This is a genomic window from uncultured Clostridium sp., assembly GCF_963527835.1.
Taxonomy (GTDB): Bacteria; Bacillota; Clostridia; order Clostridiales; family Clostridiaceae; genus Clostridium.
Window position 1 is genome coordinate 1 of the sequence record NZ_CAURTC010000025.1, and the last position, 54555, is coordinate 54555.

Sequence of the window (54555 nt, forward strand, 5' to 3'; positions counted from 1 at the left end):
TAGTAGCATCTGCAATTTTTATATTATCTACTTTGTTCGCAATATCTTTCAATTGAGCTGTTATATCTGTTCTTAATTGTTCTACTTCAGATTTTTTAGCAAAGATAATTGTTGGATCTACTTTAAGTTCTACTGTATCTGTATTAACTACACAAAGTATTAAATCCAGTAAGAGCTCTTTGGTACTTCCATCTGCTATTACTGGCTTGTAGGTTTCAGCACATTTACAAATTCCTATAATATTATTTTCATCATCATAGGCACCATATTCTCTAATAGTAAAGCCACCAACAGTACTTGGAATCATAACTTCTATATGAATCCAATTTGGATTTTTTTCATCAACTGTAACGTGATTTATATTTCCTTCCCAAACAACATTTTTTAAATCAGTTTGGCTTTCTGTTGGCTCGTAATATGCTCCTCCTCCATCTCCTACTTTCATTTTTGCAAAGTTTATTTTAGTGCCTAGTCCAATACTATTAGCAACTTTAGCTTTTCCTATATTGGTTAATATGCTATAAAATTTTTCTGCCACTTTATAATCCCTCCTCTACTGGATATGTTCTAATGTTTTCTAAACTTCTATCTTGCATTAATGGAATTTTAACATCTACTTTATAAGCTAAATTATTAGGAGTCCATGGAAACACTCTTACTGTTTCTCCTTGTAGTCCCACCATAACAACCCTAAAATCTGTTTCTGTAATTGCTCTTAAAATATAATTAACACCCAAGTGCGATGGTTTTACTTCTCTTATAGAATCATATAAAGTATCAAAGCCACTTGGAAAACCACTATGACTAAGTAAATCTATTTCAAAGTAATATTCTTTGTTATGTTCTATAACCTCAACATCTTCCACAAAGCTTTTACATATATTTTTTATTGCTTCTATAGTAGTTGTTCCTTGCCCTTTTAATTTTGCTAAAATCCTACTTCTTCTAATGGCATAACTATAATTTATATTATTTTTTATACCTAATTCCTTTTCCCAAGTGTCTAATCCCCAAGTTGCAGTTTCAACAAAACATTGATTTATAAGGTCCTGTATATCTGCATTAGTAGAATCTATTTGTTTTTGCTGTTCCTCATAAACTTTAGATAGAATTTTATCTCCACTAATAAAAGATGGTACATAATTTTTAAGTTGCATTACATACCACCTCTCCAAGAACTGCTATTTGATTGTCATTTATAGTTACATTACTTGTGCTACCATTAATAGCTAAATTATTATAATCTTCAACACTATCACTACTTAGGATTAAAGCTCCTATCTTAGCAATACTTATATAGTTAATATTTAAAGCTACTTTCTTCAAGTATTCTTCTATAGAATTTTTTATATTTTCTTTAATCTTATCTAGTGTAATTTCTTTAGAATTGTAAGTTAAACTTACAGATATATTTAAAAGTAATTCTTCTACAGAAACTACAGTAACATCAGCGCCTATAGGTCTTACTTCTTCTATATGTTGCCTAACTTTATCTATTAATTCCTTACTAGCTGCTCTTTTATTACTATTAGAAATAACACACTTTACAGTACCATTTCCGTCCCAAAGTGGATATACCTTTGTACTTCCACAACCATCAACCTCCAAGCACCATTGTTTGTAGTGATAGTCATTGCCGCTAGTGGCTGGAGTTTGTACCTTTAATAAGTATCTGTTGTATAAATCTTCATCAGATTCTTTGTCATAGCCATTAGTTACGGCTTCTTTATTACTGATACTAGTTATTCCGTTATATTTTATTGGTAAATAATTTATCTCTCCAACTTTTGCATTGTATTTACTTCCTGGATTTTCTGCTCTTATATTAACTTCTCCATGACCTTCTTGATCTAATACTAAATCATTTTGAGTTATATATAATCTGTTATCTTTAATTCCTGCAATACTATCCGCTTTTAAATTTGCATTTGGAGAACCATTTACATAAATTTTAGTACTGGCATAAGTTGGTTGTTTTCTTTCTATTCCAACTTCTTTTATTCTCATTTCTAAATAATTAGAATATCCACTTTCTAAAGCAGAACTAGCAAACACTTTTTTAGTTGCTTCATCTAAATCTAAAAGTGATTGAGATAACTTCATACATACTGGCATACAAGAGTTATAAATCAAACTGCCTTCACTTGTATCAGTAGCATCATATCCTAAAAACATTTCTTCATATATGTCCTCAGCACTTCTGTAATAAGCCATCAAATCCCCTCCTAATCTATATCTACATAAAAACTATCATCTTTATTTCCATAGATACTTTCTATAGTATAATTTATCTTATAACAGCTTTTTTCCAATTCAGTTGAAAAATTATTTATTCCAGTTATATAAATTCCATCCACTAAACAATCGTGAAGCATTTGATATGCATAAATATCACCATTACTTTTATTTTTTCCAATAAGTTTATGAAGTTGACTTCCAAAATTCTTACTATAAATTAAGTAACCTTCTCCTGTAAAAGGATCTAATTTCTTGGTGTATATCTTTCTCCATGCCTGTACTATTACTGCATCTAAGCCTTCTACAATAATTGCTTTTTTATTTTCATCAAGCAATATTTCTCCTGTATCAAGATTTATAGCATAATCCTTCAGTAATTTAATTTCTTTTTTCTTTGTTCTGTTAATTGCCTTATTATTATAAAAATCTTCTGGGAAAAAACTCATTATTCAATCACCCCTAACACACAATATTTTTGATATGTTTCTCCTTGCTTATCATAATCAATTCCATAACAAGCGACTCTTACGCCTACTTTTAATTTAGAATAATGATGAATAATTGTTATGTTGTGACTATGTTCATTATTTACACTAGTTGAAATATTAACTTCTTCATCCCATGCTAATAAGTAAGGATTTATATATAAATTATTTTTATATAAAGGAAGACCCTCTAGCTCTATAACCAAAGGGTCTATTGAAGTAACTTTTCCTATTTCAAAAGGTTCATCAATCATATTCTTTTCTTGTTGTTTATCTATAGAGTTCCAAAATTCATCAAATGATGAAGCCATTTTCTCATCTCCTTTATTTTAATGCATTTTTAGATTTTAATATGTTGTAGGCTTTTAATACTTTTGAAGCATAATATTTCTTTTCGTTTGGATCCCAATCTGAATTATTTGCCTTCACATAACTATATAGTGCATCTCCTAATTGCTTAACTGTTACAGTTGATGTATTATATCCATTTTGCTTACAGGAATTAAGAACAGTACCTTCACCACTGTTATAGGCAGAAAATATTACATGAGGTTGAATTCCTACAGCACTCATTTTTTGCTTATACTCTTTTAATCCTTGCTCTATATTAGTAGCTGAATCAGATGAGCCACCTTCAACTTGCATTAAACCATGATAAGTGTTTCCACAATAAGGATTTCCTTCACTTTCTATTGCAATAATTGCAGCAGTAACATATGAATCAATTCCATAACTATTAGATTTATTTATAATAATATTCTTGTACCCATATTTACTCATATTAGAAATAAATGTATTACAATTGCCTTCAACAGCAGTTAAATTGCCAACATATTCATCTGGAACACCTTCAATATTAATGTCTGCATATCCAGTTTTACTTGCTGGTATTACTCTTTTAACAGAATAAATATCTGTTCTTGTAACATCTACAGTTTTTACTACATCTCCAGTTCTTGGAGCATGAAGCATTTTATTATCACCAATATAAACACTAACATGAGCTGGTGCTGGATAACTACCATTACCAATCCAAAATAATAAATCTCCTGGTTCCCAACCTTCTTTACTATTTTTATCAACCTCAGTTCCTTGTTTACATTGCTCATAAGTAGTCCAACCCAGTGTTAGTCCTAATTCTGCTTTGTATTGGTTGTAACAATATTCTACTAGACCACTACAATCAAATGTATCTGGTCCATGTGCACCCCAAACATAAGACTTACCTTCTTGTTGTTTTAAAACAGAATAAATTTTTTCCCATAAAGCTGAATCTGAAGCCGAACTTCCTTCTTCATCTTCATCCTCATATAAATCTGTCCATTCCATTTCATCCATAACACGTGATGGTGTTAATGTAAGTTTGCTTATAAATAAATTATTAGATTTCCATTCATGCTCTACTTCTTTAATATACATAAAGCAATCTTCATATCCTTTTAAAAATGGCGCAACTAAATGAACTCCAAAACCCACTCTATAGTCTATATCTCCAATACATTCTACTTCTATAGTTTCTTTAGGTTTGCAGTTCTCATTTAATATTCTTTTTGCTTTTAAAGTTGGATCTTCTTTTTTAGATTTAAAAATAATATCCTGTATAAGTCCATATTTTTTAATAATGCCACTAGGAGCTGTTAAAGTATTATTAATCGCTTTAGTTTCTTCCCCGGTTGTTTCATCTGTTAAATTCTTTAATCCTAATAATTCATTTACTTTTTTAGTTCCTAATGTTTGTGCTTTTCCAATACTCATATGTTCAAGTTCAGGAGACTTAGCCATTATTCTTCACCACCTTCTTCATCATCACCCTCAACAGATTCGCCAGTTTCTATATCAACAGCATTACCTTTACTGTCAAATAGCTGTACTTTTGTAATCATATCCGACATATCATTCCTATAGGATAAAGCTACAAGTGTTCCATCGGGATTAGCTAAAGAAGGACTAGAACAAGGCTTTATAGTTTGCTTACTCCAATATCTATCACATTCCATTAGATTAACATTTCCTGCCACATCCATAAACATATAATAGTAAGTTCCAAATTGATTATGAACCTCTGTTGCTATCATCATGCAGGCATCATATGCTGATTTATTTTTTATTAAATGATCTATATTTATTGATGCGCCTTCTCCATTAGGTCCACCTAAAATTCCATCTACTGAATATGGAATTTCTAAATCATTAAAAATTTTACACACAGCATCAAAGGCACTTATATTATTAAAATTATAAACAACTTTAGATTTAGTTAAATACCAGATAAAATCGTAACAAGTTAATTCTATTTTTTCTTCATCCGCTTTTAAATTAGAAGCTATTACTTTGCCTTTAAAAATATTTCTAGTTCCAACATAAAGTTCTATTTTTTGCCCTGGTTCTATATAAAGAGAAGGTAAATCACTGTAAATTCCATAAGCTAATGTTATATCTACTTGCTGTGCTATTTTATCTAAACTGCACGTGTATTTTACATTTATAATTAAATCATTCAGAATCTTGAAAGTACCATTATCATCATAAACATAAACGCTTAATTCCATATGTAATATTCCTTTCCTTAAATTTAGGTATAAAAATAACACCTAGGATTTCCTAAGTGTTTATAAAACATTCTATTTATTTTTTACGTATTTCTTCTAGTAGTTCCACTTGTTTCTCTGTATTTTCAGCTATAATAGCAATACAACCAAATACTGCTTTAATAGCTAATCCTAAAATAAAAATAGAAATAGATCCAACCACCAATGCTATTGCTGTTCCTATATTACCAGTTAAAAAAGAACCAATTATTCCAATTATCATTAATATTGCAACAATATTAAATATAGTAGCAATGTTTTCTCCTGATAATTTCGTTTTTCTTATTATATCATTTTTGTCATTATTATTTTTTTCCATAAATATCCCCCTAAATAATGTGCATACTATAATTGTATATTATTAGAAACTTTTGTCAATCATCTTATCTTATAACCTTTTCCTGCTATAATTACAGGACTAGTAAGATTATTTAAACTCATTATTGTTTTATAATATTCAGAACTTCCATATATTTTTTTAGCCATATCCTGTATAGATTCACCTGATTCAGGGTAATAAACATTAGATGGATAATCCGTTGTTCCATTTTCTCCAGTTTCTAAACTTAATTTTTTATATTCTTGAAATTGTAGGTCATAATATACATTTCCTATTCCATCTTTTCTACCATATTTAAAATTAGTTATTTGACAATAATAATAGTTCCCCCAAGTATTAAACATAAATACTAATGGTATTTGTTTGTTTTTCCATTCTAATAATGTTGCACAATAAAAAGTATACGGATCTTCTGTACCACTAGATAAGTCAAAAGGATATTTCCATATAGAATCAGCTTTATTTTTATTGTAATAAGCTTTATTGTTCCTCTTTGGAAAAAAACTTGATATTGACCATTTTGCCAGTTTTCTATTCATTCCAATAGGTAATTCTCCATAATTCATTAATTTTATTGTTTGTGCATCACTATTTTCATCAAACATTAAGTCGCTAGGTGATACTGGCAAAAGAACAACTCTTTCTTCTACAGGCTTAGAATTATCACTATCAACTCTTAAACCATTCATATTTTCATAATGTTTTAATGTGGTAATTACTATTTGTGAATCATTTAGCGCATATTGAGCCATTGTATCACCTACTTTCTATTTTTTTGAGCTGCTTTTATAGAGTTCATTATCTCATCAAAACTATTAGCTTCTACTTTTTGAATTGTTATAGTATTATAAGTTGTTTGACTATCATTCTTTATTTCTTGTTTCAAAGTATTTTTTTGTTCATCATTAAGCTTATTATTTTTTTCTATTGCAGTACTTGCATTAGTATCTGTTAATAAATCACTTGTAGAGCTTCCTTTAAATAAATCATAGAAGAATCCATGTCCACTAGGTTTTTCAGGATAAGCATTACTACCTTCCTTTACATCAAAATCCATCCATGTCCATATTTTCTTACGCCATGCATCTGCCCAAAGTCCTCCACCTGGTCTATTTTCTGCAATTGAAACTTCTCTTGACGCCATAAAATTATCTGTTATCATATTATATTCTTTTGTTTTTAATACTTTTTCTGTGAGCTTAGGCAAAGTATCTAAAAGTTTATCTAATGCTCCACTATCTACTAAACTTTTAATAAAATCTGAAACAGTCTCTCCAACACTTTTTATGGTATTTGCAAACTCCTCTGGATCTATATTATCTAATGTATAAGTAAAAGCATCTCCAATAGCAGTAAATGCATCTCCAAAGCCTTCTCCTATTATTTCTAAACCTTTAATAGTATTTTCATCTTCTAATTTAGTTTTTAAGCTATCAACCATTTTAGCAACAGCTGCAAATACTCCGCCCTCTTTTGCAATACCAGTATTAGTGTCAATTCCCATTATTTCAGCTTTTAGTTTTCCCCAAACACCTTCTAGTCTTTCTAATTTACCTTTAACTGTTTTAGCATAAGTTTCTGCATAGCCAGACATTGGAGATTGCTCAATATAACTAGTAAGTAAGTTAACATATTTTTGTGGATCGCCTGCCGAACCTTTCTTATTCAATGCACCTTTAAAGGATCTATATTCCTCTGGATTAGATTTTTTCAATCCATCATAATAAGACTTTAAATTTCTATTGTTAATACCATACATTTGCAACATAGCAATTCTACCTTCAATAGCTTCTTTAACTGCTAATCCTATGTGGCTTGTTTCTACTTCATCTCTAGTACCTGCTACATCTAGAAATTTTTCCAATTGGTCTTCTGAAAGTGTTACACTCATTTGACCCATTTTAGCCATAATATCAACTGTATCTGTTTCACTTGCAAAAGTTTTATTTGCTTCATAAGTAGCTTTTTGATACGCTTCTAATCCTTTTTGTTCATCACCATAGAATAAATTAAGCTTCATTCTACCAGTTTCAAAGTTCATAGATTCTTCAATTGCATTTTTAACACCTTCATAAGAAAAAAGGCCATCTGACACTTTATTAAGCGCATCATAACCTTGTTCCATCCAGTTATTCATAGTTTTCATAACTGTTATGCTAGCTGTTATACTGGCACCTATAAGACCTAGTTTCCCTATTATTCCACCAAACCCACTAGTCAAAAATGATTCAGCAAAATCTTTAAATCCATCAGAACCTCCTGGGGCACTAGAACTAGAACCACCGCCACCATTCCATATATTATTGGATTCGTGTTCAGCCTTTGAATATGCATCTTGTATATTCATTCCCAGCTTTATATATTTCTGCGCTAGTCCTTCTATTGTTTTCTCTTGATTCTGTTTAACTCTATCATTTGCTTTATTAATTGCATCAGCAACACTATCACCTTTTTGAATAAACTTTTGTGCTATTTTATCAACTTGTTGGGAAGTTTTAGTTGTATCATTTGTTATTTTCTGATTACTATTAACAACACTACTAGCAAATTGTTCAAACTTATTTTCTGATGCTAATATTCCATTTGCAAATCTTTGAAATGCACTAGTATAGTTATCCTCAATTGACAGCCTACCACCTAATATGTTTTCTGCCATATACCTCCCTCCTTATTTCTTTTTCGCATATGGGTTAGCTAATTTTCCTATGTATTCTGCTAACGCTATGTTATTATCAGTTTCTTGTTTCTTCATCAACAGCATACTTTCTATCATGAATGTTTTTTCTAATTCAGATAAATTACATAATTCCTTTAAAGTATGTCCGTGCTGAAGATAGTGAGATATCATATAAAGTTCTATATCTATCTCTTTACCATCTTCGGACATTATTAGTTTTTTATTTCTTCACTTTCCTTCATGAAAATTTCTTGTGGATCTAATTTACTTAAACCATTTAATTTATTTAAAAGCTCTGTTATTGCAAATATTTGATTTTCCCTAGGAAACAATCTTTCTACTATATTTAAAGAGTTAGTTGTGCATCCATAAGCTTCTAACAATTTAGGATCTCTCAATGAATCTATACTCATATATATCATTTTATAAGTTCCTCTTTTTGCATCTTTTTTCATCTCAGCTCTAACATCAGCTAAATCACCTTTTGAAAGAGAATGTGCTTCAAACTCTCCCTTAAGTTTTTCACAGTGTATCATTCCTCTTTGTTCTTTTGCTTCTTCTTTTAATTCTTCTTTTTTAGATATAATATCCTCTATTGTTAACAATGCCATATATAATCATCCTTCCATTAATAAATTTAAAAGGTAGAACATTAAAATTTTACTCTACCAATCTTCTCCATCATCTATGGTGTTTGTATAGTTACTATTTTCAATCATGAATCCTGCTTCAAAACTATCTTCTCCAAAATCATTTTCACTAGCTAATTTCATCAATACTGTTTTTCCTTTTATCCAAGCATTGGTGATTGCAATACTCTCTTCTTCTTCTCCATTAGGAGTATAATTTGTAGCTTCAAAATCAAAAACAAAATTTTGAAGTTTTTTAGCAGCTTCTAAAATTGCTGGCTTAAATCTGCTGTATCTTTTATTTAGTTTAAATGCTATAGTACATTTGTAACTCATTGTTACTTCTGCATCTGTAGCACTATTCATTAATGGCAAGTTCTTAGTATTAGGTTCAATGCTAATTTCACATTCTTTTAATTCAGCTAATTCAATACCATTTATTTTCATGTACCCCTTATTGGTTCTAACAACATCATAAGGATTTAATTGTTGGCTCATTCAATTCACTCCTTTCTAAGTTTCATATTGTAGACAAATATGAATGTCTTCAATACAATCCATAATTTTTAATGTAATTTTTATAAATACATAACTTCCTGTTTTAGCTTTTAAAACTTCTTCATCTTTCATTTCATCTGTATTTATACCTTTAGATTCTAAGTATTTTCTAGTAGCTTCAGCATCTAATTCAGCAAAAGATTCTTCATCATTACTTAAGTAACCTTCATTACTTAAAGTTCTTAAATAAGAGTTCAGCTCATTTATCAATGTTTTTCTATTTTTATATGAGTTTCCTATTTTACCTAAATAGTGTGATTCAAATATTTTATTAGAATCTGATTTCACAAGATCCATAGTTTCAACAATTCTTATTTTAGATAATGCTTCTGATTGTGTATTTTCGATAACTTCAAGTGAATTTACACCTCTTGAGTAAACAATGTTAGTACCATTGTTATATAAAAATAATTCCCCATTAGATACACACTCATTGTTGTCTACTTTCACATCACAACTTTTTACATTCTTTGCAATGTGGTTTGTAACAGCTTCATTTGCGCCCAAAGTACATAATGTAGCTGCCGTTTGTATTGTATATTCTTCTGGCGAAATATCCCCTAAGTCTTTTCCAGTAAAATTTACTATCCCTTCAAAATTACTTTTATAATTGTAGAGTACAGCTTTTATTTGATAGTCTTCTTCTTTTCTTTGAGATTTAACAAAATCTGCTACCTTCTTTTTATCCTCATCTGTTTTAATTTGTGGTACTGCCAACCATCCATTTTCATTAACTTTATTAAGTAATGCTAATGATTTATCTAAAGAGCCAGTTATTCCACTTTCAGCGTGTCCAACAGATACTATTAATGTTTTAACTCCATAATCAGCAAAAATTGTACTTATAAGAGATTTATTCTTTTCTTCATATTTTTCAACAACTTTTTTTAATTTGGAATATTGATATACTCCTGGAGTTACAGTTGAATCATCTAGAATTAGAAAAAGTACTCCATGCTTTGCTCTAATATTGGCTGTTTCTGCTAATGCCTGTACTGTAAATTTAGTACCATGCATAGTATTACTTGTTGCCATACACATCTCTCCTTTCTGATTTTGTACATAAAAATAAGACCAGTTATAACTAGTCCTTAATCAACAATATTTAATTTTAAAATTCCCATAAGCTTATCATAAGTTGCATCTGGAGTTTCAGTAACAGGTTCAGCTTTTCCATCAAAATAATTAAGCGTAAACATTAAAATTACATTATCATCTGTGTCTTTAGGCTCTTTATTTAATATTGGTAATGCTCTATTGTTAACATATATGCTTTCATCAAACAATTCTGCTAATTCATCAATCTTATTTAAAGAGCTTTCTTGTGTTTTAACTTCTTCCACAAATTCAATGTACACATTTAATAATTTTTTTCTTAAATTAAAAAATGTCTTACTATTTAATGGAGATATGGTCACATAAAATAGACCATTTTTAATTTCTTCTTCACTTTTCTTTTTATCTATCTTAATTGCTGCTTTTGGGTAATTTTCTCTTAATGTTTTGCTTATACTATATAATAAATCTACATATCTTATCACTTAATATCACTCAACTTTGCTTTTAATTTATTTGGTAAGTCTGCTTTAGCTATAGTTAAAGAATCCCGCAACATATATTTACCTGATACATATTCTTTTACAAGTTTCTTTCCAATAGCAGGAATATATTTCCCTACATCTTGCTTATGTCCATTTTCTACTGCTGGAGCATACTCTAAAGGTGAACCTATTTCAACGTAATGAGTATTGTTTTCTATTTCTACCTCACCATGATTCCATGATCTTCTTAAATTTCCTGTCCTTACAGGAGTTCTTGCTTGCACTTCTGCTACGCACTCTGTTGCAGCTTCTTCTAAAGTTTCATTAATAACACTGTTCATTTGCTTTTGAGTTATATTTATTTTATTAATAAACTCTTGAAATCCAAATGTACTACTCATTGTTTACTATCTCAGTTTCAATAATATTTACATCTTTAGTTTCACTTAATAAAACCTCGAGATAATCATCATCCCAAGGTATTTCCTCAATCTTATAGAATTTATTTTTGTATTCTATAATACAATCTTCTGTTATCTCACTATAAGCATCACTAAACATTCTTCTAGTACACTTAATATCATAACCATAATCTTTCTTAGCTTTTTCAGTTGAATATGGTTGTATATCCACTAAATAAGATTCTTTAGTTGCTTTTATATAACCATCTCTTGTTATTCCATGCTTATCCTCATAACTTTTATAGGTGTAAATATTTATCTCTTTATCATAAAACCAATCCATAATATCACCACCTAATACATCTTTACATATTGAGTAGGTAAATACATTGCTATATCAGGAGTAATTAACTTATATTCATCTGCAAAAGTAATACTCCTGTCACCTTGTGTTTTGCTCTTAACATTTTTATTAATGCCTTTAGATTGTTGTATACTTTCAGAAATAAGCTTTATAGCAATACCAAAATGTTTCTTTATCTGATTATCTGTAAAATCTTTATTTAAATAGTTTCTAATAGCCACTATAGACATTTGTTCTAACTCTTCTGGTGTAAAAGTTAATGCCATTTGAACCCCTCCAATCTAAAAAGAGAGATTATAAAAATCTCTCCTATGATAATGTTATAGTTCCAATACCTAATTCTTCTGCGTGTGGAAAGCTTGGTAATGCAGTAGCAGCTGCTTTAGTCATTTCTGCAACTGGATCTACTTTTGTATATGTTCCAACAAAAATATTTCCTACCATTGAAGCTTCATCCATTTGACCATTTCCAACCAATTTAATTTCTTCAGCAGTTAATCCCCAAATTGTTTCTCCTAAAGTTCCATCTCCAAACATAGAAATTTTATTATCTGGATAATATCTTAATGTTTCAAAACCTGTTTTAGTTTCCTTCTTATATTTCCCCTCATATGGTGCTAAAACTGGCAATTCCATTTGAGTAAGTAAATCATTTAATTGTGTTAAAGTAACAATTTTATCTGAATTCGTTCCAAAGATTGCTTTTCTAACAGATGTATTGTTGCAAATAGCTCTTATTATTTTTCTAGATGTAATAGCTCTAGTTGGTCTAGTTCCACTTTCATCCTCAACTGCATCAGCTAATGCTGCTAAGTCATCAAGTGGTTTTGATTTAGCAGCATCATTCCAAGAAAAATCTTTCTTATTATTTTCTGGTACTCCATAATCAAGCTCAACAGCTATTCCATTTTCATCAATCTTAATTTTACCTGTAGATAAGAGTTCCATTCTCATTGCTTCTACTCTAACTTGTACACTAGTAGCAAGTTTTTCAGAATCATTATATAGTTGAGATAAAACAAATTTCAGTTCTGAATCATTCCTAGGATTTTGGACTTTAATTAATTCTTCCTCTGTAATTTGTATTTGTCTTTTTATTAATGCTAAACTAGCAACACCTTTTTGAATAGCTTCTCTACTAGCTAATTGAGTTGGAGTATCAAAAGCATAGCAATTAGCCGTTACTGGCAAACCACCAGTTCCAAGAATCATATCAAATTTGATATCTTGAATCTTTCTTGAAGGAAATAATCCTTCTCCAGCCATTGGTGTAACAGCTCTTTCTTTAAAATAATTTATTAATTCCTTTGTGTTAAATACTTCACTTAATTTTGGCATTTGTCATTCCTCCTAATTATTTAAATGTTACTTTTGGTAATGCTGTTTTTATTAATTTTTGTGCTGCTTCAGCAAAATTACCTAATATTCTATCTGCTCTTACATATCCTTCTATTATTAATGAACATGGTTCAGAGCCATTCTTTACATTTACAGTTCTATATAATATTCCTACTGGTGTAGCAGATAATGTTTCAGAACCTCCAGAACCTTTTTGAGTTACAATTGCACCTGCAGCATCAATTAATGTTCCTTGTGTTACATACTTATTTCCTTCATTATCAGCAGTAATACCAGTATCAACAATAGTTGCACTTTCTGTTACTAGATTATTTCTAGTAAATAAAATTTCCATGTCATTTGTGTAATTTTCTTTTTTAAAATACATTTATATTCCTCCATTCTATTTATTCAGTTTTGCTCCATAAATCAGGAGCTCTACTAGATTTTGATTGACTATTTTCTTTCGCTATTAAAGAACCAATACTTACTTGGTCACCTTCTCCACTCACTCCTGGGATGTAAGAGTTAACTTTCATTTTCTGTTCAACTACAGATTCAATTCCCTTTGACCAATCTTCATTTTCTGAATCTATTTCAGTCATCGTTGATTCCCAATCATCTTTTAAACATTTTTCAATAGATCTATTACTTAATGTATATTTTTTTTCTTGTGCATAGCTTAAAGCTTTTTTAAATAAATTTTGCCTATCTTCTTTAGCTTTCATCTCATCTATTTGCTTTTGCATCTCCATCATTTGTTTGTCTTTAGGATCAGTGATTAATTCTGGATATTTTGTTTTTAATTCATTACTAAATTCATTTTCCCAAGTACCTTTTTCCTTCATGGTTTTAATAGCCTTAGAATGATAAGTATTTCTTTCACTATCCATAAATTGTTGAAATACCTTATCTGACTTAATCTTCCCTTTAAATACATCAAGTGTTGGTTCTTCACTCTTGAATGTCTCCTCAATGTCTGTTCCAGCCAATAGAGAATTAATATCCTCATCCTCTTTTGCATTTTTAATTTTTTCTAACAAATCTTTCTTTAACATATTTCCTCCTTATCCCCTAGACCGTTTTAAACGCCCTAAGACACAATTTATTTTTGTAATATAATTTATCTACTTGTACACGAAATACGCCCACAAGCTAAAATTTGTGTATAAAAATAAGCCTTATTGCTAAGGACTTAATTACTTATTATTTGTACCTAAAACATTTCTTTCAATTCTGTCCTCTACTCTTCTATTCATCCACATTAAAGCCTCTTCGATATGTGTTAAAGCACATGCATTTTCCCTTGAACTAAATGGTCCAGCTTGAAAAGACTTTAATCTATCTCTTACTATTTCCAATAGGTCAGTATCAATTACTCCATGTATTGAATTAGATTCATTTCTTGGACCGTTTTGAAATTGTATTTCTGCATATACTGATTCTGAATTATTTCCATTACACCATGAAGTTTTTCCATGTTGGCATATTAAATATTCGTGATTAGCTCCTCCATTGCCTTTCGTGTCTATAGAATAAACATCATTTAATTTTTCTCTCTTTTGGATTGTACTTAATTCTTTCATCTTTCAATTCCTCCTAAAATAAAAATAAGCCTATAACGTTAGACTTAAATGAGATATTGAATCACCTCTTTAAACTTTCTGCTCTTGATTTAAACTGTTTGTTAAGTCTTTCTACTAATTCATCCATAGATATTGATGACTCATTTTGTATCTTTATTTGATTTTTCACTTCTGTATGCATTCCTATAACTTTATCTTCTAAAGATTTATAAACCTCACAACTTTCTTTCTCTACTTTATATCTTTTGTAATCTACTACAATCCAAATACCAATAAGTATCATTGATATAAAGGGGATTATTAAGCTAAATATTTTAATCACCTCCTTAATTTTAGATATAAAAATAACACCTACTATTTAAGTAAGTGCTTCATGTTTTTCTTTCCATTCCTCAAAGCTTTGCCAATTAATATTTTGTTTTGTTGAGTTGTCCATTCGCATTTTAGGTCGCCAATCAGCATTTGGAATATCAACATAGGTACAATGGCAAAAACAATGTTGTGGTAAATTTACAGGTTTTTTATCTACCGGATAATCTTTGTTATCATACTGGCCACAATCTCCACAAGTGTTATTACATAGAGTAGCCATATAAAGCACTCTTTTTATGTTATGTTCTTCTCTCCAAACATCACTTATTCCCTCTTGAACTCTAGCAATATTATCTTGTACTAACCTTTTAGTTTCATATCCATTAGAATTATATTTCTTTTTAATCTTAGCTTCTATTTCATTAGCAGATGTTTTACCATTAAGAAAATCATTAATTTCTAGTTGTAAATCTTTTTGAATGGCATTTTTATTATCCCATAGCCTGTCACTCCACAACTTATTATCTACTTTAGCACTAATTATATCCTTTAGAGTTTCATCATCTACAGGCTTAATATCCCAACTAGTATTCATTCCTATATCATGTAGATAGTTGTTGATATTATATTTTTCTTTGCCAATAGATTTTAAAAGCTTGTCAGTTAATTTAGTTTCATTAACTAATTCACCTTGAACTTTATCTCTAATAAATTTACTTAGCTTTTCTTTTAATTTTTGCTTTTCAATACTTCCAATAGATAATACACTATCGGTAATAGTATAAGATAGCATTACTTTAGCAATTTCAGTTAATATATCATCTCTATTGTTTATTTGCCACTTATAAGCTTCCTGTAGTTGCTCATCTGATTTATTATATAGTTCTTCTGTAAATTCTAATTCTTTATCAACATAAAATTTCTGATTATTGTTTAGCTTCATGGTCCATCACAACCTTATCTAAATCAAATTGTCCCATTTCTTCTTGTTGTTCTTTTTTAACTTTTTCAGCTTCAGAAACTTTATTATTAACAAAACTAAATCTACCTCTAGCAGTATCCTTAGAAATAACTCCATCTGGAGTTTGATTTAACATTTGAGCTGTTGCTAAATCATCTGCTGGAATACTTGGAGTATAAAGCGCTTTAGAGTCTTTATAATCATATTTTTTATTTTTCTTAAGATCCAAATATATAAATAGAAATCTCAATCTATTTTTTACAATATTCTTATGTGCTTTAATTTGTAAATTACACTTATTACCCAAAACAATTAATCTTGATTGTAATGTTACACCACTTAAATTAGATTGAAGCTTTTCATTATGATTTATATGGCAAGCTATTTGATACATTGTATCTTCATATCTATCCAGTGTGTTTTGAATAAAAGTATCGTTAATTTCTTTAATCAACCACTTTGAATCTGCCTTCTCACCTGGCAACTGAATAATCCCTTTTCTTTTCATATCCGGAATATCATCATCATCTATTTGTGCATTTTTAAATAGTAAATAAGCATTTCTAAAGTCACTTATTTCATTACCTATATCAGATAGATTGGTTTCAAAAGCATCTTGTAGTCCCTTTAAATCTTTATATAAACTATCATCTGTTTCCTCTTCTGTTAATTTTCCAATAGTAATAGGAACTTCACCAAACATATTTTTACTTGGTTTAGCTATTTCATTGAATTTATTATCAAAGTGATAAATATACTCTGCTGTATAAACATCAATATAAGATGTAGTTTTATCAAAATCATTTTTAAAAGCATGAATAAAAAATAAAACCTTATTTGAAGATTTATTATAGTAAGCATATCCTTCAGTAGGCTTTATAAGTTTGCTGCAAAATTCAGCATTATCGTCAATATAATAAAGTTCATATATTTGTGTAAATATTAAAAGATACTTCATAACATCAGTATCATGTAATTCATTCCAATGAGCTGTATAATACTCAATGTCTTTTATTATATTCTCATCATCAGACCTTGATCCATAAGTAATGTCATTACCTAGCGTGTAGGCAACTTCTTCTTTAATAAATTTCTTAATATAGTTTACATTAATCTTAAGATTCGACCTCTCAGTTACAAATAAATACTTTCTTATAGCATCAGTATCACCTTTATAATACCTATACATCTTTTCATAGATATTTTTAAATACCCGATAAGATCCATAAGCTTTTTTAACTAAAGCTAAATGTTCTGGATTATGTAAGTCTAATCCTATTTCTTTCTTAAATAGTTTCTTTACTAAATCACTTATTTTCATGTTCTCACCTCCTATAAACCAAATTTTCTTCTATCAAGAATAGTAACTTTTCCAATAGTTTGTATTGTCTTTATTTTATTTTCTAACTCAGCCAAATTATCAGGTGCATCATCATGAACTGAATATAATTGACCTTGGAAATCTAATATTTCATCAATAGCAGCTTTACTATCTTCACAATCAGATGCAATAATAATTTGTCCATTGTTTACTGGATCTACAATAGTGCTTATTTTTTCATCCTTATTTTTCTTTTGCATTTCATTAATCCACTCATATTTTTTATTTTTAAGTATTTCACTTGCTGCAATTAATTCTTTAATTTTAATTACATCAGCACCTTGATAAGTATTTTTTTCAACATTAATATGAGTAGCATCTAAATTTCTTTCAAGTACTTCAACAACCTTTTCACAGTATTGATTAAATGTCATTTTCCTATGGACTATATCTCTTATATAAGTAAAATCATTAGTTGCTTTACTTCCAACCATAATATTTGTGCTATCTGATTTTTTATTAGTAGTACTTGCTGGATCCACACTAAGCATAGTTTTAGTAAAGTCATGTGTTTCAATTTCTTCCTTAGTTTGAGTTCTAACACTCTTGAACCACTTTTCACCAATACTAGAAGCATCATTCATAAGCTCACTCATAAAAGCAACTCTATTTTCCCAATACTTAACAGCCAAATCATTAAAACAATCCCATTTCTCAGGCCACCATACTTGAAATTGCATTTCTTCTTTGTGGTCCTCATAGAATTGCTTTGCTTTAGCTTTTCTTTCATCTTTATTAAGCTTTTCATCAAAATAAATATCATGGCATTGTAACCATAAACCAGGTTTAAATTCATCTTCAACGGTTTCTCCATATTCAAAAATATCCTCTACGGTTTGCCCTGGTTCTAATATTATTGCACGCCTTAAAATAGTATAATAATCATTATTTCTACTCAATCGGCTCATAAGACAATCAATATGAAGCACAGTACCAATTGCTATTACTTTAGTAGCAGATTTTATCTTTTTACCATTTCTAAATACAGCCTTATCTCCAACTTCTTCAATTTCCTTAGTCCATTTAGAATACTGTTTATCCCTTGCAGCATCAGTTAAAATATTCTTTTCATCTTGGAAGTCATCACCGATAAATACTGTTGGTCTTATCTCTCCCCATTTTGTACCCCTTACGGAAGTTCCAGATCCGACTGTCCTAATATAAGTTCCATTTACGAACTCTACCTCATTAGCATTTATAGTGTATCTTTCTCCATTTGATTTTACCTTTTTACCATTAATAAGTTTTCCAAATACCTTAATTATCTTTTTATTTTCATTAAATTGATTTTTAATAGAGTCTAAGAATTGTGTTGCATCAGTATCAGTCTTGGCCCCGATAAGTGTATATAAACTCTTTTGATAGCAGTGCAACCATATTCCAACAGCCATATCAAATATCGTAGTCTTGGCCATACCACGCGGTTCTATTACACAAGCCTTATCATGCTTATCTTCTATAAAAATATCATTTGCTATATCCCAAAGCTCATAATGTCCTTTAGATAATTGCCTAGCTACATTAGAGTCCTTTACAACAAATGTATCACTCATAAAATACAAACAGAAAAATTCAATATCTATTTCACCTAGTGCCCTTGCAAGTTCATCTAAATCACTATTATTAGCTTCCATGAGTGCTTTAGATGTTTTACTATTATAATGCTTAGTTAAATATTTATTAAGCAAATAAACTTCATATTTAATTTCTGTATCAAATTTCAAATTATCAAAGTAAATCATCTTGGCACCTCCTACTTTCACTTAATCTTTGCATATATTACTCTAATTTAAATATTAATTTCCTTCTAATTTCTTCATTAGTTAGTTCCTTATCAGTTTCTATACTGCAACGTAAGTCAACATTATTATAATTAACTCTTACATTGGCAGCTCTTATAACATAGCTACTTCCTAAAAAAGTTCATATTCATATTCTATACTTCGTATTTGTATATTCTCTATTTTCATGATTTATCGCCCCTTTTATTAAAATTTCAAAATTCAAACTATCTTAATGGTGTCAGAAATAGGATTTGAACCTATAAACATCAGGTCTTTTTTATTGCATGCCCCCTGACTCGTCTACCAATTGCGACATCCCGACATAATAAAAGCACCTAGATAAACTCTAAGTGCTAATTTCCCAATTTATTGTTTTTCTTCATATTCTTTTCTATATCTATAATAAGTTGGTTTAGTAATATCTAATAGTTTCATACATTCAGTAGGTTTAATAGATCCATCAAGAACTCGTTTATATTCCTTAACAAATTCTTTAAAATCTAATGCTCTTGGTCTACCATAATCACCCCATTCACCTCTAGCTTTTTTAGCAGCAATACCTTCACTTTGTCTTTTCTCTTTTTTTTCTATTTCAGCCTGAGCAAATGAAGCATACATTTCTATAAGCATATTATTTATAGTCTCCATTATCATATTGGCTATATTAGAATCTTTAGGTAATTCAATAAGAGTTGTTGGTATTTCTAAAACCATTAGTCTTATACCATTATCTTTCATTTTCCTTATTTCTTTTAAAATAAGTTGTTTATTTCTACCCAATCTATCAAGTTCAGTAACTATTAATGCAATGCATTCATTAGGATTGGCTTTTTTAACAAGATCCATATCTTTAATCAAATCATCATAGTATGGTCGATTAAAATTCTTTCCAGTTTGTTTGTCTGTATAAATCTCATTTATTAAACTAATATTTTCTTTAGAAATAAACTCATTAATTTCTTTAATACCTCTATCTAAGTGTTGTTCATGCGTTGAAGTTCTATGGTAAGCAAAATATAACATCTCAATACCCCCAGTTTAAAAAATATAATAAAATTTTATAGAGCTTAGTGACAGGTTTTTGATATTCTGTAATTTAGAATATACCCCTATCATGTTTTTATTCTCTATAATTTTATCTTACTCCCATAGTATCGTAATGTCAACACAATATTTCGATACCTTTTTATATTGTTTTATATTCCTTAAACCCATTAACTAGGTAAGCATTTCTATGGTATTGAAAAGTATACTTTCCGATACTATCTACTTAGCTTTATCTTTAGGCAACTCAATAACATTATCCTTTTGTACTTGCTTCAACATATCATCTATGCTTACTGGTGGATTATTCTTATCTCCTGTAGATGATTGTTCTATCTTAGTAGTTGCCTTGCCTAACGTTCTATCTACTATCTCGACATTAGCTTTTAACCTAGTTCCAGCGTCGACTTCCTTGTCATTAGCTATTTCTCTAATATTTTCAATGGCTTCACCTAATATTCTCGTATAAGATCGCTTGGCTTCATCAATTATCCCATTATCAAAATCATGTGAGCGCTTGTTAAGCTCTGCCTTAAATTCTTCATCTTGATTCTTCCACCTACTTATTGTTTCTCTACGACATCCTATATCATTTGCAATCTCTTGAATCGTCTTAGTTCCAATGCATAATTGATCTATACATTCTCTTTGTTGTTCTGTTAACATAGTACTTAAACACCTCCTTGATTGTATTAGTCACATCATCACATTAATTTTTATTAAATGTAACATATAATATATATTTCTACTCATCTATTAGATTCATAGACAAACTTTAAATACTTTCTAATATAATTTATCATCTAATTAAATACCTTCTTATATAAGCTAATAAGCATATATGAATTAATATAAATAGCATTATAAAAAGGGGTACGTTTTTAACCTATAGTTACATGTTAAGTATTAATTTATAGCATGTAGTTTATAGCCTATTTCGTACCCTTTTCTATTTCATTAATTAGTTTCTTAGTTTCCATATATAATTGATTTTCCTTATTAACTTTATATTTTTTAACTTTGAAGTAATACTTGTTTTCTATAGTACTTATTATTACAGCTATTTCTCCACTTGATAGTTGAAGTTCTGTAAGTGTTATTTCTCCATTTATATACTTATCCTGGAGCTTAAAGAAAGCATTTATATAAGCTTTGTTCTTCCAGAAAGACTTATATTCTTCTATGCTACATTGCTGCACTTCTCTAGTATCTTTGCATAATCTAAAGTAGTAATAACCATCCTTATATATTATCCTTTTATCCTGGAGAGTGTTATCCCACTTTATTATTGTTTTTTCTGTAACATCTGATTTACTAGCTATATCCTTTACTGTATTGGGTTCTTCTAATGTTCTTATATTAAAGTATGTTACAAACTTATCTGCTCTATTAGAGTTATAAGTACTATTAATTATGTTTTTAAGTTTCTTGTATGATTCATCAGTAGTTTTCTTTATTTCATAGATATACTTATTCTTTTCTTTGTATTTATCTATGAGATCATAACCAACCTTTTTAAGTCTTATCTGTAGGTTATTTCTTCTTTCTATCTGCTTTAAAGTATTTAAATTAACCTTAAGTACATCTTTAAGTTTATTTCTATCACACTTCATGGCTTTTAAATCATAATTAAAACATAATAAGCTAAGTATGCTGTTAATGATTGAATAATAGTTGTTATAAAGGATAGTATTCTATCAACTACAAGTTCTTTTTTAAATGTATCTATAAAATTGAGAGTTGCGCTTAATGTAGCATACATTAATGCTATCCATGCTATTACTGTAATCATATTTCTCACCTACTTTCTGTTTTATTGCATTAAAAAGAACCCTATTTCTAGAGTTCTTATAATTTCATTATTTCTTCATATTCTCTTGTTTTCATTTCATAAATTATCCAATATACAGTTAAATCAATTAATTTCTTTAAATCATCTATATCTTTATCTGCCCATTTTTGAACATAATGTGTTGCATCATTCCCTAGCCAAGTTGCTCCTTTAGCCATTTTTTGAATTTTCGGATTATCAACCATAGTATTAATACATTTTCCAAGCATCATTTTTTTAACTTCCTCTTCTTTTTCAGGATTATTATATATTATATAATCCTTAATAAGATATTCTAAAGATTTACGATACCCCATTCCAGCTATTTCATCTAAGCCATGTGTTTCTGCTATTAGGGATTGATTATATGTATCAATGAATTTTTGTGATATTTCATTTATTTGGTCATCAAATATTTTTTTGATTGAATTCTTAGGGAAAATATCTTTTATTCCATAACCCCAGCATTCATTTTCTCCTTCAACACCATTATAATAAACATATTTCACTATGAAAACTTCTTTGCAAGTTGGACATTCTAATATAGCAATTTTAGTGAGTCTATCTGATGATAATATCTCTCCATACATATTAGGTAATATCCCTTTGTAACATAATGGACATTCTTCTATTTTTGATAATCCATTTTTAATGCAGTAATCATCATAATTATCTATATTTCCATCTAAGTAGTCTAATTCATTAAACGCTCCCACTATTCTCCCTCCTTTTTTAATAATTATACAGCATTCTTCATATTATAACAAATAAAACCAGTAGAGTTGATGTACTATATATCGTGTCTGGAGGTTTACACCTACCTTTCACATTTAAATTTAATTAGGAGGATAAAACCCTACTGGTCTATAAGCATAACAAAAATACCCCATACAACCTAGTAATGTCTTAAGTTTATACTTGAGATTTCAGTTGTATAGGATATTTATAAAAGGGTATTGAGAATTTATGAGAGGTTTAAATTTAATTCTTTACACTTACTATTTTAAAGCTTTAATCTTAGAAAATTATTCTTCTTTTATTCCAAAATTATTCCACCCTTTAAGGTTTTTCTTATTTACCAACTTAATATTGTAAATTAATAATTATTCAATTCTCCTAACTCAACTCTGCTGAATAATTCTGTTTGTACATCTTGTATAATTAATTTATTTTCTTTCAAATCAAAACCTATCTTCATTTCACAAGTTTTCATAGTTCTTTGTAGCATATTCAAAAAGAAATTTATTCTTTCTTTTGCTTCCAATTTATCATTATCTACCAACTTTATCACCTCACTATACTTCTCCCAATATACATTGTCTCTATATTGTTTCTTGTATATAAACCACTAATTTATCATCTTCACTTTGTATTTCAGTTACAAAATATTCTGCATAATCGGCTATGTCACTATAGTTAGGATAAAAACTTTCTCCAGTATTATTTTCTTTAATCCTAACTACCTGATAAGTTCTGATACATTTAAATATGTCTTTTAATTTTATATCCATACTTTTTCTTCCTTTCTACATACTGGTACCGACAATTATGTCGGTACCAAACTTTAGAATTATAAATTATTATTCAAATAAACAAATTTTACAAGTACATTCCACACATTCGCAATTCCCTTCACATTCATCACATATCTTCATATCTTTTAATTGTTGTTTAGTTGGTTTTATTACTATATATCCATTTTCTTTTACAAATTTTAAAGCTTCTTCTAAAATCAAAATCATTCCTCCTATCTACAAATTATTTAATTCCATTTCTCCCACATAAATATATGCTCTAGTATCTTATTCTTTCTCTTATTCACTTGGCTTTGGCTTAGATGCAGTTTAAAAGATATTTGAACCTCGTTCATGTTATCTTTATATATCATAGAAAGCATTTTTTTATAATTATCCCTAAGTTGTCCTACTTTCCATTCCATTTCTGCTACTATTGATTCAAGATCACCTAATTGACTTAATATATTTTCTCTTTCCAATTCTTTTTTTTCTTTTCTTCTTAACTTCATATCTGTCAACTTAATTACTTGACTTTCAACATAACTTGTACAACTAGATGATGTTTGAACTCTTTCATCAAACCCTGGTGATGATGATTCTTCATCTACATTAATATACTTGCAATTTTTTAGTTCATTGTTTAAGTCAATTAACTGTTTATTTAATACAGTTAATTGACTATTCAGACCTTTGTATATCCTCTCTCTATTGAAATATTTATATAATTTATCTTCTGTTTCCTTATAAAGTATTCTTTTATATTTTTGCATCCTATACCTCCCTGAAGTCTATTAGGATATTTACCACCTATATCCACCAAATCTTACATTAGAAGATTTTTTTCTTCTTACTCCACTTTCTTTTTGATAAGCATAAAATTCTCTATCAGCTTTTGCTCTTCTAGCTGCTATATCCTTTATTGTTAATTCTGTAAGCTCTTTTGGTGTCATGACCTAACTCTCCTTTAACCTTTGTTCTAATCTTAAAATCTTTTCTTGCTTAATACCTTCTATTTTATTAGAATCAAATATCAATTTCATTTGTTCCAACATTATTTCTACGTCTGCGACTTCTTCTTCTACATTGTGAATCTTACCTCTTTTAAACTTAGAAATAGCTTGTGTTAGTTCTGCCATTTCCTCTATAACAATATCTAATTGTCCATACTCTCCATATTCTGCTATAGCTTTCTTGTAGACATCATATTTAGTTCCAACTGTAAACTTAGTTACTTCCTTTACCCTATTTTCTACATAATCTTTCATTTTTATTACTCCTCTTATTTTGAAATTGATAATTATTTGAGAATAAGGGTTTATAACTATATTGCTATTGCTCTTATTCTCTATTTAATTAGTTAATACTTTCTTTTCTGCATACACTTTTTAACGGTCCATAAAATACTCCTTGATGATAAATAATATAATTTTGTTCCTGCTCCATAAACAATTCAAATACTGAATTTTTCTTAAAATCTTCATGTAACTTTGTATCATTTTCTATAAATACAACTTTTGGTTTATCCCAAAAACTTATTTGAGTATTCATTAGAATGGCATATCTCCATCATCTACCGGGGTTATATCTTCATCAAAGTTCGTATCATTAAATGGATTATTTTGTGATGAATTATCATTCTTCTTTCCTCCAATCAATTTAATTCCACCATACATATCTGCTGTAATTTCTGTTGCATATCCTTTAGTACCATCTTGTTTATCCCATGATCTAGTACTTATCTTTCCACTTACAGCTACCTGTGTACCTTTTGTTAAATAACTAGATAAGTTCTCAGCACTTTTACCCCATAATACTATTGGTATAAAATCTGTTTTCTTATGTTCTCCATATCCATCATCTATAGCTACCTTAAATTTTGCTACAGCTGTTCCTTTACCTGCTGTAAATTGTAATTCTGCATCTGCGACTAATCTTCCTATACCAACCCATTTATTCATTTATTTATCCTCCTTCAAATACATATCATGATAAGTTACACCTACTGCATAAGCTTGCCATATATCTTTTTTAAATCCATAAAACCAACCTTGCTCTTTCTTTGTACCTTTTCCCTTGTTACTTGTGTTAGGTGCAAATCTATCTATTAAAGCTTGTATTATATTGCTATCTTTAGCTTTCATACTGTTGCATAAGTTAATCTTTTCATCTTTTCTATAGATATACTTTAAATTTGGTGGTGTACTTAACTGATTAGTAAAATATATGGTTTCCTTAAGCCTTCCTATAAAAACGCAAGTTTCAAATATACTCTGTCCCACAGCCATTCCATATGATGCTATCATTTCAATAGCGACATGATTTATAGATTCTTCCCTACAGAAATCTTCATATTCGCCAGAACAAATCTTGTATAATAATTGTTCATTATCTATCTTTTCAGCTATTAATGGTTTAAAGTTGCTTTCTTTTATAAGAACTACTCCACTTTCTATATTTCCTGGATCTATTGCTAATATCATGCTTTCACCCTCTTCAAGTTAAAATATAATGAAAAACTTAATATGATTCCTATAATACTATCTACGTTACTTGGTGTTATACTTCCATCTATAAGTAATTCTAATAGTTGCCATATTAATGTTATTGTTGAGCCAATTCCTATTAATATTAGCCATTCTTCTATTTTTACTTTCAAAACTTCACCTACTTTTTAATGCAAGGGGAATTAATCCCCTCACTTCTATGCTATTATTTCAATATTTTCATTTTCTTTTAACGCTTCTTTTAGATATTCTTTAATTCCTAATATTGCTGTGTTTCTCCATGCTCCTCCATCAGCTTCAAATATTGCTGCTTTTGGACCATCTTTCATTCTAAATATGAACTTACTTAAAGGTTGTTCTATCTCTGGGAATGTTCTATATGGTGCTAAACTTACTGGATTAGGCACTACAGCTTCAGCCACACTTGCAACTCCTGTTTTTACTGTTACCTTTTGACTTATTCCATCATCACCAGTTGTTTTAACAGCTTCATCTCTTACAAGCCCTGTATATTTTAATAAAACTTCTTTATCTCCTTTATCTGCAAATGAACTTTGTAGCATAATGTTAAATTGCTCTGTATCTAAAAATTGCTCATACCTAATATTAGTTGGTAGCTCTGCTCCTGCTACTAAATAACACTCTCTTTCTCTATCTGTATTTAATGGTCCATATAAATCAACTCTTTTATGTGATGCAACATGTATTAATAACTTAGTGTCTATTGCATCTATATTGCTCTTAATATAATCCACGAATCCTGTTAATGTACTAATGCTTAATCCTTGTGCCCTTGGTTGTTTAACTCTATTTAAATTAACTCTTGAATAAGTTCCTTGATCTAATTCAATAATTGGTTCACTTTCTTCTCCTAATTGTACTAAGTATTGTAATGCTTCTTGTTCTCTCATTTTTATTTCCACCTTTTCTTAATTAATGTGCAAGGTTTAAGCCCCTTGCCATGGCTATATTGATTTAATTATTTAACTAATTTAATACCACTTAAATCTATTGGATCACTTGCTTTTTCTTCTGCTGTTGTTAATATTTCTCCAGTTTCTTCATCTACTCTCATAGTGCTTTGTCCTGGTATTTGCTTTTTGTATTCTGATGCAAGTACTCCACCTTTTCCATCTGTTCCAATAACAATTTTTGCTGATAGTGCTTTACTTGGTGCAAGTTTAGTTTTAGCTATTATATTCACTTCTGTAAGTTCTCTATCTTCTCCAGTAGTTAATGTCATATCTACTGTTAATTTTCTTTTAATTTTCCAATCTGTATTTGGATCAGTAATATTTCCTAGAACCTCTTTAAGTGCCATATTTACCTTTTCTGCTAATGCTCCTTCAGCAAATGTTTCTAAATTAATCATGTTTTCCATATTTATTCTTCCTTCCTATTCTTAATTGATTTGCAATTGATAATTTATAATTACAGCTATCGCTTAAATTGACTGTATTCTCTTTTAATACTTAATAAATTTAAACTACTAATCTTCTATATTCATTTTTCAAGTTTTCTTGTGAAAGTTGTGCATATATTTGAGTCGTAGTTGGAGTAGTATGTCCCAATATGCCTTGTACTCCTTCAATTCTCATTCCTTGATTTAACAATCTAGTTGCTTGAGTCCTTCTGAATTTGTGAGCATGAACTCTTTCTGTTACATCTGTCCTATCTCTTATCTTTTTAATAATTAACTGTAGAGCTCGGGTGCCTATTGGTTGATATGGTGCTTTTTCTGATATAAATAAATAATTTGAATTTCCTTTTCTTGAGCTTATATACTGCTGCATATGAAGTTTAGCTTTAGTTGAAAAGTAAACTATTCTTTGTGCATTTCCTTTTCCAGTAACTTTTATACTCTGTTCGGACCAATTAATATCATCTAAAGTAATATTGTCCAATTCTGATATTCTACAAGCTGTAGAATCTAATAGTTCAAAAAGACATTTTTCTCTTTCTGTTTTACAGGCTTCTCTTAACTTTTCTAAGTTTTCTGCCTTATATCCCTGTAAAATTACTCGAGGGACTTTAGTTTGCTTTAATTTAAAAGCAGGGTTTTTTATTATATATTCCTCATTTTGCAACCATCCAAAGAAGTTTTTTAAACAAGTTATATATCCATTAACAGTACTAGGTTGCTTTCCTTTGCCCAATAGAGCTAAGAACATTCTCAAGTCCATTGTTGAAATCGTGCTGCATGGTTTAGTAAAATATTGATCTAACTTATTAAGAAACAATCTGTAATTATATAATGTTTTACTACTTAAACCTTCCAATCTTTTGCAAGCAAGATATAATTGAGCCTTTTCCTCTATATCGCTACAAACTAAATCTGTACACTTAGTTTGTACTTCATAGTTATACAAAGTCTCATCTATAGTTCTCTTAACTTCTAGTTGTAGATCTAATTTTTGTTCTAAAAAAGGTAATAACAATGTTAATTTTCCCACTAGCTTTATACTTACTTCTTCGTTTAGGTTGCTCATTATTTTTCCTCCTTCATGTGAAATTGATTATTTATTGAGAATGAAGTTTTACAACTATAGCTTCAGTTTCATTCTCTATTTAGCCTTTTACAATTTTTCACCTTTGCAATAGTATTTAATAGTTTTTTCTTCGTTTCCCCTATCACTAAATGTACTTATAATTTCCTTTTGTACATTTGAATTTAATTTTCTTCTAAAGTTATTAATGGTACTTTCTATTTTTTTCATTAACTCATTCCCTCTTTCACCCTGTTTTAGTATTACGCACTAAGCAATTGCTTAAATATACTCTCAAATATCGTTACTGGAATACTATTACCTGCTTGTTTATACAATGCTCTTTTACTGTTTACTTTAGCAGCATTGTAATAATCTTCATCGCTATAACCTTGCAACCTCCAACATTCTAAATCAGTTAAAAATCTGTATTTACCATTTTCCAATTGAATTACTTGTGCTGGACACCTATCTTGTCTTTCAGTAATTGTATAAGCATAATCTTTAATAACTGTTGCTCTTTTAATCCCTTTACTTCCAATACCCTTTAATATACTTGGTTGAGTTACTGTATAGTCTTCAGATACATCAACTTCCAAAAAATCTGATATGTCTTTCATTGGAATTGTTTCAAGAGTTTCAAAGTTAAAGTTTGTTCCATCTAGGCAACTAATAGTAAATACTCTATCACGACTCTGAGGTAATCCAAACTGCATTGCATTTAAAACCTTATAATTATTGGTATACCCTAGTTTCTCCATTTCCTCTAGGTATTTATTGAAATCATGGATCATGTGTTTTGATAAAACATTTTTAACATTTTCCCAAATAACAACTCTTGGTTTCCATTCTCCCATTTGTTTAATAATATTAATTGTTTCCCACATTAAAGATGATCGTGTTTCGCTACCTTCATCTGCTCCCTTTTGGTGTCCTGCAATAGAAAAGTCTTGACATGGTGAACCATGTATTAATATATCGGGTTTAAGATTATATCCAATTACTGATTGGGTTTTGTATGATAAATCTTTTTCAAACATTGCATTATAGCTTTTTACAGCTTTTTCATCTATTTCAACATAATCTATTGCCTTAACATCTATTCCTAAGTTTCTTAATGCTATTCGTGGGCTTCCTATCCCACCAAATAGCTCTAATATTTGTACCACTTAATCACCTCACTATTATTCGTTAAATCTACACTCTAAGTATGACGCACTAAACTATTTTTAATTGGACCTCATTTAGCCTATACTTATTTGCAATTTCAATATATTCCGGATTTAATTCAAATCCTATATAATTTCTATTATTTTTTATGGCCACCATTCCAGTTGTTCCGGACCCCATAAATACATCTAGTATAATTCCATCCTTTGGACACCCTGCAATAATACAAGGTTCTATTAATTTTGGTGGAAATGTAGCAAAATGTGCCTCTTTAAAACTATCTGTAGCAATATTCCATACAGTTCTTTTATTACGCTTCATTAACAAATTAGGACTATTGCCATGACTTTCTCTTTTAACTTCTGCAGAATTATTAAAACATCTATTTTGTGTATATGCTCCGCCACCTCTAAAAGTCTTAGAATTTCCCTTTAACCTTCCACCTTTATTAGGATTTCCAAGAACTCCTTTACTTCCTCGTGGTGGATTAGGATCACCATTTACACAATCTTCTTTAATATTTTCATAGTCATAATAATATCTATTACTTTTTGTAAGTAAAAACATATATTCATGTGCTTTTGTAGGTCTATCCTTCACAGCTTCAGGCATACAATTTGTTTTATTCCAAATAATATCACTTCTTAAATACCATCCATCTTCCTGGAGTGCAAATGCAACTCTCCAAGGTATTCCCATCAAATCTTTAGGTTTTAATCCATCTTCTTTTATTTTTTTAATTCTTTCGTATCTGCCATCTTTAGGATTATGTGACTGCTGTTGATTAAATATTTTATTTTTAACTTCATTTTTTCTATTTCCACCAGTACCAACATAACTATCACCAAGATTAAGCCATAATGTTCCCTCTGGCTTAAGAACTCTCTTAACTTCTCTAAATACTTCAACCATTTCTTTTAAATAATCTTGTAAAGTTTCTTCGAGCCCTATTTGTCCATCTACTCCATAATCTCGTAATCCCCAATAAGGTGGAGATGTTATACAGCAATCTATAGAGTTATCATCTAGTAACTTTAAACCTGCTCTGCAGTCCATATTATAAATTTGATTTATTTCTAACATTATTTCACCTCACTTTGTTCGTCCAATTTACATATTCCGAACTAACTAAGTTCTAATTTTGTGCCATATTCCTTATTGTGTATGTCTACTAATTTCTTAACTTTTTCTATATAATCAGCAAAATCATTTTTATCTTTTATAGCTTCATATTTTACTTTTGTTCCTTGCTTGCTTGTCTTATATATTTTCTTAACCTTAAATCCATCTTTGCATTTTTCTATATATAACCCTAATATCACCAAATCATAATCTTGCTTTTTATTTTCTTTAAGTTCTAAATTAATTTTTGGATATGTTTCTGTAAATCCTAAAACTGCAACATTATTCATTGCTCTACCTCGCTTTCACAGACTTCTGTAATTCTATCTTTTAATTTTTCTACTCTATGCTGTAGTAGATTAACAACTTCATCTACTACTTTTTCAACATTATCGCTCATTTGGTTTCTCACACCTTTCAAACTCGATTACCCAAACATAAGGATTAGCATTGAATCCGTACTGCTCTAACTGGTCTTTCTTTAATGTGCTATTCCATAAATCCATCCATCCCATTAACCAGTGGTCACAAACTTTTATTCCTTCCATTTGTACTGTTTCGCAATCAATATCTTGAAGTCTTTCAACTCTTACATCTGTTACTTTTAAGAAAATACGTGCTGCATCTTTTGGCATATGAATACTTGGTTTCCAAACTCCTAAATTCTTTTCTTTATCTTGAGTAATTGGTATTCTCTTACCTTTTGCATATCCTGCCTTGTACATATACTCTGCTGTCATATTATTTCTTGCAAAGTCTCCAATAGGGTTTGTTATACCCCATGTTTCTCTTACATAAAGTACTTCTCCTGGCATATACGGAACTTTTATTCTTTCTTCAATTTTTGCATCTAATAACTTTTTAAAGCTTCCTTTTCCAAATGCCGCTTTATTAAATTCACAACCATCTTCACATGTGTAACCTATTAAATCTAAATCTTTATCAACTTTTATAACTCTTCTTGTAGTTGTCTTTCTACCCTCTAATATTGCTTGGACCATTTCTGTATTAAATAAAATTGGTTTCATTCTTATCATCCTCACTTTTAGCTAAATAATCACACCATTTAATAAATGCTTTTATTACTGGAGCCGTATTGCTTCCGTCCGCCCATCCACAAAAACCAATAAATCCATCTTTATTGAAAGATATACATTCTCTTCTTGTAAAATAGTGACTATTTATAAAGAAATAGCATTCAACTAGCTTACCATTCGATTTATATTTACTTTTAATCTTTTCGCTCATGTGCATTGTATTAACTGACATCTCATTATTTTTATTAGCTACTTTTATTGATTTATTAAGAACCATTGCAAGTACACATATATCACCTGATGTTATATCATCATAAGTTAAATTCTTGCTCTTAAAATACTTTCTCGCTTCATCCCTATTCATTTTCTTCGTCCTTTCTGACTTAAATTGGCTCTTCATTTTTAGATTTTTCAATATCGCCAATACATTTTTCACATAAGTGTATAGTTCCTTGTATACCAGCTATATTTTTTAATATAAAAACTTTTTCTGTTCCTAATATATTTTTTAAACATCCGCAACACTTATCGGTCCATCCAAGAACTCTAACATTTATATTCATATTTCTTCGCCCTTTCTGACAATAATGAATTACTCTTCATAACTAACTAGCGCATGACTGCCAAAGTTGTTAGCAGCATAGTTAACATCCATAACTTTTACACCTTGGTTCTCTCTTAACCATTTATTTATTAATGCATCAACTTTATTGCAATCTGATTTAAACTCTTTAAACTTCATTTAAATGCCTCCTGTAATTTCAATTTCTTTTCCTGTTACTGTTTTAATAGTCTCTAAATATTTATCCTGTATTATCTGCTGCTTAAATTTTTCTTTAACAGATATAATTATTAAATTATCATTAGCTTCTACAGTTGAATCTTCAAACCATGTTCTATAACTTGTTTCTCCAAATTGATTAAATATTAATTCATGAATAGGAGTATGAAAAGAAAGGGGGAGTTGAGTTGTGTATATTTCTTTTCCTTCTTCACATTCTTTGTCATTATTAACATTCTTTATATTCTTATCATTCTTGTTAGTTGTTACCTCTTTGTTACCTGTTTGTTGGCTCTTTGTTGGCTCTTTGTTAGTGCTTTGTTGGTCGTTTGTTACCTCTTTGTTAGTTTGTTTGTTACCTTCATCTTTTCCACCTTGGTAAAGTCCCCAATTTACTATGGTTACAAGCCTTCCTGTCTTTGTTACTTCCTGTGTTAGAAATTCATAATTTTCGAATTTTTTTAGTGCACTACGTACATTTTGTATTGAAATTCCTTTGCCACACTTGTTACAAATGCTCTCAAGTGAAGTTACTAACATACCTGGATTTGCTTTAAATTGTTTACCCTTCCACTCCCATTCTCTACCAGAATGATTAGCCATTCCTAGAAGGGTGATAAGAATAACCTTGTGTTCTGGTGTAGAATTTTGCCATATAGCTTTTTCAAATAAACATCTATGAAGTTTTACCCACCCTTCATTCATGAAATCACCTACTTATTAACTATTCCTTGACTCACCACTTCATATTTAAATCCTGAAGTTTTTAGAAGCTTATTTAACTCAAGCATATTTTCCTTATTAGCAATTACTTTTAGCTCATAGAAATAAAATTTTTCTTCTTTTAATGGTTGTGCTGATGTTTGTTTAATATCTACTGGAATAGATACTTCTTGCTTAATTGGCTCTACAGTTTTTTCTTCTTTAGGTTGCTCAATTGGTTTTGGATTTTCAGCTTCTTTAATCTTGTCATGTTGTTCTTTTATAAGTGACGAAATTCTTGTTATGTTATGTCCATATTTAATATATTTATAAAAATCATCTGCTTTAAGCTTTGTATTTATATCTGCATTAGCTGCATTAACATAAACTTCAATACTAGCTTTTAGTTGCTCTAATTCTCTTATCTCTGCATCCTGTTGTAGCTTTAACGCTCCTGCTCTTGAACAAATATCTTCCTTAACACTTTTTTTACTAGCTGATAAATTTAAATATTTATCTATTACAGTTAATTGTCTTGAATACTTTTCATCTAGTTTAAGTTCTAATATATAAGCCTTTATAAGCTCTTCTGCCTGATGTTTCTTTTCTTCTCTACGTTTGTTATCAAAAACATTTATACCATCTTTAATAGGCTGTTCAGTATCTGCTATAAGTCCTATTAATTCTTTACATTGACTTTCAAAACTTTTAATAGGTACTTCCATTTCTTTTTTTACTGTTTTTCTAAATCCATCAATCTTATTTCTAAGTCCTGCAAGTTCCTTTTGAGTAGATTTGCAATCTTGAAGGGTTTCTTCTGTAACAACTATTCCTTTATATTTGTTCATTGTTTCACTTAAAGATGCCTTTACATCTTCATAATTTGATGTTATTACTGGTAATTGTTTATTTACTTCTAATTCTTTCATTCTCAATACACCCCTATAAATTTAATTCTTCTGGAAATTCATTTTTACTTTTTTGTGCTGCCTTTTGCATGGCATCTTTTTTCTTATTCAATTGGCTCATGCAGGTGCTTAAGCAATCATTTGTTATATCTTCAACTTTAGCTACTCCAATCCACTCCAAAAATTTGCTTTTTTCAGTTTTTGTTTCATCTATTAATTTATTAATAACAAATGCTGCTGCTTTATCTATTTTTTTCTTTCCATGTTCTGAATCTTGGTCTATTTCTCCACCGTCTACTATATCTGATTCAGCTATTTCAAAAGCCATTATATAAAGATACCTTCTAGCATACGATTGAGTTCCTCCGATATTTTGAATACTACTGCATCCTTTTAAGCTTGCAATTTCAACTGGTGTCGTAAATTCTAATTTACTTTCTAAGTTATCTACATCAACAACGGTCAATGTTGCTAGTTCAGAAGTAAAATGAAATATTGTAGCTAATCCATTTGTATTACATATTTCATTTATACTTGGAAGAAAATCACCTAATTCGAAGTAATCATAGTTAGAATACTTATTTACTCCTGTCTTCTTTAGTTTTTTACCTTGCAAATCAACTCTGCTTTTTTGTAACTTTTGATATATATTTAATTTATTTGTTTCAATTTTTTTAGAATCTGTCATCTAAATTCCTCCTATTTTTTAATATCTGATAAGACACAATCCCAAGTTTCACATGAATCTAAAATCATACTGTATAGTTCTCCATAGTTATTTTCTAAATCCTCGCCCAGTTCTGGATTTTTAACAGATAAGGCATGCACTGCATCTTCTACTATGCTATTAACTACTGCTGACTTTTCTTTAAATCTCTTAAGACTTACCATTGCACACCTCCAGTTTTGTGGTATAATGGAATTGAAAAATTTGCTGTGCTACTAGGAACGCTTTGGTCGGAGTTCTTGGTAGCTTTATAATTTTTAACCTTGTTTCTTAAATAATCTCCCTTAACTCCACACATTTCTCCTATTTCTTCCCATGTATGCTCTAGTTTAAGAAATTCTATTAATCTAACTGCGCTATCATCTAACTTTAAATTAGAGTTTTTAATATACTCTCTTTTAGGTCTTATTCCCATTATTCCTAGAGCAGTATCTAAGCTTTTATTTCCAACTACAGCTAGATATAATGCAAACCAATTCTCTTTCATTGCCTTTCCTCCTTATTAGAATTAATCTTATCTAGTTCTTCTTTAAGTATGTCTCCAAAAGGTCTGTGCTCCCTCCTTTCTCTTTCAGTTGTAGATTTATATATTTCTTCAACTATTCTATTAACATCAAAGATTACTCCCATTTTTACCTCCTAATCTTAAATTAATATTTGTACACATTTTGCATATTTCTATAAATTTAGCTTGTGGTGTAGTTTTCCCAAAACTTACTCTATTAAACTTTATATCATCAGTAGTATCTTTAAGAATATTTATAAATAATTCTTCTCCAACCTTTGTTTTAAGCTCTCTTAAAAACTCATACACCATTTTTAAGTTACCTCCCAGCTTTATCAATTATTTTTGCTAAACAATTTGGACAAATACTTACATTTGTATCTGGTATAACAACTAAATTATTAATCTCTTGGCATATAAAACATCCAGGAGTATACTTTCTTAAAATTATGTCATTTCCTTCTACATAAATTTCTAGTGGATCTTTCTCTGCAATATTTAAGTTCCTTCTTAGTTCCATTGGTATTACTACCCTTCCTAACTCGTCGATTTTTCTTACAATTCCTGTTGATTTCATTTTTACATTCCTCCTAATAATTTTTATTTCCCCTAACATATGGTAAAATTATGTTGAAAGGGGGTGTTTTATATTGGATATTAATAAATTAGTTACAGAAACTATTGATGAGTTTACAAGAAATATTGGTAACGGAAAATATAGAGATCCAATGCTTGAAAATATGGATCCTAATCAAGCTAATGATGCTGGAATTATTATGCTTCTGATGAGATATTCTGAGACACTACTATCTAAATATCACAATGAATTAAAGGAAGAGCTAGCTAAAAGCAACATCAATATTTAATATTATTTTTTATTTTAGCAGCTGCTAAAATAACTTTTTCTGATTCTGTTAACTGCTCTTGAACTGGTACTTCTTGAGCAGTTCCTACTGGAATACCTATTTCATCTCTAACTAATCTTATTTGACTATCTGTAATAACTACTGTACAGTGTGGATCCCAATTCTTTTTTAAATAATCTACTACTGGTTTACATATTTCCTCTAAATTTTTAATTTCATTAACTTTATTCATTTATTAATTCCTCCTTATTGTTTTAAAGATTGTTTATCATTAATATGATTTTGCTTGAATCTAATAAAATATCTTGTGCATGACTTATAGATAAATGTTCTTCTGTTAACATTTCAATAATATTTGCTATAAGTTGCATTTCTTCATCCCTGTTACACTTTAAGGATTTTCCTTGTCCAAAAGCCCATTTAACAGCTTCAAAATAATTTGTTACCTCAACAACTTCCTGCTTTATTTGATTTCTTTTTAAAGTTTCCTCTTCTCCATTAACCTTTTCATTTACAATCAATTTATAAAGCGGTACACCTAATACTTTTGCTATTCTTTCTAAAATTTCAGTATTTGGATTTCTTTTATTATTTTCATAATTCCATAATCCATTTTTTGAAAGTCCACATTTATTTGCAAGTTCTTCTTGGGTAAGTCCTTTTAATTTTCTAAGTTCTTTAATTTTTTCACCAATACTCACTTTTCATTCCTCCTTACAATTTAGTTATTATGTTAAGATAAAAGATTTAATATAAAGTCTCTTATCTTACATTCTCATTTGAGCATTACAACCTCTAATCATAAAAGATACTTCCTTGCTTGGACACCAATTTATGATAGCTTGTTTTCCTGTTTCAAAATCTTTTACTAATGTGTTCTTATATGAATTAACTTCAAGTTTTCTTTTATAATCTCTCCAAAAACTACTGAACACCTTCTTATTAAGTTCTTTATATGCTGGTGCATCTGTTCCACCTAAAATCGCAACTACTTTTTTAGTTCCAAGAGTTCTTAACTCTTCCTGTTGTGAATAATCTATTGTTGTATTATTTTCTAATTTAGTGATTCTACTACCTAGTTCAACTGTTCTTTCATCAATTGCAAATATTGCTTGCAGTTCTTTTGACATTTTAGGAATTGGGTATGCTCCTGTTTTTCTTATAGAAGGTATTACATCAACTGCTAACCACTTTTGAAAATCATAAGCTGCTTTATTATTCGCTTTCATTGCTAGCATATAGAATAAGCTTTCTGGAATAAAATCGTCTTTCTCCACTTGTGGGGAAAAGCCTAAGTCAGTGATAAAACTATTAATTCTTTCCCATTTAGGATATTTCTTGGCACTTTTAATTTGATACCAACCAAACCCTATAGCAGTATCTTCTGCATTAATTGAAATACTTCCATCATCATTTTGAATTGTCCTAACTCGGAATTTTAATTCTGTATCCTTAAATAATTTTGTTTTATCTCCAATTTGAGATACTTCTAAAACTTTTTTATCCATATATTCTCCTCCTTAAATTAACTTGTTATATTATTTTCATTTACTCTAAGCTGAAAATTACTGGATGTAATTGCTTTTGAGTTTTAGATGTGCTTGTCCTTTAGATCGTTATGTTAATTATCTTCTTAAAGGCCTTTTAGCCTGTTATCTTATTGTTTCTTTATCATTTTTTCTTGTATTTGCCTAACCACTTCTTTCATAGTTTCTTCTCCAAAATTCTCAATTAGATTTTCTGCAATTCCTCTATGAAATTCCCTAATAGTTTCTTTATCTGGTTCAACATCAATCACAAATTCATAATTAATCATATTTTTATCTCCGAAAAATAATTATTATATATTGTATGCTTGTCCTACTATTTCGTTACTAAAAGAATACTTCTGGAACAGTGCTATCCAATGCTCCTGATATTCTTATCATTACATCTCTTGTAGGATTTGTTTTTCCATCTTCATCATTTTCTAGCGTAGATAAGTATCCAACAGCTACTTTGCTTTCTTTTGCTAGCTTTCTTATTGTCATGTTTAAGCTTTTTCTTATAAGTTTTATTTTATTCATGATTTCTCCTTTCTTTTGTTTTGTTGTTCGCTACAAGTGAATAATAACATATTCGTTACTATCGAACAATGGTTGTTTTTATTCGTAGTAAACGAACTAGGCAAACTGTTGTTCGTTTACTACGAATTACTTTATTTTCCTTAAATTTTCTTTGACATTGAATTTTTATAGTGTTATTATTGTTCTGTGACAGAGAACTTTTTTGAAGGAGAATGTATTAAATGTTAGGTGATAATATAAGAAACATAAGAAAAGAAAAGAAATTGAGTATTAATAAATTAGCTAAGATTACAGGAATTTCATTAGGTTATTTAAGTGATTTAGAAAATAACAAAGCTAAAAATCCTAGTTTTGATAAATTAAAAATAATTGCTGATGTATTGGAAGTTCAACCTGAAATGTTTTTAAAAAATGATTTAGATATAGAAAATGATTTTTTAAAAGAAGAATCTGAAAGTTATAATACATGTGAATTCGAAACACCTGAAGATGCTATGCAATTCATATTAAAGCAGCCTGCCATAATGGGTTTTGGAGGATTCGATACAAATAAAATGACTAATAAGGAAATAATCGAATTTGCAAATGAATTGTTAAATCAACTTAAGTTATTAGGTTATAAATATAAAAAGTAGGTGTTTTTTTATGTACTCTTGGATTGACGATATAGTTTTAGGCTTATTTGATACCTATAATACATATGGTGTATATGATATGTATGATGCTTTGAATATTAAAATACAAGATTTAACTCGAGATAACATTTTGTTACGTGGTAATGATAGTCTCTACTTTAGAGATTATTTAAATACAGAAATAGTTTTTATTCGTAATGATTTAATATTAGAATCTAGAAAATTTATATTATTACATGAATTAGCACATGCTTTATTACATACTCATATCTTCGAAACTAGATGTAGTAGGAATTGTATAAATAAAGGCAAGCTTGAAAAACAAGCTAATTATTTTGCATTTAAGATGTTAAATATAAATTTTGATGAATTTGATTTAGAAGGTATGTCTTTAGAACAAATAGCAACTTATATTGGAGTCCCCTATGCTCCACTAGCACAAATTATTAATTTATAAAGAAGGTGTTTTTATGAAAATAGCAATATACACTCGTAAAAGTAGATTTACTGGAAAAGGTGAATCTATTGAAAATCAAATACTTAAATGCAAGAAATTTATAGAATTTAAATTTAATATAAATTCAGATAATATTGAACTATTTGTTGATGAAGGATTTTCTGGAAAAAATGAAAATAGACCCGAATATCAAAATATGATATCAAAAATTAAAAATAAAGAGATAGATAGTATAGTAATTTATCAACTTAATAGACTTGGTAGAAATGCTCGTGATATTCATAATACAATGCAATTATGTGAAGATTTAGGAGCAGTTATTTATAGCGCTACTGAAGGATTTGATAGTTCAACTAGTTTTGGTAGAGCTGTTATAGGTATACTTGCATCGTTAGCACAACTTGAACGTGAGCAATTAGCAGAAAGAGTTAAAGATAATATGTATACTCTTGCTAAAATGGGAAGATGGTTAGGTGGTCAAAATCCATTAGGATTTGATGGCACTAGAGAATACTACATTGATGAGAATGGTAAAGAACGTTCTATTACAAAATTAAAAGAAAATAATGATGAGTTAAAAAGTATTAAATCTATATACAAAAAGTATCTTGAAAAAAAATCCTTATCTCAAGTTACCAAATGGTCTTTAGTTAATAATTTAAAAGGTAAAAACAATGGAGATTTTCATTCATCTACTATAAATGCTATTCTTCAAAATCCTGTTTACGTGAAATCTTCAAATGAGGTATTAAATTATCTAATTAAAGAAGGATATGAAGTATGTGGTGAGCCTAATGGGAATGGCATATTGCGTTTTGGAAAAGATGATAATAAAATAGCAGCTATTGCTAAACATAAAGGAATTATAGATACTGATGATTGGATTAAAGTACAAGAAATATTAAAAGAAAATACAGAAAAAGCTCCACGTATGGGAAAAACTAATACAGCACTCCTTACTGGAATATTAAAATGTGAATGTGGTTCTCCTATGAGAGTAGCATATGGTAGATTAAATAAAGATGGTGTGAAACCTTATTATTATGTCTGTACTATGAAAAGTAAATCTGGTGGAACTCGTTGTAAAAGTAAAAATATAAATGGATCTATTATTGAAGAAAAATTAATAAAACATATAAAAAATTATAATAAGAATATCTTAATAGAAGAATTGATAAACTCTTTTAACAAAAGTAAGGAAATAGAAGTTAAATTAACAACTGAAACAATTGATAATGAAATTAATAAATCGAATAAGTCAATTAAACAATTATTAAACAACTTAAAATTATCTATAGATAAAGAAGTAACTGAAATTATTTTAGATGAAATAGCAACTGAGAAAAACAAAATTAAAGGTCTTAAAAATCAAAGAGAAGATATTTTGAAAAATCAATGCGAAGTTTCTATAAATCAAAGTTCTATACTTAATATTATTAATGCTTTAGATGAATTCGATAAAACTTTTGATTCATTAACACATGAACAAAAACAATCAAAATTGAAGACTTTAATAAAAAGCATAACTTACAAAGAAGATGGAAAAGTTCATTTATCTTTTAATCTAAAAAAAAACTAATTAATGCAATAGACAAACTGAATGTAATTGCAAAAAAATATAATATATCGCAATTTAGAACTTCACGGTTGGACTTGGCTTACAGCTGTATGCGTAATGCTTTTTTCTTTAATGCACTGGCCTTGTAGTACCACATGTCTAACAATAAAAAAAGAAACTCAAAGTTTAAAATGGACAGCTATTTCATTTTTAGTTCCAACTATTACTGGAATTACTATATGTTTTGTTTTTACATCAATAATTAGATTACTTGGGTTAGCTTAAATATTTTGTATAATAGCATAGTTTTAACAAAAATATCTCTATGACATTAATTTGCTAAAACATAGTCAAAAAGTGATATATCAAAAAGATTGTTGATACAATTTTTGATATATCACTTTTTATTTTTATATTATATTTTTTAGTTTTACTAAATTGTAATTTTAGTAACTTGTTCTACTTAATTAATAAAATACCTAATACATATAATAGATAAACATGTAAAGGATAGTATACATAGAATAAATATTTCATACCTTTGCCTTTTTGGCCATTATATAATAGCATAAATGGCAATGCTCCTATCATAATCCATTGATAATTAATTAAAAAACTATTGCTTAAACTATAATCTCCATGAGCCCCTGCTAGAAAGATCAATATAGTAAATAATACATAAGATATACTCAAAGCTGCTTTTTTACCTTTACATAGATATAATATTATTCCCAGAATAATCCACCCTATTCCACCTTCTACTAAGAAAGGTGTAGGTAAAAATAACATAATCCCTTGTATTACAGGCATTGGTAAATTAGCTAAAGTAAATAAAACAATAATTCCTATTAATAATGGGATAACAATTAATAACAATCCTAAAAGCATATCTTTAGAATTTTTTTCAGATTTAGATTTCTTTATAAATTCTATTCCTTGTAAAAAAATTGTAATTAAGAACATTGTTTGAAATATATTATTAATTATAGGTAATTCATTTGGATGTGGAATAATCTTTTGTATAACAGTATTTCCTACAGCCATAATTACAGACCACATATACAATCTTCCAATGTATTTTTTTCTATCATGAGTATGATAAAATCCTTCTACAACCATAAATATAAATAATGGTGCTACTATTCTCCCTAACCAATGAAACCATACTGGTATATTCATTGAATAAGGCATAAACTCTGCTATGTGATCAAATGTCATTAATATAAGTGCTAATATTTTGATAGTAAAACCATCAAATCCTTTTTTGATATTTTCCATAATAATTCTCCTAATCTTTTTTATTTACAGTATTTTTTAATTTTTCTTGTAAGTTACTGTTTAAAATGTTAATTAGTCAATTGTTTTTATAATTACTAATGTTAACTTCTTGTGTTAGAAAGAAACAAATCATATCACTTACCGCTCTATAAATAAACCAAGATTCACTTTATAAAACTATTGTGATTTCAGTTCCATGTCCCAGAGCACTACTAATTTTAATGTCTCCACCATGATTATTTATTATTTCTTTTGATATAGCCATTCCGAGTCCTGATCCTTTATGAGCTTCTCCAGTATTTGTTCCTCTATAATATCTGTCAAAAATATGTTTTAAATCTTCTGTACTTATTCCATGTCCATTGTCTTTTATTACTATTGTTATTCTATCTATTTTTTTTAACTCTACCTTTATTGAAACATCTTCATTATTATGAACTACTGCATTAAAGATTAAATTAGTTAATGCTCTTTTTAAAAGTATAGTATCTACTTCCTTTTCAATAACATCTATATTGCTATTAAATTCTATGTCTCTATTTTCATATCTACTGTCATTTAATATATCAATTATTATATTTCTAACTAAAGATACCAAATTAGTATTTTGCTTATTTAAAGTTAAAGCATTGTTCTTTAACCTTGTAGATAAATTAAGTTCATCTACAAGTTCTTTTATATATTTAGATTTACTATATATTATTTCTGTATAGTCTTGAATTTCTTCTTTAGAAAATTCATATTCCTTATCGCTAATAATTTCAGCATATCCTTGAATAGATGCTAATGGAGTTTTAATATCATGAGTAATGTTTGCAAGCCACTCTTCTCTCATTGAATCTAATTCTTTTCTTTCTATCTCATTTCTTCTTAATACATTTGCTAGATCATTTATATTGGCAAAAACATCTTTATAAATTCCTCTTTCTTTAGTGCATAAACCATAATTACCTTTAGCTAATATATCTACATTACTTATTATTTCTCCCATAGGTCTAGTTAATTTTCTACTAAATAAATATCCAAATATTAGAGCTATTATTGCGTCTATAATAAGTGTTAAAACTATTATTATTTTAATTTGATTTATAGCAGTATTCATAGAGTAATTTAGTGTTATTCTATCTGCATATGTAGTTGGCAATGCAAGAATTACATTTACATGATTATCAGTTAAATCTTTTTCTAACAGAAAATTCACATAGGGTCCTATCTTATACTTATAATTGTGAACCATATCAAAAGGTGTATATTTCTTAGGTACATCTTCTGGTTTATTTATATTATATATTTCGTTTCCTTCATCGTTTAAAACTTGTATCCAAGCCCCTAAATTTTCTAATAATATAATTCCATCTTCTTTTATTTCTAAATTGCCATCTTTTTCATACATATACTCTGGAAAATCCCTTGCAAAATCCTCTGGATTTTTTGAATCGTTGTTTTTATAGTTAATATTAACATCTAATAGATACCATCCAAATATAGTTAAGATATTCATTATAACTACCAATATAACAACAGCAACAATAGTAGTTATAAAATTTCCAGTTATTTTCCATTTAGTCTTCATTCTAATCTTCCTTTACAGATAATTTATACCCAAGTCCTCTAACTGTAAGAATATATTTAGGATTAGATGAGTCATCTTCTATTTTTTCTCTTAATTTTCGTATATGAACCATTATTGTATTATCAAATCCAAAGTAATCTTCTCCCCATACCTTATCCCATAGCTTTTCCTTGCTTATTATTTGATTTTGATTATGTGCTAACAAAGATAAAATCTTAAGCTCCTTAGCTGTTAATTCTATTACTTTATCATTTTTCATTAGTTCTGCTCTGCTTTCATTTAGAACATACGGGCCAAATTTAATTATTTTCTCTTCAGTATTATTTTCATTTGAAATTTCATTATTATAACTAACTCTTCTTAAATGTGCTTTTATTCTAAAAGCAACTTCCTTAGGGCTAAATGGTTTAGTTATGTAGTCATCTCCACCAATAGCAAAACCTAAGATTTTATCTAATTCCTCTGTTTTAGCTGATAAGAAAAGTATTGGAACATTAGATGTGCTTCTTATCTCTTTACACATTTCATATCCATCACCATCAGGTAACATTATATCCAGTATAATTAAATCTGGTTTTACTCTTTTAAATTCTGTTAAACCCTCCCTAGAAGTTTGAGCTGTATATATATTACTAAATCCTTCTTTCTTTAATACTGTCTCTAATAATTTTAAAATTTCAATTTCATCATCTACTATTAATATTTTATTATTCACAATATTTCTCTCTCTTTCATTTATTTTTATGCTTCGACAAAATTTTCATATTTTAATTTTACATTAATAGTAGATATTATAAAAGTAATTTATAATTAAAATCTTTTACTATTTGTAAAATTCTTATATGCCATTAAAGGTAATAGAATTATTAATGCTATTGATATTACTACAGCTAAAACCCTATACATAACTGGAATTTGATATCTAACCATTAATTGGCTCATCATAACCCAATTAGGTGTTAATGATATAAAATTAAGTAATGATTTTGATGCAAATCCTTGAATAAAAAATGGAATTCCCATAACTGCTCCACCTAATATAAATGGTATTGCTGCTGACTTAAATGCAGATGATAAGGTTAAGCCTATTTGTGCAAATAGAAATGAGCCTACAGTAATAGATAATATTACTATTATATACATTTGTAATACTGTAATCTCTGATCCACTATTTTCAAAATACCATAGGTTTTTAATAGATGTATCTAAATTCTTAAATCCTTCAAGTGCAAATCCTCTTAATCCAACAAGTAAAGTAAATGAAACATTAATTAATGATAGTGATATTCCAGCTGCTATAGCTTTTGCTATTGTTATATATTTTTTCCCATTTTTAGTTGTATTTATTAGTCCTACCATGTTAGATTCATATTCTTTTGTATAATTTCCTGAGATTGCTATAAACATTACTAATCCTATAAGTGGAATTGATCCTTCTATTTTATAAAATATATCTGCATAAGTTTCTAACATTTCAAAATCTCTAATTAAAATAAATCCAAATCCTAAAAGTAATGCCCAAAGGACTAGAATACTCTTTTTACCTAATATTTTTCTCAATTCTGCTTTTATTAAATTTATCATATTAATTACACCTCTTTTGCATTTTCTAAATCAAAGTAAAACATATATACATCCTCAAATCTTGCAGATGTAGGTTCTACATTTATTTCATTTGGCCTCTTATCTGAAACCACTCTTAATATAGTTGAATTAATATCACTCTGAATACTTACTACCTTGTATTTATCTTGAATTCTATTAATTTCACTTTCATTATTAACACTTATGTTATAAACTTTGTCATTCATATCTGCTAATATCTCTCTATGAGTTCCTTTCATAAGAAGCTTCCCTTTTTTTATCATTATAGTTTCTTTTGCTACTGATTCTATATCTGATATTATGTGAGTTGAAAGTATTATTGTCTTATCTCTAGAAATCTTAGCTATTAAATTTCTAAATCTAGTTCTTTCTTGTGGATCAAGCCCTGCTGTTGGTTCATCTAAAACTATTATCTTAGGATCATTCAATAAAACCTGTGCTATACCAACTCTTCTTTTCATTCCACCTGAAAATTTCCCTATTGCTTTATTTCTAACATCATAAAGACCAACTAATTCTAATAATTCATCAACTTTAGCATTTAAACTTCTACCACTCATTCCTTTTAATGCACCAACATATTGTAAAAATTGTTTTGCTGTAAAGTTCTTATATACTCCAAATTCTTGTGGAAGATATCCAATAACATCTCTATATTTATCATCCATTTTAAATATATCTTCACCGTTATATAATATTTCACCTTTGTCAGGCTTTATAAGTGTAGTTATTTGTTTCATTAAAGTAGTTTTTCCTGCTCCATTAGGCCCTAATAACCCATAAACACCGTTTTCTAATGTAACTGTAATACCGTCATTTGCTCTTTTTCTACCATATATTTTTGTTAAATTTTTTATTTCTAATTTATTCATTATTAATTCCTCCAATTATCTATTTATATATTTTGTTCTACTTATTACAAAGCACAATATAGTTGAGATTATAAAAATCACTACTAATATGACTTTTACTAAAGCTATAACACCAAATTCAGTTCCAAATATATTTATGCTTCCCATATAGCTTCCTATTAGACTGTTAAAGTTAAATATTAAATCATAGTAATTACCATATGAAAATACTGAAAGTACCATTGCTGGCATGAACTTTAGAGTTGATACTACTTTACCTAATACGATAAATACTCCAAACATACTTATTGAACTTATAGATGACACACTTATAAATGAGAAGAACATTGATGCCATAGCCCATCCTTCAAACATTAAAAATGCTATTTTAATATTGTTTAATATGTACGAAATTATCGTTGGATTTCCATTTAGAATTGGTATATTATCAACTATTCTAAATGCTTCTAAATTTCCATTAATAGGTGTTCCCTTCTGAATGTAAGTTATAATAAATATTCCTAATAAATAGATACTATAAACTACTATTGGTATTAAAAGTGATATTACTATTTTAGAATTTAATGATTTATTCTTTTGCTTTGATGAAAGTATAATATCTTTTACTGAAGAGATTATTTCATCAGTGTAAAGATTAGATATAATTATCATTATAATGACAAGCATTGATATATTTATAAGCGGATTAGTTGCTCTGTAGTTAAACACTTGCCAAAATCCTACTTCTTCATATTTTGAACTTTTTAGATTGCTTATTTTTTCTTTTGACATTGAAGAAATTGTTTTAGAAAATTTATCTTCACTATTTTCTTGCTTACTTAGTTCTTCCAAAACTGATACTTTCATATTAAATTTTTCATTTGCTATTTCAGACTTTTCTCTACTATCTTCAATGTATTCTTTTTGATCATCTATATAAGAATTTTTAGTTTCTAGTGCTGGATTAATAAAGGATATAATTAGCAACGTAAAAGTTAAAACTGCTAATGAAATTATCATACCTTTAGATTTAATTAATTTTTTAAATTCCCATCCTATCATTTTTCTCCTCCATATTTCATTTGTTCTTTTTTATGTATATTCCCTTTGGCTATGTCTATATATTAATATTTGAATCTTATATAAAAATATCATTAACCTTAAATGAACCTTAATTAATTTAATAAAGGTTCATTTTCTAAATCGTAATTTTAATTTAATGCAAAAATAAGTGTATAAAAAATGCTCGTTAAATACCTAAATCAGATATTTAACGAGCATTTAAAATTTGCATACAATAATTATAACTATATATAATAAATTATTGTATAAAGCTAGTTATATATATATTAATATATTAAATTGAATAGTTCATATATAATCCTTCTACTTTTGACCAATCAATTATGTTCCAAATATTTTTAACATAATCAGCTCTTAGATTTTTATATTTTAAATAATATGCATGTTCCCAAACATCTATACATAATATAGGAATAAGACCATTACTAATAGGATTATCTTGATTTAGCACATTTGTTACAGATAAATTTCCCTTTTCATCTTTAACTAAAAATCCATATCCAGATCCAAATTGTCCTATTGCAGCATTACTTATTTTGTCTTTCAAATTTTCTAAATTTTCAAAAGTCTTATTTATTTCATCTAATAATTTTCCTTCTGGAGCCTTTTTAGGTGTTGGTGAAAGAATAGAAAAATATAAATTATGGTTAAATACTCCACCACCTTGATTTATAACTCCTTGTCTAATTTCTTCAGGTATAGAATTTACATCAGATAATATTTTTCCTAGTGATTTTCCATTTGCAAATTCTTCATGACCTTTTAAAATATTGTTTAAGTTATTTACATAAGTTTGAAGATGTTTATTATAATGTATATCTACTGTCTCTTTGTCTATATATGGTTCTAAATCATCATAGTTGTATGGTAATTCAATTTTGTTAAACATAATGTATCTCTCCTTAATTTTAATATTTTATTTCTATAAATAGTATCTGTGATTAATATTAATTTTATAATAGTAAAAAATTCAAATATATATTTAATATAATTATATGAGGAATATTTTATATAATTATACCACATTTATACTTTGATTCAAATGTCTTATCATATATCTTAAATACTTTAATCTTTTTTAAAATTAAAAAGATGAAAATTAGAATTAAAATTCTTATTAGAGCATATATGTTATATATAACTTACAATGTAAGTTTATTGATATTATAATTATATTTTTCAAATATGTCTAAACCATCTTTAGCTGCCTCTTTACTCATTTTACTTAAATCAAAAATTAATCCATCTAAATTGTTTATATCACACATAGTGCATAGTTTTAATTTCTCATTCAATTCTTTGAAAGTTTTTTGATTATTACAAAATTCCTCTATAATTTTATTACTAAATCTTATTAAAACGTTTTCTTTTTCGTTAAAACAAGATTGATTCTTTAATTCAATTTTAATTGATACTAATTTCTTAACAATATTATTAATGTTATTAATTACATCTTTGCTCCAGCTTATTTCACTCCAACCTGTTATAATTCCATCTTTACTTATTTCAATGCCACTCAAAATATTGTTTACTGTAAACATGTTTTCTGAAGACACATATTTTTTCTCAATATATTCATGTAACTTCAAGGAATTTTCATACAGTTCTTTAACTTGCAATCTTGCATCAAAAAATTCTTTAGATAGATCTACTTTCTCAAAATTTTGTTTATATTTTTTTACTTTTTCGCCCATATTTTCAACCCCTTAAACCTCTTCTTAATTTCATTATATACCATAATATAATTATTTATATAGTTACATATAAAATTTATTATTTTCAACAAAAAAAAGTAGATATATTTTAAATATATCTACTTTTTTATACATTTTTTATTATATATTTCATAATTAAAAAATATTAACAACTAGTCTTATTTAGTATCTTGTAAAAGCTTCTTTAACTTGTTTTGAACAAGCCATAATTTTTTCTGCTTTCTATTGTAAGATACCATCATATTTTTATTATTTTTATTTTTATCAAGTAATTTTATGTATTCATCATCAGCTATCTTTAATGCATCTTCAATTACTAAAAGTTCATCCCTTGTAAACATACTACTATTTCTCCCTTATTTTAAATTTATATTTTATATCTTATATTTTATATAAATTTTATAGTAAATTCAAATATTATAATATTAATAATGATTATTGGGGTGAAAAACTCAAATTAGATAAAGCAGTATTAAAAATCACTAAAGAAAATTCAATAAGATCCAGTGAACTTATGACATATTATAGGTAAACAAAACCTTAAATTAAGCTTAAATAATGTAATTTAATATACCTTATTAAAAAAGTTTTAGTATAATATACTAGGAACAAATATAAATAGATTTGAGGTATTATTAATGAGTTGTTTAGGTAATATTATTTGGTTCATTTTTGGAGGTTTTGTTAATGCAGTTGGATGGTTTTTAACAGGAATCTTTTGGTGCATAACTATAATAGGTATCCCCATTGGACTTCAATGTTTCAAAATGGCAGGATTACAACTTGCACCTTTTGGAAAAGAAGTTGTGGAAACCGATTCTAGTAGTACAAGCTTTTTATTAAATATATTATGGATTGTATTTGGTGGTTTAGGACTTTGTATTTCTAACCTTTTAAGTGCACTATTATTATGCATTACAATAGTTGGAATACCATTTGCTCTTCAATCTTTTAAATTAGCTAGATTATCCTTAATGCCTTTTGGTAAGGAAATTATATAAGAAATAGACCTGCATAAAGGTAATGTGATTTATGCAGGTCCTATTTTTTATTATTTACTTCTAACTTCTTTTAGTTTATCTTCTATAAGTTTTATTACTTCTTCTTTATCATTTTCATTATTTACATAATCGTATTTATCAATATTTATAATTAAAACTTCTGAGGCATTATAATGTTTATTAACCCAAGCATCATAGCCTTCCCATAATGTTTTATAATATGAAATTAAACCTTCATTAAGTTCATATCCTCTTCCTCGTTTTCTTATCCTATCTAAAATAGTTTCAAATCTTCCACTTAAATAAACCATTAAATCCGGAGCTTTTTTAGGTAGTTCATCTAATTCTCCAAGCATGTTATTAAGTAACTCTTCATATATACTAAACTCTAAATCAGATATTCTGCCCAAATCTCTATTTACTTTAGCAAAATACCAATCCTCATATATACTTCTATCAAGTACATTATTATCATTTACTAAAGCTTTTTTAATACTTTTAAATCTTGTATTTAAAAACCATAATTGAAGTAAAAAAGGGTATCTCTTTTTTTGTATTTCCTCATCATTTGCTGTATAAAAAAGGGGAAGTATTGGATTATCATCTACTGATTCATAAAATACATCCGTTCCAAAATGCTCTCCTATTATTTTTGCTAAACTTGATTTTCCTGCGCCAATCATTGCTCCTACTGTAATCAACATTATTCACCTATGCCCTTTCCTAGATAATATTTTTTCATTAGTAAAAAACTTAATATTAAGTAAATAAATTTGTTTTAATATTTTATTGTGTTTTAAAACAAAAAATAATATTTAATTATCTATCAAATATTATACTCTTAACTACTGCAAAAGCTTCTCTAGTATAGCATACAGGTATAAGATAATAAATGGTTTTATTTGTATATAAATTCACTTCTTTGTAACCATTTCTCTTTGCAAGCATTTTACTTCTAAACCCATGAAAATCAGTTGTAACTATCTTAACACTTAAATTATCAATACTTTTTTTACTATGATCTTCAATTATCTTTTTAGAATATTTAAAGTTTTCATATGTATTTTTTGACTGATTTTCCATCAATATTTTATCTTCAGAAATACCTTCTTCTATTAAATACTTTTTCATAGCTTCTGCTTCAGAAATTCTTTCATCATTTCCTTTTCCACCAGAAACAACAATATAACTGTTATTATTAAATTCATTTATACATTGTAACGCACTATCTAGTCTTGATTTTAAAATATAACTAAGTTGACTACCATTATTTAAACCTGCACCTAGTACTACAATATAATCAGTATTTTCTTTATTGTTTTTTGGACATGATATTATTACTATCTCTACAGCAAGAAATAACACAAGCCATATACATATAAAAAATTTCATTATCTTATTAAATTTTATGAAATGCCTATTAAAAACAAATTTTTGTTTTATAAAATGATATAAAACAAGTATGATACCTAAAATAAAAATAGGTAAACTAAACGCAATCTTTGAACTACTTAAAATATTAACTATACACACATATATAATTAATATGCAGCCTAATAAAATATCATAAATATTCTTCATATAATACTACCTCCATCAATTTACAAATAATAGTATTATTATATCATTTTAATATATATTAACAGTTACAAATATATTAAACTTATGTTCATGAATGTTTGTGACTTAACTAATTGTATAAGTTTTTAATTTTATAAATATGTGTTGTGTATTAAAAATTAAACTCTTCCATACAAGAAATATTTAAATTGAAGCATTAAAAACTAGTGTTAATTTAAGTTATAACAGAGTTAGTGTAGGTGATGATGTAATATGCTATAAATGTTTATCTGATATTTAAAATTTTACTTATTATTTCATATATTATGACTTTTGTTTCTTTATTTGTAGTATCTAATTTTAAAGTATCCATTTTATCATACAAAGCCAAACGTTCTAAACTCCTATTTAATGAATTTCTATCCCTTTTTCCAGATAAAATATCCCTACCAACTCTTTTTAAAAGCTCTTCTTTTCCGCAAGTTAATGTTATTTTGTAGAGTTTAAAACTCTTAAAATTTATATTATCTAATATTAAATCCATAATTTCATCACTTTCAATAAGCCAATTAAATATTACATACTCAATTGATGAGCTTTCTAAAAAATTATTTAATATATGAGTAATATTATTTATAACAATTACTTTATTTTCATCATTAGGAATAAAAGGATTAATCATGGCACACCAGTCTCCATCAAGCCACGCTGAATTAGGCAAAGCTTTATGAAGATTTTCACATATAGTGCTCTTCCCTACTCCCATTGTTCCATTAACAATTATAAGTTTTTTAATCATTTATTACCTCATTAATACATGTTCTAGTGAATTTAATTTTATACTCTAATTAACATAAATTCAACTTTATAACTTTGATATAAATAAAACTTCTATTCAAACTTCAATTTATAACAAATATTCTTACATCATTTATTTTTAATTATGAATTCTGTTCTTTTTATATAACTTTTATCATACATTATATTGAGAAAGCAGTCAGGATACCATTACTAACTAAATAATTAAAAAAATATGCATTTTAAAGCACATAAATAATAAATCTTGCATATATATTATTAGATAGATAAAAAAATTAAAATCTATGGCACTATAGCCAAGCGGTAAGGCAGAGGTCTGCAAAACCTTTAACCCCAGTTCAAATCTGGGTGGTGCCTCCACTAAAGAAAGCTAGTAAACTTGGGAACTCTGCCCTTGCTTACTAGCTTTTTAATTTTAATTTTTCACTGATGTGATACATAGTAATAAAATTATCACTTTGCTCTGCTTTAATTCCTATATTGCTAACAGCATCTGGGTCAATTATAGTATGTGCTGCTCAAGTATCCAGCAGGATAACCTTATAAAAAATAATATTTTACAATAATTCAAAATTAAGTTTTTGAACGTGATGTATTATATAAAGTAAAAAGGAGTTTTTACTTTATGGCTAGAAAATCAAAAAAACTGCAAGAATTACAAATGTTGTTCGATGAAGATGATTTAGACTTTTCATTAATTAATGACACGAGAATAATACAAGAATTACAGGATAAAGTAGAAAAAATTCCTGATTGTAGGAATGAATCTTATATTAAGCATAAATTAAGCGACATAGTAATGCTAACTAACGAATGGTCCGAAATTGAAGCTTTTGGTGTGAAAAAAGAAAAATGGTTAAGACAATATTTAACTTTAGAAAATGGAATACCTTCAGATGATACCATTAGAATAGCGATATCAAATATTGATAGAAGATATTTTTATCAGGCAGTAGTTGAACTTTTTATGGATATAATAAATAAAATAAGCCGTCTAGCAAAAGCTGATAATGATACTTCATATTCAGATGTTATCTCCATAGATGGCAAAACAAGTTGTGGTTCTAAAAGAAATACAACTGATGTGTTATGGGCAAAAGCACTTCATACTCTAAATGCTTATTCAAATGATTATGGGATGTGTGTAGGTCAGGTTTTTATTGATGAAAAAACTAATGAAATTCCAGCAACAAAAGATTTACTTAAAATCATAGATATAAAAGATACTATTGTTACTTAGGATGCTTTAAACACTCAGAAATCAACTGTTGAAGCAGTTATTAAAAATAAAGGTGATTATGTTGGTGCTTTAAAAGGAAATCACGGTAATCTTTTCAATGATGTAAAAGATTATTTTGAAGATGAGGAATTAAAAATCTTAAAGCAAAATAATGAATGTTACTCAGTTACACAAGAAAAGCAACATAGTGCAATTGTAACTAGAGAATACTTTTTAACATCTAATATAAAATGGCTATCTTGTAAAAAAGAGTGGAAAGGCCTCAAATCTATTGGTTTTGAAAAGAAAACTATACGCAAAAGTAATGGAACCGTTGTAAATGAAAATAGATATTTTATTTGTAGTATAGATGATATAAAAACTTTTTCGAGAGCAGTGCGTCAGCACTGGGGCGTTGAGAATTGCTTACATTGGCATTTAGATTTTACTTTTAAGGATGATAAAAATACAACTATGAATAAAAATGGTGCTAAGAATTTGCAAATAATAAAAAAAAAGTATTATCTATTTTAAGAATAGTTCAAACGTTTTATAAAGTAAGTTTAAAGATGATAAGATACAGACTTTCGTTAGATTTTGATAATGAAATAAAAACAATTTTTAAATTATTGAATTATCATGTTATAAATATTCATCTTTTATATTAAATTATCATACCTATAGCGATGCTTGTCTTTTATAATCGAGTAGGAGCTAAATAATTATTTTATTTAGCGTCCTCTCACACCACC

The 54555-nt window shown here is 28.1% G+C and carries 82 protein-coding genes, 2 tRNA genes and 2 pseudogenes; 8 read left to right on the forward strand and 78 right to left on the reverse strand.

Features of this window, described 5'->3' with window-relative positions; translation table 11 throughout:
- The 61 genes from RYM86_RS12100 to RYM86_RS12400 form a co-directional block, all read right to left on the reverse strand.
- Positions 1 to 538, reverse strand: a 538-nt coding sequence (locus RYM86_RS12100) for a phage tail protein (protein WP_315080746.1), incomplete at its 3' end; no start/stop codon positions are given.
- Position 539: 1 nt separating this feature from the next.
- Positions 540 to 1157, reverse strand: coding sequence for a putative phage tail protein (locus RYM86_RS12105; RefSeq protein WP_315080748.1), 618 nt, complete (start codon positions 1155 to 1157; stop codon positions 540 to 542).
- Entirely contained in the window at positions 1147 to 2214 is a 1068-nt protein-coding gene (locus tag RYM86_RS12110) for a baseplate J/gp47 family protein (protein ID WP_315080750.1), read from the reverse strand. Before RYM86_RS12110 ends, RYM86_RS12105 begins: the two co-directional genes overlap by 11 nt.
- An 11-nt stretch (positions 2215 to 2225) precedes the next feature.
- A complete protein-coding gene (locus RYM86_RS12115) occupies positions 2226 to 2684 on the reverse strand; it encodes a DUF2634 domain-containing protein (protein ID WP_315080752.1) in 459 nt (152 codons plus the stop codon).
- On the reverse strand, positions 2684 to 3034 hold the full coding sequence (locus tag RYM86_RS12120; RefSeq protein WP_315080754.1) for a DUF2577 domain-containing protein: 351 nt from the start codon (positions 3032 to 3034) through the stop codon (positions 2684 to 2686). Before RYM86_RS12120 ends, RYM86_RS12115 begins: the two co-directional genes overlap by 1 nt.
- Positions 3035 to 3047: 13 nt before the next feature.
- Positions 3048 to 4505 carry an NlpC/P60 family protein gene (locus RYM86_RS12125; protein ID WP_315080755.1) on the reverse strand — a complete coding sequence of 486 codons (1458 nt, stop codon included), beginning with the start codon at positions 4503 to 4505 and terminating at the stop codon, positions 3048 to 3050.
- Complete coding sequence (locus RYM86_RS12130; protein ID WP_315080756.1) at positions 4505 to 5272, reverse strand: hypothetical protein; 768 nt, start codon at positions 5270 to 5272, stop codon at positions 4505 to 4507. Before RYM86_RS12130 ends, RYM86_RS12125 begins: the two co-directional genes overlap by 1 nt.
- 76 nt (positions 5273 to 5348) lie before the next feature.
- The gene (locus tag RYM86_RS12135; protein ID WP_315080757.1) at positions 5349 to 5630 is read right to left on the reverse strand and encodes a hypothetical protein; all 282 of its coding nucleotides are present in this window, start codon (positions 5628 to 5630) and stop codon (positions 5349 to 5351) included.
- A 59-nt stretch (positions 5631 to 5689) separates the two neighbouring features.
- Positions 5690 to 6403, reverse strand: coding sequence for a hypothetical protein (locus RYM86_RS12140; RefSeq protein WP_315080758.1), 714 nt, complete (start codon positions 6401 to 6403; stop codon positions 5690 to 5692).
- An 8-nt stretch (positions 6404 to 6411) separates the two neighbouring features.
- Positions 6412 to 8307 carry a hypothetical protein gene (locus tag RYM86_RS12145; protein WP_315080760.1) on the reverse strand — a complete coding sequence of 632 codons (1896 nt, stop codon included), beginning with the start codon at positions 8305 to 8307 and terminating at the stop codon, positions 6412 to 6414.
- A gap of 12 nt (positions 8308 to 8319) precedes the next feature.
- Positions 8320 to 8538 carry a hypothetical protein gene (locus RYM86_RS12150; protein ID WP_315080762.1) on the reverse strand — a complete coding sequence of 73 codons (219 nt, stop codon included), beginning with the start codon at positions 8536 to 8538 and terminating at the stop codon, positions 8320 to 8322.
- Positions 8539 to 8540: 2 nt separating this feature from the next.
- Entirely contained in the window at positions 8541 to 8939 is a 399-nt protein-coding gene (locus RYM86_RS12155; RefSeq protein WP_315080763.1) for a hypothetical protein, read from the reverse strand.
- Positions 8940 to 8993: 54 nt separating this feature from the next.
- Positions 8994 to 9455 carry a phage tail tube protein gene (locus RYM86_RS12160; protein ID WP_315080764.1) on the reverse strand — a complete coding sequence of 154 codons (462 nt, stop codon included), beginning with the start codon at positions 9453 to 9455 and terminating at the stop codon, positions 8994 to 8996.
- 15 nt (positions 9456 to 9470) lie between these two features.
- Positions 9471 to 10550 carry a phage tail sheath C-terminal domain-containing protein gene (locus tag RYM86_RS12165; protein WP_315080765.1) on the reverse strand — a complete coding sequence of 360 codons (1080 nt, stop codon included), beginning with the start codon at positions 10548 to 10550 and terminating at the stop codon, positions 9471 to 9473.
- A 56-nt stretch (positions 10551 to 10606) separates the two neighbouring features.
- Positions 10607 to 11056 carry a DUF6838 family protein gene (locus RYM86_RS12170; protein ID WP_315080766.1) on the reverse strand — a complete coding sequence of 150 codons (450 nt, stop codon included), beginning with the start codon at positions 11054 to 11056 and terminating at the stop codon, positions 10607 to 10609.
- Positions 11053 to 11457: an HK97 gp10 family phage protein gene (locus RYM86_RS12175; RefSeq protein WP_315080767.1), complete on the reverse strand. Its 405-nt coding sequence runs from the start codon at positions 11455 to 11457 to the stop codon at positions 11053 to 11055. The genes RYM86_RS12170 and RYM86_RS12175 overlap by 4 nt, the downstream gene beginning before the upstream one ends.
- Positions 11450 to 11800 carry a hypothetical protein gene (locus RYM86_RS12180; protein WP_315080768.1) on the reverse strand — a complete coding sequence of 117 codons (351 nt, stop codon included), beginning with the start codon at positions 11798 to 11800 and terminating at the stop codon, positions 11450 to 11452. Before RYM86_RS12180 ends, RYM86_RS12175 begins: the two co-directional genes overlap by 8 nt.
- A gap of 11 nt (positions 11801 to 11811) precedes the next feature.
- A complete protein-coding gene (locus RYM86_RS12185; protein ID WP_315080769.1) occupies positions 11812 to 12087 on the reverse strand; it encodes a hypothetical protein in 276 nt (91 codons plus the stop codon).
- 43 nt (positions 12088 to 12130) lie between these two features.
- Complete coding sequence (locus RYM86_RS12190) at positions 12131 to 13159, reverse strand: major capsid protein (RefSeq protein WP_315080771.1); 1029 nt, start codon at positions 13157 to 13159, stop codon at positions 12131 to 12133.
- 16 nt (positions 13160 to 13175) lie between these two features.
- Complete coding sequence (locus RYM86_RS12195; RefSeq protein WP_315080773.1) at positions 13176 to 13547, reverse strand: hypothetical protein; 372 nt, start codon at positions 13545 to 13547, stop codon at positions 13176 to 13178.
- 19 nt (positions 13548 to 13566) lie between these two features.
- The gene (locus tag RYM86_RS12200; RefSeq protein WP_315080774.1) at positions 13567 to 14217 is read right to left on the reverse strand and encodes a DUF4355 domain-containing protein; all 651 of its coding nucleotides are present in this window, start codon (positions 14215 to 14217) and stop codon (positions 13567 to 13569) included.
- Positions 14218 to 14358: 141 nt separating this feature from the next.
- A complete protein-coding gene (locus RYM86_RS12205; protein WP_315080776.1) occupies positions 14359 to 14745 on the reverse strand; it encodes an ABC transporter ATPase in 387 nt (128 codons plus the stop codon).
- Positions 14746 to 14806: 61 nt separating this feature from the next.
- Positions 14807 to 15067, reverse strand: coding sequence for a guanosine polyphosphate pyrophosphohydrolase (locus tag RYM86_RS12210; RefSeq protein ID WP_315080778.1), 261 nt, complete (start codon positions 15065 to 15067; stop codon positions 14807 to 14809).
- 36 nt (positions 15068 to 15103) lie between these two features.
- Entirely contained in the window at positions 15104 to 16000 is an 897-nt protein-coding gene (locus RYM86_RS12215; protein ID WP_315080780.1) for a phage head morphogenesis protein, read from the reverse strand.
- A complete protein-coding gene (locus RYM86_RS12220; RefSeq protein WP_315080781.1) occupies positions 15984 to 17339 on the reverse strand; it encodes a phage portal protein in 1356 nt (451 codons plus the stop codon). Before RYM86_RS12220 ends, RYM86_RS12215 begins: the two co-directional genes overlap by 17 nt.
- Before the next feature lie 11 nt (positions 17340 to 17350).
- Complete coding sequence (locus RYM86_RS12225) at positions 17351 to 19141, reverse strand: terminase (RefSeq protein WP_315080782.1); 1791 nt, start codon at positions 19139 to 19141, stop codon at positions 17351 to 17353.
- Positions 19142 to 19416: 275 nt separating this feature from the next.
- Positions 19417 to 19505 (reverse strand) — tRNA-OTHER (locus RYM86_RS12230).
- A gap of 44 nt (positions 19506 to 19549) precedes the next feature.
- Positions 19550 to 20206, reverse strand: coding sequence for a recombinase family protein (locus tag RYM86_RS12235; protein WP_315080784.1), 657 nt, complete (start codon positions 20204 to 20206; stop codon positions 19550 to 19552).
- A gap of 243 nt (positions 20207 to 20449) precedes the next feature.
- The gene (locus RYM86_RS12240; protein WP_315080786.1) at positions 20450 to 20893 is read right to left on the reverse strand and encodes a hypothetical protein; all 444 of its coding nucleotides are present in this window, start codon (positions 20891 to 20893) and stop codon (positions 20450 to 20452) included.
- 266 nt (positions 20894 to 21159) lie between these two features.
- A complete protein-coding gene (locus tag RYM86_RS12245) occupies positions 21160 to 21840 on the reverse strand; it encodes a hypothetical protein (RefSeq protein ID WP_315080788.1) in 681 nt (226 codons plus the stop codon).
- A gap of 5 nt (positions 21841 to 21845) precedes the next feature.
- Positions 21846 to 22019: a hypothetical protein gene (locus RYM86_RS12250; protein ID WP_315080789.1), complete on the reverse strand. Its 174-nt coding sequence runs from the start codon at positions 22017 to 22019 to the stop codon at positions 21846 to 21848.
- Positions 22020 to 22075: 56 nt separating this feature from the next.
- Positions 22076 to 22774 carry a hypothetical protein gene (locus RYM86_RS12255; RefSeq protein WP_315080791.1) on the reverse strand — a complete coding sequence of 233 codons (699 nt, stop codon included), beginning with the start codon at positions 22772 to 22774 and terminating at the stop codon, positions 22076 to 22078.
- 380 nt (positions 22775 to 23154) lie between these two features.
- A complete protein-coding gene (locus RYM86_RS12260; protein ID WP_315080792.1) occupies positions 23155 to 23349 on the reverse strand; it encodes a hypothetical protein in 195 nt (64 codons plus the stop codon).
- A 31-nt stretch (positions 23350 to 23380) separates the two neighbouring features.
- Positions 23381 to 23569 (reverse strand): hypothetical protein, encoded by a 189-nt coding sequence (locus RYM86_RS12265; protein ID WP_315080794.1) that lies wholly within the window; start codon positions 23567 to 23569, stop codon positions 23381 to 23383.
- Between the two features lie 69 nt (positions 23570 to 23638).
- Positions 23639 to 23794 (reverse strand): hypothetical protein, encoded by a 156-nt coding sequence (locus RYM86_RS12270; protein ID WP_315080796.1) that lies wholly within the window; start codon positions 23792 to 23794, stop codon positions 23639 to 23641.
- A gap of 26 nt (positions 23795 to 23820) precedes the next feature.
- Positions 23821 to 24345, reverse strand: coding sequence for a hypothetical protein (locus tag RYM86_RS12275; RefSeq protein WP_315080798.1), 525 nt, complete (start codon positions 24343 to 24345; stop codon positions 23821 to 23823).
- A gap of 30 nt (positions 24346 to 24375) precedes the next feature.
- Positions 24376 to 24525, reverse strand: coding sequence for a hypothetical protein (locus RYM86_RS12280; RefSeq protein ID WP_315080800.1), 150 nt, complete (start codon positions 24523 to 24525; stop codon positions 24376 to 24378).
- A 3-nt stretch (positions 24526 to 24528) separates the two neighbouring features.
- Positions 24529 to 24840 (reverse strand): hypothetical protein, encoded by a 312-nt coding sequence (locus RYM86_RS12285; RefSeq protein WP_315080801.1) that lies wholly within the window; start codon positions 24838 to 24840, stop codon positions 24529 to 24531.
- Positions 24841 to 24928: 88 nt separating this feature from the next.
- Entirely contained in the window at positions 24929 to 25123 is a 195-nt protein-coding gene (locus RYM86_RS12290; protein WP_315080802.1) for a hypothetical protein, read from the reverse strand.
- Positions 25123 to 25533 (reverse strand): single-stranded DNA-binding protein, encoded by a 411-nt coding sequence (locus RYM86_RS12295; RefSeq protein WP_315080803.1) that lies wholly within the window; start codon positions 25531 to 25533, stop codon positions 25123 to 25125. The genes RYM86_RS12290 and RYM86_RS12295 overlap by 1 nt, the downstream gene beginning before the upstream one ends.
- Entirely contained in the window at positions 25534 to 26055 is a 522-nt protein-coding gene (locus RYM86_RS12300; RefSeq protein WP_315080804.1) for a hypothetical protein, read from the reverse strand.
- Positions 26052 to 26231, reverse strand: coding sequence for a hypothetical protein (locus tag RYM86_RS12305; RefSeq protein ID WP_315080805.1), 180 nt, complete (start codon positions 26229 to 26231; stop codon positions 26052 to 26054). Before RYM86_RS12305 ends, RYM86_RS12300 begins: the two co-directional genes overlap by 4 nt.
- Before the next feature lie 45 nt (positions 26232 to 26276).
- The gene (locus RYM86_RS12310) at positions 26277 to 26990 is read right to left on the reverse strand and encodes a hypothetical protein (protein ID WP_315080807.1); all 714 of its coding nucleotides are present in this window, start codon (positions 26988 to 26990) and stop codon (positions 26277 to 26279) included.
- A 68-nt stretch (positions 26991 to 27058) separates the two neighbouring features.
- Positions 27059 to 27460 (reverse strand): replication terminator protein, encoded by a 402-nt coding sequence (locus tag RYM86_RS12315; protein WP_315080809.1) that lies wholly within the window; start codon positions 27458 to 27460, stop codon positions 27059 to 27061.
- Positions 27461 to 27560: 100 nt separating this feature from the next.
- On the reverse strand, positions 27561 to 28568 hold the full coding sequence (locus tag RYM86_RS12320; protein ID WP_315080811.1) for a tyrosine-type recombinase/integrase: 1008 nt from the start codon (positions 28566 to 28568) through the stop codon (positions 27561 to 27563).
- An 87-nt stretch (positions 28569 to 28655) separates the two neighbouring features.
- Positions 28656 to 28796 (reverse strand): hypothetical protein, encoded by a 141-nt coding sequence (locus RYM86_RS12325; RefSeq protein ID WP_315080812.1) that lies wholly within the window; start codon positions 28794 to 28796, stop codon positions 28656 to 28658.
- 32 nt (positions 28797 to 28828) lie between these two features.
- On the reverse strand, positions 28829 to 29734 hold the full coding sequence (locus tag RYM86_RS12330) for a DNA cytosine methyltransferase (RefSeq protein WP_315080813.1): 906 nt from the start codon (positions 29732 to 29734) through the stop codon (positions 28829 to 28831).
- A gap of 49 nt (positions 29735 to 29783) precedes the next feature.
- Positions 29784 to 30818: a site-specific DNA-methyltransferase gene (locus tag RYM86_RS12335; RefSeq protein WP_315080814.1), complete on the reverse strand. Its 1035-nt coding sequence runs from the start codon at positions 30816 to 30818 to the stop codon at positions 29784 to 29786.
- A gap of 41 nt (positions 30819 to 30859) precedes the next feature.
- Positions 30860 to 31147, reverse strand: a complete 288-nt coding sequence (locus RYM86_RS12340; RefSeq protein ID WP_315080815.1) for a hypothetical protein — start codon at positions 31145 to 31147, stop codon at positions 30860 to 30862.
- Positions 31148 to 31246: 99 nt separating this feature from the next.
- Positions 31247 to 31885 (reverse strand): hypothetical protein, encoded by a 639-nt coding sequence (locus RYM86_RS12345; protein ID WP_315080816.1) that lies wholly within the window; start codon positions 31883 to 31885, stop codon positions 31247 to 31249.
- A complete protein-coding gene (locus RYM86_RS12350; protein ID WP_315080818.1) occupies positions 31866 to 32258 on the reverse strand; it encodes a hypothetical protein in 393 nt (130 codons plus the stop codon). The genes RYM86_RS12345 and RYM86_RS12350 overlap by 20 nt, the downstream gene beginning before the upstream one ends.
- A gap of 19 nt (positions 32259 to 32277) precedes the next feature.
- Positions 32278 to 32457 carry a hypothetical protein gene (locus RYM86_RS12355; RefSeq protein WP_315080819.1) on the reverse strand — a complete coding sequence of 60 codons (180 nt, stop codon included), beginning with the start codon at positions 32455 to 32457 and terminating at the stop codon, positions 32278 to 32280.
- 29 nt (positions 32458 to 32486) lie between these two features.
- Complete coding sequence (locus RYM86_RS12360; protein WP_315080820.1) at positions 32487 to 32636, reverse strand: hypothetical protein; 150 nt, start codon at positions 32634 to 32636, stop codon at positions 32487 to 32489.
- Entirely contained in the window at positions 32637 to 33380 is a 744-nt protein-coding gene (locus RYM86_RS12365) for a DnaA N-terminal domain-containing protein (protein WP_315080821.1), read from the reverse strand.
- A gap of 8 nt (positions 33381 to 33388) precedes the next feature.
- A complete protein-coding gene (locus RYM86_RS12370; protein WP_315080822.1) occupies positions 33389 to 34306 on the reverse strand; it encodes a DUF1351 domain-containing protein in 918 nt (305 codons plus the stop codon).
- 13 nt (positions 34307 to 34319) lie between these two features.
- Complete coding sequence (locus tag RYM86_RS12375) at positions 34320 to 34973, reverse strand: ERF family protein (protein WP_315080824.1); 654 nt, start codon at positions 34971 to 34973, stop codon at positions 34320 to 34322.
- An 11-nt stretch (positions 34974 to 34984) separates the two neighbouring features.
- Positions 34985 to 35176 carry a hypothetical protein gene (locus RYM86_RS12380; protein WP_315080826.1) on the reverse strand — a complete coding sequence of 64 codons (192 nt, stop codon included), beginning with the start codon at positions 35174 to 35176 and terminating at the stop codon, positions 34985 to 34987.
- Entirely contained in the window at positions 35170 to 35499 is a 330-nt protein-coding gene (locus tag RYM86_RS12385) for a hypothetical protein (protein ID WP_315080827.1), read from the reverse strand. Before RYM86_RS12385 ends, RYM86_RS12380 begins: the two co-directional genes overlap by 7 nt.
- Positions 35496 to 35642, reverse strand: a complete 147-nt coding sequence (locus RYM86_RS12390; protein WP_315080828.1) for a hypothetical protein — start codon at positions 35640 to 35642, stop codon at positions 35496 to 35498. The genes RYM86_RS12385 and RYM86_RS12390 overlap by 4 nt, the downstream gene beginning before the upstream one ends.
- A complete protein-coding gene (locus RYM86_RS12395; RefSeq protein WP_315080829.1) occupies positions 35626 to 35829 on the reverse strand; it encodes a hypothetical protein in 204 nt (67 codons plus the stop codon). The genes RYM86_RS12390 and RYM86_RS12395 overlap by 17 nt, the downstream gene beginning before the upstream one ends.
- A gap of 7 nt (positions 35830 to 35836) precedes the next feature.
- On the reverse strand, positions 35837 to 36094 hold the full coding sequence (locus tag RYM86_RS12400; RefSeq protein ID WP_315080830.1) for an AbrB/MazE/SpoVT family DNA-binding domain-containing protein: 258 nt from the start codon (positions 36092 to 36094) through the stop codon (positions 35837 to 35839).
- A gap of 73 nt (positions 36095 to 36167) precedes the next feature.
- Between RYM86_RS12400 and RYM86_RS12405 the strand changes: the two genes are divergently transcribed.
- Entirely contained in the window at positions 36168 to 36383 is a 216-nt protein-coding gene (locus RYM86_RS12405) for a hypothetical protein (protein WP_315080832.1), read from the forward strand.
- Here the strand turns inward: RYM86_RS12405 and RYM86_RS12410 are convergent.
- From RYM86_RS12410 to RYM86_RS12430, 5 genes are all read right to left on the reverse strand, one after another.
- Entirely contained in the window at positions 36373 to 36615 is a 243-nt protein-coding gene (locus tag RYM86_RS12410) for a hypothetical protein (RefSeq protein WP_315080833.1), read from the reverse strand. The two genes, RYM86_RS12405 and RYM86_RS12410, sit on opposite strands and share 11 nt — an antisense overlap.
- A gap of 22 nt (positions 36616 to 36637) precedes the next feature.
- Positions 36638 to 37084 (reverse strand): helix-turn-helix transcriptional regulator, encoded by a 447-nt coding sequence (locus tag RYM86_RS12415; protein ID WP_315080835.1) that lies wholly within the window; start codon positions 37082 to 37084, stop codon positions 36638 to 36640.
- Between the two features lie 66 nt (positions 37085 to 37150).
- A complete protein-coding gene (locus RYM86_RS12420) occupies positions 37151 to 37891 on the reverse strand; it encodes an ORF6C domain-containing protein (RefSeq protein ID WP_315080836.1) in 741 nt (246 codons plus the stop codon).
- 149 nt (positions 37892 to 38040) lie between these two features.
- Positions 38041 to 38199: a hypothetical protein gene (locus tag RYM86_RS12425; RefSeq protein ID WP_205452781.1), complete on the reverse strand. Its 159-nt coding sequence runs from the start codon at positions 38197 to 38199 to the stop codon at positions 38041 to 38043.
- A 58-nt stretch (positions 38200 to 38257) separates the two neighbouring features.
- Entirely contained in the window at positions 38258 to 38449 is a 192-nt protein-coding gene (locus RYM86_RS12430) for a helix-turn-helix transcriptional regulator (RefSeq protein ID WP_315080839.1), read from the reverse strand.
- 221 nt (positions 38450 to 38670) lie between these two features.
- Between RYM86_RS12430 and RYM86_RS12435 the strand changes: the two genes are divergently transcribed.
- The 4 genes and pseudogenes from RYM86_RS12435 to RYM86_RS12450 form a co-directional block, all read left to right on the forward strand.
- A complete protein-coding gene (locus RYM86_RS12435) occupies positions 38671 to 39084 on the forward strand; it encodes a helix-turn-helix transcriptional regulator (RefSeq protein WP_315080840.1) in 414 nt (137 codons plus the stop codon).
- 10 nt (positions 39085 to 39094) lie between these two features.
- On the forward strand, positions 39095 to 39541 hold the full coding sequence (locus RYM86_RS12440) for an ImmA/IrrE family metallo-endopeptidase (RefSeq protein ID WP_315080842.1): 447 nt from the start codon (positions 39095 to 39097) through the stop codon (positions 39539 to 39541).
- Between the two features lie 13 nt (positions 39542 to 39554).
- On the forward strand, positions 39555 to 41120 hold the full coding sequence (locus RYM86_RS12445) for a recombinase family protein (RefSeq protein WP_315080843.1): 1566 nt from the start codon (positions 39555 to 39557) through the stop codon (positions 41118 to 41120).
- A 63-nt stretch (positions 41121 to 41183) separates the two neighbouring features.
- Positions 41184 to 41384: pseudogene (locus RYM86_RS12450) on the forward strand (ferrous iron transporter B); the annotation flags it as partial.
- A gap of 174 nt (positions 41385 to 41558) precedes the next feature.
- Here RYM86_RS12450 and RYM86_RS12455 read toward each other — a convergent pair.
- From RYM86_RS12455 to RYM86_RS12495, 9 genes are all read right to left on the reverse strand, one after another.
- Complete coding sequence (locus RYM86_RS12455) at positions 41559 to 42377, reverse strand: TraX family protein (protein ID WP_315080844.1); 819 nt, start codon at positions 42375 to 42377, stop codon at positions 41559 to 41561.
- 169 nt (positions 42378 to 42546) lie between these two features.
- A complete protein-coding gene (locus tag RYM86_RS12460; RefSeq protein WP_315080845.1) occupies positions 42547 to 43950 on the reverse strand; it encodes a HAMP domain-containing sensor histidine kinase in 1404 nt (467 codons plus the stop codon).
- Position 43951: 1 nt separating this feature from the next.
- Positions 43952 to 44665, reverse strand: a complete 714-nt coding sequence (locus tag RYM86_RS12465) for a response regulator transcription factor (RefSeq protein WP_315080846.1) — start codon at positions 44663 to 44665, stop codon at positions 43952 to 43954.
- Positions 44666 to 44760: 95 nt separating this feature from the next.
- Positions 44761 to 45534, reverse strand: a complete 774-nt coding sequence (locus RYM86_RS12470) for an ABC transporter permease (protein WP_315080847.1) — start codon at positions 45532 to 45534, stop codon at positions 44761 to 44763.
- A 5-nt stretch (positions 45535 to 45539) separates the two neighbouring features.
- Entirely contained in the window at positions 45540 to 46427 is an 888-nt protein-coding gene (locus tag RYM86_RS12475) for an ABC transporter ATP-binding protein (protein ID WP_315080848.1), read from the reverse strand.
- 15 nt (positions 46428 to 46442) lie between these two features.
- Positions 46443 to 47468 carry a hypothetical protein gene (locus RYM86_RS12480; protein ID WP_315080850.1) on the reverse strand — a complete coding sequence of 342 codons (1026 nt, stop codon included), beginning with the start codon at positions 47466 to 47468 and terminating at the stop codon, positions 46443 to 46445.
- Positions 47469 to 47763: 295 nt separating this feature from the next.
- Positions 47764 to 48378, reverse strand: a complete 615-nt coding sequence (locus RYM86_RS12485; RefSeq protein WP_315080851.1) for a superoxide dismutase — start codon at positions 48376 to 48378, stop codon at positions 47764 to 47766.
- A gap of 253 nt (positions 48379 to 48631) precedes the next feature.
- Positions 48632 to 49183 carry a hypothetical protein gene (locus RYM86_RS12490; RefSeq protein ID WP_315080852.1) on the reverse strand — a complete coding sequence of 184 codons (552 nt, stop codon included), beginning with the start codon at positions 49181 to 49183 and terminating at the stop codon, positions 48632 to 48634.
- Between the two features lie 179 nt (positions 49184 to 49362).
- Positions 49363 to 49545: a hypothetical protein gene (locus RYM86_RS12495; RefSeq protein WP_260527945.1), complete on the reverse strand. Its 183-nt coding sequence runs from the start codon at positions 49543 to 49545 to the stop codon at positions 49363 to 49365.
- Between the two features lie 297 nt (positions 49546 to 49842).
- Here RYM86_RS12495 and RYM86_RS12500 point away from each other — a divergent pair, with 297 nt between their 5' ends.
- Positions 49843 to 50205 (forward strand): YccF domain-containing protein, encoded by a 363-nt coding sequence (locus RYM86_RS12500; RefSeq protein WP_315080853.1) that lies wholly within the window; start codon positions 49843 to 49845, stop codon positions 50203 to 50205.
- A gap of 50 nt (positions 50206 to 50255) precedes the next feature.
- On the opposite strand, the gene RYM86_RS12505 is transcribed toward RYM86_RS12500, so the two are convergent.
- From RYM86_RS12505 to RYM86_RS12515, 3 genes are all read right to left on the reverse strand, one after another.
- A complete protein-coding gene (locus tag RYM86_RS12505; protein WP_315080854.1) occupies positions 50256 to 50909 on the reverse strand; it encodes a deoxynucleoside kinase in 654 nt (217 codons plus the stop codon).
- 115 nt (positions 50910 to 51024) lie between these two features.
- Positions 51025 to 51786: a YdcF family protein gene (locus RYM86_RS12510; protein ID WP_315080855.1), complete on the reverse strand. Its 762-nt coding sequence runs from the start codon at positions 51784 to 51786 to the stop codon at positions 51025 to 51027.
- Between the two features lie 265 nt (positions 51787 to 52051).
- Positions 52052 to 52564, reverse strand: a complete 513-nt coding sequence (locus tag RYM86_RS12515; protein WP_315080856.1) for an AAA family ATPase — start codon at positions 52562 to 52564, stop codon at positions 52052 to 52054.
- 306 nt (positions 52565 to 52870) lie between these two features.
- Between RYM86_RS12515 and RYM86_RS12520 the strand changes: the two genes are divergently transcribed.
- Positions 52871 to 52944 (forward strand) — tRNA-Cys (locus tag RYM86_RS12520).
- A gap of 301 nt (positions 52945 to 53245) precedes the next feature.
- Positions 53246 to 54337 (forward strand): annotated as a pseudogene (locus RYM86_RS12525) (ISAs1 family transposase).
- Positions 54338 to 54555 lie beyond the last annotated feature (218 nt).

Excerpts from the sequence above, each read along its gene's own strand:
- RYM86_RS12235 (WP_315080784.1), bottom strand. The coding sequence starts at position 20,206 with ATGTTATATTTTGCTTACCATAGAACTTCAACGCATGAACAACACTTA.
- RYM86_RS12215 (WP_315080780.1), bottom strand. The coding sequence starts at position 16,000 with ATGAAGCTAAACAATAATCAGAAATTTTATGTTGATAAAGAATTAGAA.
- RYM86_RS12200 (WP_315080774.1), bottom strand. The coding sequence starts at position 14,217 with ATGTTAAAGAAAGATTTGTTAGAAAAAATTAAAAATGCAAAAGAGGAT.
- RYM86_RS12110 (WP_315080750.1), bottom strand. The coding sequence starts at position 2,214 with ATGGCTTATTACAGAAGTGCTGAGGACATATATGAAGAAATGTTTTTA.
- RYM86_RS12320 (WP_315080811.1), bottom strand. The coding sequence starts at position 28,568 with ATGAGCAACCTAAACGAAGAAGTAAGTATAAAGCTAGTGGGAAAATTA.
- RYM86_RS12175 (WP_315080767.1), bottom strand. The coding sequence starts at position 11,457 with ATGAGTAGTACATTTGGATTTCAAGAGTTTATTAATAAAATAAATATA.
- RYM86_RS12165 (WP_315080765.1), bottom strand. The coding sequence starts at position 10,550 with ATGGCAACAAGTAATACTATGCATGGTACTAAATTTACAGTACAGGCA.
- RYM86_RS12345 (WP_315080816.1), bottom strand. The coding sequence starts at position 31,885 with ATGAAACCAATTTTATTTAATACAGAAATGGTCCAAGCAATATTAGAG.
- RYM86_RS12485 (WP_315080851.1), bottom strand. The coding sequence starts at position 48,378 with ATGTTTAACAAAATTGAATTACCATACAACTATGATGATTTAGAACCA.
- RYM86_RS12460 (WP_315080845.1), bottom strand. The coding sequence starts at position 43,950 with ATGAAGACTAAATGGAAAATAACTGGAAATTTTATAACTACTATTGTT.
- RYM86_RS12510 (WP_315080855.1), bottom strand. The coding sequence starts at position 51,786 with ATGAAGAATATTTATGATATTTTATTAGGCTGCATATTAATTATATAT.
- RYM86_RS12105 (WP_315080748.1), bottom strand. The coding sequence starts at position 1,157 with ATGCAACTTAAAAATTATGTACCATCTTTTATTAGTGGAGATAAAATT.
- RYM86_RS12470 (WP_315080847.1), bottom strand. The coding sequence starts at position 45,534 with ATGATAAATTTAATAAAAGCAGAATTGAGAAAAATATTAGGTAAAAAG.
- RYM86_RS12380 (WP_315080826.1), bottom strand. The coding sequence starts at position 35,176 with ATGGTAAGTCTTAAGAGATTTAAAGAAAAGTCAGCAGTAGTTAATAGC.
- RYM86_RS12265 (WP_315080794.1), bottom strand. The coding sequence starts at position 23,569 with ATGGATATAAAATTAAAAGACATATTTAAATGTATCAGAACTTATCAG.
- RYM86_RS12455 (WP_315080844.1), bottom strand. The coding sequence starts at position 42,377 with ATGGAAAATATCAAAAAAGGATTTGATGGTTTTACTATCAAAATATTA.
- RYM86_RS12205 (WP_315080776.1), bottom strand. The coding sequence starts at position 14,745 with ATGAAAGAATTAAGTACAATCCAAAAGAGAGAAAAATTAAATGATGTT.
- RYM86_RS12245 (WP_315080788.1), bottom strand. The coding sequence starts at position 21,840 with ATGAAGTGTGATAGAAATAAACTTAAAGATGTACTTAAGGTTAATTTA.
- RYM86_RS12180 (WP_315080768.1), bottom strand. The coding sequence starts at position 11,800 with ATGGATTGGTTTTATGATAAAGAGATAAATATTTACACCTATAAAAGT.
- RYM86_RS12225 (WP_315080782.1), bottom strand. The coding sequence starts at position 19,141 with ATGATTTACTTTGATAATTTGAAATTTGATACAGAAATTAAATATGAA.
- RYM86_RS12505 (WP_315080854.1), bottom strand. The coding sequence starts at position 50,909 with ATGTTGATTACAGTAGGAGCAATGATTGGCGCAGGAAAATCAAGTTTA.
- RYM86_RS12340 (WP_315080815.1), bottom strand. The coding sequence starts at position 31,147 with ATGAATAATGTTGCAGTTTTAGGATTTACAGAAACATATCCAAAAATT.
- RYM86_RS12410 (WP_315080833.1), bottom strand. The coding sequence starts at position 36,615 with ATGAATAAAGTTAATGAAATTAAAAATTTAGAGGAAATATGTAAACCA.
- RYM86_RS12500 (WP_315080853.1), top strand. The coding sequence starts at position 49,843 with ATGAGTTGTTTAGGTAATATTATTTGGTTCATTTTTGGAGGTTTTGTT.
- RYM86_RS12515 (WP_315080856.1), bottom strand. The coding sequence starts at position 52,564 with ATGATTAAAAAACTTATAATTGTTAATGGAACAATGGGAGTAGGGAAG.
- RYM86_RS12125 (WP_315080755.1), bottom strand. The coding sequence starts at position 4,505 with ATGGCTAAGTCTCCTGAACTTGAACATATGAGTATTGGAAAAGCACAA.
- RYM86_RS12280 (WP_315080800.1), bottom strand. The coding sequence starts at position 24,525 with ATGACACCAAAAGAGCTTACAGAATTAACAATAAAGGATATAGCAGCT.
- RYM86_RS12190 (WP_315080771.1), bottom strand. The coding sequence starts at position 13,159 with ATGCCAAAATTAAGTGAAGTATTTAACACAAAGGAATTAATAAATTAT.
- RYM86_RS12310 (WP_315080807.1), bottom strand. The coding sequence starts at position 26,990 with ATGAGAGAACAAGAAGCATTACAATACTTAGTACAATTAGGAGAAGAA.
- RYM86_RS12250 (WP_315080789.1), bottom strand. The coding sequence starts at position 22,019 with ATGATTACAGTAATAGCATGGATAGCATTAATGTATGCTACATTAAGC.
- RYM86_RS12385 (WP_315080827.1), bottom strand. The coding sequence starts at position 35,499 with ATGAAAGAGAATTGGTTTGCATTATATCTAGCTGTAGTTGGAAATAAA.
- RYM86_RS12240 (WP_315080786.1), bottom strand. The coding sequence starts at position 20,893 with ATGTTAACAGAACAACAAAGAGAATGTATAGATCAATTATGCATTGGA.
- RYM86_RS12120 (WP_315080754.1), bottom strand. The coding sequence starts at position 3,034 with ATGGCTTCATCATTTGATGAATTTTGGAACTCTATAGATAAACAACAA.
- RYM86_RS12480 (WP_315080850.1), bottom strand. The coding sequence starts at position 47,468 with ATGATAGGATGGGAATTTAAAAAATTAATTAAATCTAAAGGTATGATA.
- RYM86_RS12425 (WP_205452781.1), bottom strand. The coding sequence starts at position 38,199 with ATGATTAATTATGAATTTGTGATTGATGTTGAACCAGATAAAGAAACT.
- RYM86_RS12160 (WP_315080764.1), bottom strand. The coding sequence starts at position 9,455 with ATGAGCCAACAATTAAATCCTTATGATGTTGTTAGAACCAATAAGGGG.
- RYM86_RS12335 (WP_315080814.1), bottom strand. The coding sequence starts at position 30,818 with ATGTTAGAAATAAATCAAATTTATAATATGGACTGCAGAGCAGGTTTA.
- RYM86_RS12350 (WP_315080818.1), bottom strand. The coding sequence starts at position 32,258 with ATGAATAGGGATGAAGCGAGAAAGTATTTTAAGAGCAAGAATTTAACT.
- RYM86_RS12490 (WP_315080852.1), bottom strand. The coding sequence starts at position 49,183 with ATGGGCGAAAAAGTAAAAAAATATAAACAAAATTTTGAGAAAGTAGAT.
- RYM86_RS12375 (WP_315080824.1), bottom strand. The coding sequence starts at position 34,973 with ATGACAGATTCTAAAAAAATTGAAACAAATAAATTAAATATATATCAA.
- RYM86_RS12475 (WP_315080848.1), bottom strand. The coding sequence starts at position 46,427 with ATGAATAAATTAGAAATAAAAAATTTAACAAAAATATATGGTAGAAAA.
- RYM86_RS12130 (WP_315080756.1), bottom strand. The coding sequence starts at position 5,272 with ATGGAATTAAGCGTTTATGTTTATGATGATAATGGTACTTTCAAGATT.
- RYM86_RS12295 (WP_315080803.1), bottom strand. The coding sequence starts at position 25,533 with ATGAATAAATGGGTTGGTATAGGAAGATTAGTCGCAGATGCAGAATTA.
- RYM86_RS12355 (WP_315080819.1), bottom strand. The coding sequence starts at position 32,457 with ATGAATATAAATGTTAGAGTTCTTGGATGGACCGATAAGTGTTGCGGA.
- RYM86_RS12430 (WP_315080839.1), bottom strand. The coding sequence starts at position 38,449 with ATGAATAAAATAAAACTTATAAGAAAAAGCTTAAACATGACAATAAGA.
- RYM86_RS12135 (WP_315080757.1), bottom strand. The coding sequence starts at position 5,630 with ATGGAAAAAAATAATAATGACAAAAATGATATAATAAGAAAAACGAAA.
- RYM86_RS12185 (WP_315080769.1), bottom strand. The coding sequence starts at position 12,087 with ATGGCATTAACTTTTACACCAGAAGAGTTAGAACAAATGTCTATAGTG.
- RYM86_RS12325 (WP_315080812.1), bottom strand. The coding sequence starts at position 28,796 with ATGAAAAAAATAGAAAGTACCATTAATAACTTTAGAAGAAAATTAAAT.
- RYM86_RS12150 (WP_315080762.1), bottom strand. The coding sequence starts at position 8,538 with ATGTCCGAAGATGGTAAAGAGATAGATATAGAACTTTATATGATATCT.
- RYM86_RS12290 (WP_315080802.1), bottom strand. The coding sequence starts at position 25,123 with ATGAATACTCAAATAAGTTTTTGGGATAAACCAAAAGTTGTATTTATA.
- RYM86_RS12495 (WP_260527945.1), bottom strand. The coding sequence starts at position 49,545 with ATGTTTACAAGGGATGAACTTTTAGTAATTGAAGATGCATTAAAGATA.
- RYM86_RS12370 (WP_315080822.1), bottom strand. The coding sequence starts at position 34,306 with ATGAAAGAATTAGAAGTAAATAAACAATTACCAGTAATAACATCAAAT.
- RYM86_RS12155 (WP_315080763.1), bottom strand. The coding sequence starts at position 8,939 with ATGGCATTGTTAACAATAGAGGATATTATATCTAAAAAAGAAGAATTA.
- RYM86_RS12140 (WP_315080758.1), bottom strand. The coding sequence starts at position 6,403 with ATGGCTCAATATGCGCTAAATGATTCACAAATAGTAATTACCACATTA.
- RYM86_RS12445 (WP_315080843.1), top strand. The coding sequence starts at position 39,555 with ATGAAAATAGCAATATACACTCGTAAAAGTAGATTTACTGGAAAAGGT.
- RYM86_RS12420 (WP_315080836.1), bottom strand. The coding sequence starts at position 37,891 with ATGGATAAAAAAGTTTTAGAAGTATCTCAAATTGGAGATAAAACAAAA.
- RYM86_RS12440 (WP_315080842.1), top strand. The coding sequence starts at position 39,095 with ATGTACTCTTGGATTGACGATATAGTTTTAGGCTTATTTGATACCTAT.
- RYM86_RS12435 (WP_315080840.1), top strand. The coding sequence starts at position 38,671 with ATGTTAGGTGATAATATAAGAAACATAAGAAAAGAAAAGAAATTGAGT.
- RYM86_RS12365 (WP_315080821.1), bottom strand. The coding sequence starts at position 33,380 with ATGAATGAAGGGTGGGTAAAACTTCATAGATGTTTATTTGAAAAAGCT.
- RYM86_RS12360 (WP_315080820.1), bottom strand. The coding sequence starts at position 32,636 with ATGAAGTTTAAAGAGTTTAAATCAGATTGCAATAAAGTTGATGCATTA.
- RYM86_RS12275 (WP_315080798.1), bottom strand. The coding sequence starts at position 24,345 with ATGCAAAAATATAAAAGAATACTTTATAAGGAAACAGAAGATAAATTA.
- RYM86_RS12145 (WP_315080760.1), bottom strand. The coding sequence starts at position 8,307 with ATGGCAGAAAACATATTAGGTGGTAGGCTGTCAATTGAGGATAACTAT.
- RYM86_RS12220 (WP_315080781.1), bottom strand. The coding sequence starts at position 17,339 with ATGAAAATAAGTGATTTAGTAAAGAAACTATTTAAGAAAGAAATAGGA.
- RYM86_RS12300 (WP_315080804.1), bottom strand. The coding sequence starts at position 26,055 with ATGATATTAGCAATAGATCCAGGAAATATAGAAAGTGGAGTAGTTCTT.
- RYM86_RS12195 (WP_315080773.1), bottom strand. The coding sequence starts at position 13,547 with ATGTATTTTAAAAAAGAAAATTACACAAATGACATGGAAATTTTATTT.
- RYM86_RS12315 (WP_315080809.1), bottom strand. The coding sequence starts at position 27,460 with ATGGAAAACATGATTAATTTAGAAACATTTGCTGAAGGAGCATTAGCA.
- RYM86_RS12285 (WP_315080801.1), bottom strand. The coding sequence starts at position 24,840 with ATGAAAGATTATGTAGAAAATAGGGTAAAGGAAGTAACTAAGTTTACA.
- RYM86_RS12115 (WP_315080752.1), bottom strand. The coding sequence starts at position 2,684 with ATGAGTTTTTTCCCAGAAGATTTTTATAATAATAAGGCAATTAACAGA.
- RYM86_RS12395 (WP_315080829.1), bottom strand. The coding sequence starts at position 35,829 with ATGGTGTATGAGTTTTTAAGAGAGCTTAAAACAAAGGTTGGAGAAGAA.
- RYM86_RS12390 (WP_315080828.1), bottom strand. The coding sequence starts at position 35,642 with ATGGGAGTAATCTTTGATGTTAATAGAATAGTTGAAGAAATATATAAA.
- RYM86_RS12400 (WP_315080830.1), bottom strand. The coding sequence starts at position 36,094 with ATGAAATCAACAGGAATTGTAAGAAAAATCGACGAGTTAGGAAGGGTA.